The organism is Pandoraea sp. CB10b_02 (assembly GCF_002216225.1).
Classification (GTDB): domain Bacteria; phylum Pseudomonadota; class Gammaproteobacteria; order Burkholderiales; family Burkholderiaceae; genus Pandoraea; species Pandoraea nosoerga.
Window position 1 is genome coordinate 228,278 of the sequence record NZ_NJGW02000005.1, and the last position, 57,671, is coordinate 285,948.

The 57,671-nt window shown below is 66.5% G+C and carries 47 protein-coding genes (1 of these 47 cut by a window edge); 13 read left to right on the top strand and 34 right to left on the bottom strand.

The features are described 5' to 3' along the window. Positions 1 to 19 precede the first annotated feature (19 nt). Entirely contained in the window at positions 20 to 457 is a 438-nt protein-coding gene (locus tag CDN36_RS07760; RefSeq protein WP_150556851.1) for a hypothetical protein, read from the top strand. 14 nt (positions 458 to 471) lie between these two features. On the opposite strand, the gene dnaG is transcribed toward CDN36_RS07760, so the two are convergent. From dnaG to CDN36_RS07775, 3 genes are all read right to left on the bottom strand, one after another. Further along, entirely contained in the window at positions 472 to 2,355 is a 1,884-nt protein-coding gene (gene dnaG / locus CDN36_RS07765; protein WP_287496412.1) for a DNA primase, read from the bottom strand. A 60-nt stretch (positions 2,356 to 2,415) separates the two neighbouring features. Then, entirely contained in the window at positions 2,416 to 2,862 is a 447-nt protein-coding gene (locus tag CDN36_RS07770; RefSeq protein WP_150556849.1) for a GatB/YqeY domain-containing protein, read from the bottom strand. A gap of 477 nt (positions 2,863 to 3,339) precedes the next feature. Continuing rightward, the gene (locus tag CDN36_RS07775; protein WP_287496413.1) at positions 3,340 to 4,590 is read right to left on the bottom strand and encodes a BaiN/RdsA family NAD(P)/FAD-dependent oxidoreductase; all 1,251 of its coding nucleotides are present in this window, start codon (positions 4,588 to 4,590) and stop codon (positions 3,340 to 3,342) included. A 90-nt stretch (positions 4,591 to 4,680) separates the two neighbouring features. Here CDN36_RS07775 and tsaD point away from each other — a divergent pair, with 90 nt between their 5' ends. Continuing rightward, complete coding sequence (gene tsaD / locus CDN36_RS07780) at positions 4,681 to 5,712, top strand: tRNA (adenosine(37)-N6)-threonylcarbamoyltransferase complex transferase subunit TsaD (protein WP_287496414.1); 1,032 nt, start codon at positions 4,681 to 4,683, stop codon at positions 5,710 to 5,712. Between the two features lie 114 nt (positions 5,713 to 5,826). Here tsaD and folE2 read toward each other — a convergent pair whose 3' ends face one another. The 4 genes from folE2 to CDN36_RS07800 form a co-directional block, all read right to left on the bottom strand. Further along, positions 5,827 to 6,633 (bottom strand): GTP cyclohydrolase FolE2, encoded by an 807-nt coding sequence (gene folE2 / locus CDN36_RS07785; RefSeq protein ID WP_287496415.1) that lies wholly within the window; start codon positions 6,631 to 6,633, stop codon positions 5,827 to 5,829. Between the two features lie 244 nt (positions 6,634 to 6,877). Next, positions 6,878 to 8,800, bottom strand: coding sequence for a 1-deoxy-D-xylulose-5-phosphate synthase (gene dxs / locus CDN36_RS07790; protein WP_287496416.1), 1,923 nt, complete (start codon positions 8,798 to 8,800; stop codon positions 6,878 to 6,880). A gap of 205 nt (positions 8,801 to 9,005) precedes the next feature. Further along, a complete protein-coding gene (locus tag CDN36_RS07795) occupies positions 9,006 to 9,902 on the bottom strand; it encodes a polyprenyl synthetase family protein (protein WP_287496417.1) in 897 nt (298 codons plus the stop codon). Positions 9,903 to 9,980: 78 nt separating this feature from the next. Further along, the gene (locus tag CDN36_RS07800; RefSeq protein WP_150556844.1) at positions 9,981 to 10,247 is read right to left on the bottom strand and encodes an exodeoxyribonuclease VII small subunit; all 267 of its coding nucleotides are present in this window, start codon (positions 10,245 to 10,247) and stop codon (positions 9,981 to 9,983) included. A gap of 228 nt (positions 10,248 to 10,475) precedes the next feature. On the opposite strand from CDN36_RS07800, the gene CDN36_RS07805 reads away from it, so the two are divergent. The 3 genes from CDN36_RS07805 to CDN36_RS07815 all read left to right on the top strand — a co-directional run bounded on the left by CDN36_RS07805 (position 10,476) and on the right by CDN36_RS07815 (position 13,828). Further along, on the top strand, positions 10,476 to 11,591 hold the full coding sequence (locus CDN36_RS07805; RefSeq protein WP_150556843.1) for an aromatic ring-hydroxylating oxygenase subunit alpha: 1,116 nt from the start codon (positions 10,476 to 10,478) through the stop codon (positions 11,589 to 11,591). Between the two features lie 372 nt (positions 11,592 to 11,963). Next, entirely contained in the window at positions 11,964 to 12,818 is an 855-nt protein-coding gene (locus CDN36_RS07810; protein ID WP_150556842.1) for a DMT family transporter, read from the top strand. Positions 12,819 to 12,943: 125 nt separating this feature from the next. Then, positions 12,944 to 13,828, top strand: a complete 885-nt coding sequence (locus CDN36_RS07815; protein WP_287496418.1) for a sulfurtransferase — start codon at positions 12,944 to 12,946, stop codon at positions 13,826 to 13,828. Positions 13,829 to 13,906: 78 nt separating this feature from the next. On the opposite strand, the gene CDN36_RS07820 is transcribed toward CDN36_RS07815, so the two are convergent. The 4 genes from CDN36_RS07820 to polA all read right to left on the bottom strand — a co-directional run bounded on the left by CDN36_RS07820 (position 13,907) and on the right by polA (position 20,554). Further along, positions 13,907 to 14,785 carry a ZIP family metal transporter gene (locus CDN36_RS07820; protein WP_502920347.1) on the bottom strand — a complete coding sequence of 293 codons (879 nt, stop codon included), beginning with the start codon at positions 14,783 to 14,785 and terminating at the stop codon, positions 13,907 to 13,909. Positions 14,786 to 14,992: 207 nt separating this feature from the next. Continuing rightward, on the bottom strand, positions 14,993 to 15,868 hold the full coding sequence (locus CDN36_RS07825; RefSeq protein ID WP_287496419.1) for a dienelactone hydrolase family protein: 876 nt from the start codon (positions 15,866 to 15,868) through the stop codon (positions 14,993 to 14,995). Between the two features lie 283 nt (positions 15,869 to 16,151). Then, positions 16,152 to 17,591 (bottom strand): NAD(P)/FAD-dependent oxidoreductase, encoded by a 1,440-nt coding sequence (locus CDN36_RS07830; protein WP_287496439.1) that lies wholly within the window; start codon positions 17,589 to 17,591, stop codon positions 16,152 to 16,154. A 224-nt stretch (positions 17,592 to 17,815) separates the two neighbouring features. Beyond that, the gene (gene polA, locus CDN36_RS07835) at positions 17,816 to 20,554 is read right to left on the bottom strand and encodes a DNA polymerase I (RefSeq protein ID WP_150556838.1); all 2,739 of its coding nucleotides are present in this window, start codon (positions 20,552 to 20,554) and stop codon (positions 17,816 to 17,818) included. Between polA and CDN36_RS07840 the strand changes: the two genes are divergently transcribed. Then, a complete protein-coding gene (locus CDN36_RS07840) occupies positions 20,555 to 21,289 on the top strand; it encodes an LOG family protein (protein WP_150556837.1) in 735 nt (244 codons plus the stop codon). Between the two features lie 229 nt (positions 21,290 to 21,518). On the opposite strand, the gene CDN36_RS07845 is transcribed toward CDN36_RS07840, so the two are convergent. Next, positions 21,519 to 22,754: a YeeE/YedE family protein gene (locus CDN36_RS07845; protein WP_287496420.1), complete on the bottom strand. Its 1,236-nt coding sequence runs from the start codon at positions 22,752 to 22,754 to the stop codon at positions 21,519 to 21,521. 390 nt (positions 22,755 to 23,144) lie between these two features. Between CDN36_RS07845 and CDN36_RS07850 the strand changes: the two genes are divergently transcribed. From CDN36_RS07850 to CDN36_RS07860, 3 genes are all read left to right on the top strand, one after another. Next, complete coding sequence (locus CDN36_RS07850) at positions 23,145 to 23,513, top strand: hypothetical protein (RefSeq protein ID WP_206113632.1); 369 nt, start codon at positions 23,145 to 23,147, stop codon at positions 23,511 to 23,513. Positions 23,514 to 23,658: 145 nt separating this feature from the next. Beyond that, the gene (locus tag CDN36_RS07855; RefSeq protein ID WP_150556834.1) at positions 23,659 to 24,630 is read left to right on the top strand and encodes a homoserine kinase; all 972 of its coding nucleotides are present in this window, start codon (positions 23,659 to 23,661) and stop codon (positions 24,628 to 24,630) included. A gap of 31 nt (positions 24,631 to 24,661) precedes the next feature. Continuing rightward, a complete protein-coding gene (locus CDN36_RS07860; protein WP_150556833.1) occupies positions 24,662 to 25,471 on the top strand; it encodes a BPSS1780 family membrane protein in 810 nt (269 codons plus the stop codon). 87 nt (positions 25,472 to 25,558) lie between these two features. On the opposite strand, the gene CDN36_RS07865 is transcribed toward CDN36_RS07860, so the two are convergent. Then, complete coding sequence (locus CDN36_RS07865) at positions 25,559 to 27,874, bottom strand: UvrD-helicase domain-containing protein (protein WP_287496421.1); 2,316 nt, start codon at positions 27,872 to 27,874, stop codon at positions 25,559 to 25,561. Positions 27,875 to 27,985: 111 nt separating this feature from the next. On the opposite strand from CDN36_RS07865, the gene CDN36_RS07870 reads away from it, so the two are divergent. Continuing rightward, positions 27,986 to 30,847 (top strand): valine--tRNA ligase, encoded by a 2,862-nt coding sequence (locus CDN36_RS07870; protein ID WP_287496422.1) that lies wholly within the window; start codon positions 27,986 to 27,988, stop codon positions 30,845 to 30,847. A 30-nt stretch (positions 30,848 to 30,877) separates the two neighbouring features. Beyond that, the gene (gene galU, locus CDN36_RS07875) at positions 30,878 to 31,762 is read left to right on the top strand and encodes a UTP--glucose-1-phosphate uridylyltransferase GalU (protein WP_150556830.1); all 885 of its coding nucleotides are present in this window, start codon (positions 30,878 to 30,880) and stop codon (positions 31,760 to 31,762) included. Between the two features lie 121 nt (positions 31,763 to 31,883). On the opposite strand, the gene CDN36_RS07880 is transcribed toward galU, so the two are convergent. Further along, entirely contained in the window at positions 31,884 to 32,111 is a 228-nt protein-coding gene (locus CDN36_RS07880; RefSeq protein ID WP_150556829.1) for a sulfurtransferase TusA family protein, read from the bottom strand. A 151-nt stretch (positions 32,112 to 32,262) separates the two neighbouring features. Continuing rightward, positions 32,263 to 32,793, bottom strand: coding sequence for an NUDIX domain-containing protein (locus CDN36_RS07885; RefSeq protein ID WP_150556828.1), 531 nt, complete (start codon positions 32,791 to 32,793; stop codon positions 32,263 to 32,265). Positions 32,794 to 33,031: 238 nt separating this feature from the next. Between CDN36_RS07885 and CDN36_RS07890 the strand changes: the two genes are divergently transcribed. Then, on the top strand, positions 33,032 to 34,312 hold the full coding sequence (locus CDN36_RS07890; RefSeq protein ID WP_150556879.1) for a chloride channel protein: 1,281 nt from the start codon (positions 33,032 to 33,034) through the stop codon (positions 34,310 to 34,312). 26 nt (positions 34,313 to 34,338) lie between these two features. Here CDN36_RS07890 and CDN36_RS07895 read toward each other — a convergent pair whose 3' ends face one another. From CDN36_RS07895 to alaS, 5 genes are all read right to left on the bottom strand, one after another. Further along, complete coding sequence (locus CDN36_RS07895; RefSeq protein ID WP_150556827.1) at positions 34,339 to 35,457, bottom strand: threonine aldolase family protein; 1,119 nt, start codon at positions 35,455 to 35,457, stop codon at positions 34,339 to 34,341. Positions 35,458 to 35,536: 79 nt separating this feature from the next. Next, complete coding sequence (locus CDN36_RS22585; RefSeq protein WP_370750488.1) at positions 35,537 to 35,845, bottom strand: 4-oxalocrotonate tautomerase; 309 nt, start codon at positions 35,843 to 35,845, stop codon at positions 35,537 to 35,539. Then, entirely contained in the window at positions 35,841 to 36,611 is a 771-nt protein-coding gene (locus tag CDN36_RS07905) for a class II aldolase/adducin family protein (protein ID WP_287496423.1), read from the bottom strand. The genes CDN36_RS22585 and CDN36_RS07905 overlap by 5 nt, the downstream gene beginning before the upstream one ends. 70 nt (positions 36,612 to 36,681) lie before the next feature. Further along, complete coding sequence (locus CDN36_RS07910) at positions 36,682 to 37,926, bottom strand: YbfB/YjiJ family MFS transporter (protein ID WP_287496424.1); 1,245 nt, start codon at positions 37,924 to 37,926, stop codon at positions 36,682 to 36,684. Between the two features lie 326 nt (positions 37,927 to 38,252). Then, the gene (alaS, locus tag CDN36_RS07915) at positions 38,253 to 40,877 is read right to left on the bottom strand and encodes an alanine--tRNA ligase (RefSeq protein WP_287496425.1); all 2,625 of its coding nucleotides are present in this window, start codon (positions 40,875 to 40,877) and stop codon (positions 38,253 to 38,255) included. Positions 40,878 to 41,195: 318 nt separating this feature from the next. On the opposite strand from alaS, the gene CDN36_RS07920 reads away from it, so the two are divergent. After that, positions 41,196 to 42,419 (top strand): CaiB/BaiF CoA transferase family protein, encoded by a 1,224-nt coding sequence (locus CDN36_RS07920; protein WP_287496440.1) that lies wholly within the window; start codon positions 41,196 to 41,198, stop codon positions 42,417 to 42,419. Positions 42,420 to 42,542: 123 nt separating this feature from the next. Here the strand turns inward: CDN36_RS07920 and CDN36_RS07925 are convergent, their stop codons facing one another. The 14 genes from CDN36_RS07925 to CDN36_RS07990 form a co-directional block, all read right to left on the bottom strand. Next, positions 42,543 to 43,418 (bottom strand): isocitrate lyase/PEP mutase family protein, encoded by an 876-nt coding sequence (locus CDN36_RS07925; RefSeq protein WP_150556821.1) that lies wholly within the window; start codon positions 43,416 to 43,418, stop codon positions 42,543 to 42,545. Next, positions 43,415 to 44,833 carry an FAD-dependent oxidoreductase gene (locus CDN36_RS07930; protein ID WP_150556878.1) on the bottom strand — a complete coding sequence of 473 codons (1,419 nt, stop codon included), beginning with the start codon at positions 44,831 to 44,833 and terminating at the stop codon, positions 43,415 to 43,417. Before CDN36_RS07930 ends, CDN36_RS07925 begins: the two co-directional genes overlap by 4 nt. An 11-nt stretch (positions 44,834 to 44,844) precedes the next feature. Then, a complete protein-coding gene (locus tag CDN36_RS07935) occupies positions 44,845 to 45,462 on the bottom strand; it encodes a cysteine hydrolase family protein (protein ID WP_287496427.1) in 618 nt (205 codons plus the stop codon). Between the two features lie 24 nt (positions 45,463 to 45,486). Further along, positions 45,487 to 47,556, bottom strand: coding sequence for a hydantoinase/oxoprolinase family protein (locus tag CDN36_RS07940; protein WP_287496428.1), 2,070 nt, complete (start codon positions 47,554 to 47,556; stop codon positions 45,487 to 45,489). Continuing rightward, positions 47,553 to 49,259, bottom strand: coding sequence for a hydantoinase B/oxoprolinase family protein (locus CDN36_RS07945; protein ID WP_287496429.1), 1,707 nt, complete (start codon positions 49,257 to 49,259; stop codon positions 47,553 to 47,555). The genes CDN36_RS07940 and CDN36_RS07945 overlap by 4 nt, the downstream gene beginning before the upstream one ends. Continuing rightward, positions 49,253 to 49,801 (bottom strand): LeuD/DmdB family oxidoreductase small subunit, encoded by a 549-nt coding sequence (locus CDN36_RS07950; RefSeq protein ID WP_150556817.1) that lies wholly within the window; start codon positions 49,799 to 49,801, stop codon positions 49,253 to 49,255. The genes CDN36_RS07945 and CDN36_RS07950 overlap by 7 nt, the downstream gene beginning before the upstream one ends. Positions 49,802 to 49,823: 22 nt before the next feature. Further along, positions 49,824 to 51,089, bottom strand: a complete 1,266-nt coding sequence (locus CDN36_RS07955; protein WP_287496441.1) for a 3-isopropylmalate dehydratase large subunit — start codon at positions 51,087 to 51,089, stop codon at positions 49,824 to 49,826. 7 nt (positions 51,090 to 51,096) lie between these two features. After that, the gene (locus CDN36_RS07960) at positions 51,097 to 51,807 is read right to left on the bottom strand and encodes an ABC transporter ATP-binding protein (protein WP_150556816.1); all 711 of its coding nucleotides are present in this window, start codon (positions 51,805 to 51,807) and stop codon (positions 51,097 to 51,099) included. After that, positions 51,804 to 52,607: an ABC transporter ATP-binding protein gene (locus CDN36_RS07965; protein ID WP_287496430.1), complete on the bottom strand. Its 804-nt coding sequence runs from the start codon at positions 52,605 to 52,607 to the stop codon at positions 51,804 to 51,806. The genes CDN36_RS07960 and CDN36_RS07965 overlap by 4 nt, the downstream gene beginning before the upstream one ends. Next, positions 52,600 to 53,631: a branched-chain amino acid ABC transporter permease gene (locus tag CDN36_RS07970; RefSeq protein ID WP_150556814.1), complete on the bottom strand. Its 1,032-nt coding sequence runs from the start codon at positions 53,629 to 53,631 to the stop codon at positions 52,600 to 52,602. Before CDN36_RS07970 ends, CDN36_RS07965 begins: the two co-directional genes overlap by 8 nt. A gap of 44 nt (positions 53,632 to 53,675) precedes the next feature. Beyond that, a complete protein-coding gene (locus tag CDN36_RS07975) occupies positions 53,676 to 54,548 on the bottom strand; it encodes a branched-chain amino acid ABC transporter permease (RefSeq protein WP_287496431.1) in 873 nt (290 codons plus the stop codon). A gap of 4 nt (positions 54,549 to 54,552) precedes the next feature. Further along, positions 54,553 to 55,764: an ABC transporter substrate-binding protein gene (locus CDN36_RS07980; RefSeq protein WP_287496432.1), complete on the bottom strand. Its 1,212-nt coding sequence runs from the start codon at positions 55,762 to 55,764 to the stop codon at positions 54,553 to 54,555. 20 nt (positions 55,765 to 55,784) lie between these two features. Further along, positions 55,785 to 56,585, bottom strand: a complete 801-nt coding sequence (locus tag CDN36_RS07985) for a GntR family transcriptional regulator (protein WP_287496433.1) — start codon at positions 56,583 to 56,585, stop codon at positions 55,785 to 55,787. A gap of 234 nt (positions 56,586 to 56,819) precedes the next feature. Then, positions 56,820 to 57,671, bottom strand: partial view of a porin gene (locus CDN36_RS07990; protein ID WP_287496434.1) — the 3' portion only. It continues 270 nt past the right edge of the window; the window shows 852 of its 1,122 coding nt (coding positions 271-1,122); its start codon lies beyond the right edge, outside the window; the stop codon is at positions 56,820 to 56,822.

The window sequence follows — 57,671 nt, forward strand, 5'->3', positions numbered from 1 at the left end:
TTTCCCGCCGGCCGTCGCCTTGGCGGCCGATACCGCCTTCGTCGTCTTGACGGGCGGCTCCGACTTCACCGTCGGCTTCCTGACTGCCTTCGCAGTCCCCACCTTCGCGGCGGTCGCACTCGCGCGCTTGGTGACATCGGTCACCTTCGCAGCCGTCTTGCCGGTCGTCTTCGATTTTGCGCCGGCGGCTGCCTTGACTTGCGTCGTCGTAGTACGTTTCGCCGAACTTGCCTGGCTGGCCGTTTTCCTGGCGGATTGCGCGACCTTGCCGGCCTTCACATCAACGCCAGCCTTCGCAGAGCGAGACGCCCCCCTCCCACCGGACGCCGCCGCCGCGCTCGTCGCGCGCTTTGCCTTCGGTGCTGGGATAACCGTCTTTTTTCCGCTGGTCGTTGTCATCTTTGCCATAGCGATCTCGCTTGCCAGAAAACAGCCCACTGAAAACTTTTCATTATAGCACGCGGGCTTACCTCAACTTCGCGCGCCTCCCGTGCCGGCCGTAGCCAGCAACCGCTTCAATTCGTCGCGTTGCCGCGACAGCGCCCGTGCATGGCGCAATTCATCGGGCGTCAACGACGACCGCTTGAATATCGTCTCCAGTTCTTCGCACAGCCCGTCGTACTGCAGGCGCCGGATGGCGCTACGCAGTTCGGTGAGCCGCAGCGCGATCTGCTCTTCTCGCCGCTCGACCTGCGCCTCGTCGGCCGGATCGAACAACAGCAGGTCGCGGGCGTTTTCTTCAAACGACAGGATCTCACGCAGAATTTCGTCGAAACTCGCCCAATTCGGCGATGATCGCAGCCGATCGGACATGAAGCGAAAATCCGCCTGAGCGCCCATTTCGTGGCAGTGCGCCAGTACCTCCGAGAAAATCTCGGCGTGATGCCGCACGTTCCGTAATATCTTGGTCTCTTCGTCGGTCAATTCGTTTCCGAGCACAGGAAACATCAGCAGGTTCTGCAACGCCCGGTGCTCGGTGCCGACCACCCTACGCTTCTCGCGCTTCGCGGGCGCCCTGTCCCACGCGTTCTGACGCCGCGCCGCGCCGATCTTCAGTTCGCATAATTGCGCAACTTCCTCGACCGGACTTCCCACCCGCTCCGCCAGCGCGTGAATGATCTGACCGCGCAGGGCGTTCGCCGGCATTTGCTGCAACAACGGCTTCGCCTCGAACAGCGCCCGCGCCCGACCTTCAGGCTGATGCATCTCCTTGCCGGCGGTCACCTCGCCGATCAGGAACTGCGAGAGCGGCATGGCGCGCGACACCTCATCGGCAAACGCCTCGGCGCCGTGCTCGCGCACGTAGCTGTCCGGATCGTGCTCGCTGGGCAGAAACAGGAACTTGAAGCTCCGGTTGTCGTCCGCATGCGGCAGACACGCTTCGAGCGCGCGGCGCGCCGCACGGCGCCCGGCCGCGTCGCCGTCGAAGCTGAACACGACCGTCTCGGTCTGGCGCAACAGCTTTTGCACATGCATCGGTGTACAGGCGGTGCCGAGCGTGGCCACCGCCTGCGGGAAACCGAGCTGGGCCAGCGCCACGACATCCATATACCCTTCCACCACGAGCACGTAACCGGCCTCGCGAATGCCGGCGCGCGCCTCGAACAATCCGTACAGCTCGCTGCCCTTGCTGAAAAGCGGCGTCTCGGGCGAGTTCAGGTATTTCGGCTCGCCCTGGTCCAGCACCCGTCCGCCAAAGGCGATCACCTGCCCCTTCGTATTGCGGATCGGGAACATGATCCGGTCGCGGAAGCGATCGTAGCGGCGCTTCGCGCCCCCCGGCTCGCCCTTGTCGCTCTCGATGACCAGGCCCGCTTCGAGCAGTTGGTCGTCGCGATAATTCGGAAACGCCGCCTCCAGGTTCTGCCACGCAGGCGGCGCATACCCCAGCCCGAAGTGCGCGGCGATCTCGCCCGTCAGGCCGCGTCGCTTCAAGTACTCGATGGCCGTCGGCGCCCCGCGCAACTGCTTGCGGTAGTAGTCGCAAGCGCGCGTCATGACGTCGACCAGGCCGAGGGTCTGTGCGCGTTGGACGGCGGCGGGCGGTGCGCCCGGCATGGGCGCCTCGCGCGGCACGTCGAGCCCTACGTTGCGGGCCAGCTCCTCGACCGCTTCGACAAATCCGAGTCCGGCATGCTCCATCAGGAAACTGATCGCGCTGCCGTGCGCGCCACACCCGAAGCAGTGATAGAACTGCTTGGTGGGACTCACCGTAAATGAGGGCGACTTCTCATTATGAAAGGGGCAAAGCCCCATGAAGTTTGCCCCGCCCTTTTTCAACTGCACATAACGGCCCACCACCTCGACAATATCGACGCGGTTGAGCAAATCCTGCAGAAACGACTGGGGAATCACTGGATCGATGTCATCGCAACGCGGCAGCGCGCTCGCACGGGCGCCGGCCGCACTACCCGATTACGCAGCCAACGCCGCCTTCACCTGCGCGGACACGACCGTCATGTCGGCCCGGCCGGCCAACTGGCCCTTGAGCACGCCCATCACCTTGCCCATGTCCTGGGGGCCGGCGGCGCCCGTCTGCGCCACGGCCGCCTTGACGGCCTGCGCAACTTCGTCCGCCGAGAGCTGCTGCGGCATGTAGACCTGGAGAACGGCGAGTTCGGCGGCCTCCTTGTCGGCCAGATCCTGGCGACCGGCAGCCTCGAACTGGCTGATGGAATCCTTGCGTTGCTTGATCAGCTTGTCGACAACGGCGATGACAGCGGTGTCATCGAGAGTGATGCGCTCGTCGACTTCCTTTTGTTTGATTGCCGCGAGCAGCAGTCGGATGGTCCCCAATTTGTCGGCGGCCTTGGCGCGCATGGCCGTCTTCATGTCCTCGTTGATGCGTTCTTTAAGACTCATGAGCAGGGATTCCGGAATTCGAATACGTTTCAGTGTAGTGCATGCCGCCCCAAAGAAAAGGGCGACTCGCATGTGGCATGTGGCGCTCGCGCGCGCAGCCGGGATGCCGGCACAGGCGCGCTCGAGACGCACAAAGCACAAAAACCCGCTTGACTGGGACGATCGCATGCACGATCACAAGCGGGTTCGACGCGGATTCGGACGCTCCTGGACCGCCTTGCGGCCCGTATCGGCCCATTCCAGCTCATTTCGGCCCCTTCCAGCCCATTTCAGCCCATTTTTCGACCGCCACGCGGCGTTGCCAGCGCACCGGAGGACCACAAGCGAGCCCAAGCGCCGCCACGACAACCGGGACACCCCAAAAACGAGCCCAAAACGAGCCAAAAACGCCCCAAAAACGACCCAGAACGCCAAAAAGTGCGATTTTTCAGCCGTCTCCACGAAGGAAAGAGCGTACCACAGTGCACCAGCGATCGTCTATGAACGTGCGTCGCCTCCCGCCTGCCCCGCTCGCATGCCTTCGGACATCGCTCGCGCGCAGGCCACGGCCGACGCCCACGCCCACTGGAAGTTATAGCCGCCGAGCCAGCCCGTGACGTCGACCACTTCGCCGATGAAGTGCAGACCCGGCTGCGTTCGGGCCTCAAGCGTCGCGGACGACAGCGCGCGCGTGTCGACCCCGCCGCGCGTGACTTCCGCCTTGCGCCAGCCCTCCGAGCCGCAGGGCTTGAGCGTCCAGCCGGAAAACGCCTGGGCGAGCGCGCGCAGCGCCTTGTCGGACAATTCCTGCATGCGCGCCTGCGGCGAGAGGCCGCTGTTGGCGACCCAGGCTTCGGCCAATCTCGCCGGCACCCACTGCGCCAGCAGGTTGCCGAGTTGACGCCGGGACGCGGCCTTCGCCTCGAAGAGCGCCGCCTCGATATCGAACGTCGGCGCCAGATTCAGCGTAATGGACTGGCCCGGCGTCCAGAAGCTCGAGATCTGCAGGATGGCCGGCCCCGACAGCCCGCGGTGTGTAAAGAGCAGGTCTTCGAGGAAATTGCCGGCGTCCCTGCCCTTGCCGGTGCTCACGTCCACTTCGAGCGACAGTCCCGACAGACCGGCAAACGGCGCCCACGTCGAAGCGTCGAACATGAGCGGCACCAACGCCGGACGCGGCTCGACGATATCCAGCCCGAATTGACGCGCGATCCGATACCCCCAGTCCGTCGCCCCGATCTTCGGAATCGAGAGCCCGCCGGTGGCCACGACCAGGCGTTTCGCGGCAATATGCCCCGCATCCGTCGTCAGGTGATAGGGATGCGCGCCGCCCGCCGCGGTATGGGCGACGGTATGCACGGCGCACGGCATGCGCCAGTGGACCCGCCCGGCCGCACACTCCCTGCGAAGCATTTCGATGATGTCTTCCGCGCTTTCGTCGCAGAAAAGCTGTCCGCGGTGCTTCTCGTGCCACGCAATGCCATGGCGGGCCAGCAGATCGAGGAAATCGCGCGGCGTATAGCGAGCCAGCGCGGAGCGGCAAAAGCGCGGGTTCTCGGACAGATAGTTTCCCGGCCCCGCGTTGATGTTGGTGAAATTGCAGCGCCCGCCGCCGGAGATCCGAATCTTCTCGGCGAGACGCGTCGCGTGGTCGATGAGCACCACGCGCAGCCCCAACTGCCCCGCCACGGCCGCACACATCAGGCCGGCTGCGCCGGCGCCCACAATCGCCACATCGAACTTTTCCATGGCGCGCATTGTAACCGGCGGGCGGATGGGCCGGCTGATATACTTCCCGGTTGTCCCACTCATTGACGCCGTGCGCATCTCTTCCCCGTCATGCTGGTTCTAGGCATTGAAAGCTCCTGCGACGAGACCGGACTCGCCCTGTACGACACGGAGGCGGGCCTGCTCTCGCATGCGCTGCACTCGCAAATCGCCATGCACCGCGAGTACGGCGGGGTCGTCCCCGAGCTGGCCTCGCGCGACCACATTCGTCGCGCCCTGCCGCTCGCCGAGGAAGTGCTCGCCCGTGCCGGGAAGCCGCTTGGCGCCATCGACGCGGTCGCCTACACACAAGGCCCCGGACTTGCCGGGGCGCTGCTCGTCGGGGCCAGCGTGGCCAACGCCCTCGCCTTCGCGCTGGACCGGCCGGTCGTCGGCGTGCATCACCTCGAGGGTCATCTGCTCTCCCCGCTGCTCGCGCCGGACGCCCCCGGCTTCCCGTTCGTCGCCCTGCTGGTCTCCGGCGGACACACGCAGTTGATGGAAGTGCGGGCGTTCGGCCAGTACGCCATGCTCGGCGAGACGCTCGACGACGCCGCCGGCGAAGCCTTCGACAAGACGGCCAAGCTGCTCGGCCTCGGGTATCCGGGCGGGCCGGCCGTCTCGCGACTGGCCGACTTCGGCACCCCGGGACGCTACGATCTGCCGCGCCCGATGAAACACTCGGGAAATCTCGACTTCAGCTTCAGCGGCCTGAAAACGGCCGTGCTCACGCAGGTGCGCCATCTCGGCGGCAACGTGTGCGAGCAAGAGAAAGCCGATCTCGCGCGCGCCTTCGTCGATGCCATCGTCGACGTGCTCGTGGCCAAGTCGATGGCCGCGCTCAAGCAGACCGGCATGAAAACGCTGGTCGTGGCGGGCGGCGTCGGCGCGAACGCGCAACTGCGCGCCGGCCTGAACGAAGCGGCGCGCCGACGCGGCTACCGCGTGCATTACCCCGACCTCGCGTTCTGCACCGACAACGGCGCCATGATCGCCTTCGCCGGCGCCATGCGCCTGAAGCACTGGCCGGACGAGGCTGACAGCGAGTACGCGTACACCGTGCGTCCGCGCTGGGATCTTGCCGACATCGTGCGCAGCGCCTGAGAGCCAGGGCACTCCCCGCCGCTGCGGCGGCAGAGACCGTCGGACAATAAAAAAACCGCTCGTGAGAGCGGTTTTTTGCCTTGCGCCCGTCCCGCAGGAGAGGGAGCGCCCCCGTCAGGCCAGACGCTTGTCGCGCTCGATCACGGCGTAGGCGCTGTGGTTGTGAATCGATTCGAAGTTCTCGGCCTGGAGCACGTAGGCGAGCACCCGCGGCTCGTTGTTCAGACGGGTCGCCACATCGCGCACGAGGTCTTCCACGAACTTCGGATTCTCGTAGGCGCGCTCGGTCACGAACTTCTCGTCCGGACGCTTGAGCAGTCCCCACAGCTCGCAGGAAGCCTCTTCCTCGGCCATCCGCACGAGTTCCTCGACGGCGATGTCTTCCGACACTTCGGCGTCGATCGTGATGTGCGAGCGCTGGTTGTGTGCGCCGTACTGCGAGATCTTCTTCGAGCACGGGCACAGGCTGGTGACGGGCACGAGCACCTTGAGCCACACGCGCGTAACGCCGTTGCGCACGTCGCCGGTGAGCGTCACTTCGTAGTCGAGCAGGCTCTGCACGCCGGAGACGGGCGCCGTCTTGTTGATGAAGTACGGGAACGTGACTTCGATGCGACCGGCCTCGGCTTCGAGCTTGCCGAGCATGTCGCCGAGCATCGCGCGAAACGCGCTCATGTCGAGCGGCGCGCGATGCGCTTCGAGCAACGCCACGAAGCGCGACATGTGCGTGCCCTTCTGGTCGGCAGGCAGATGCACGTCGAGATTGAACAGGCCCACCGTGGCCTGCACTTCGCCGCCGGCCAGGTGCACCGACAGCGGATGGCGCACACCGCGCACACCGACGCGCTGAATCGGAATCTGCCGGGTGTCGACGCTGCTTTGCACGTCCGGCATTACGAAAGCGGGGTTCATCTGGTTCATCGAATTATCCTTCTTTGCCGGCAAGCCGACTGGGGGGGGAGGCAATGGGCAAACGTATCCGACGCACGACGCGCGAGCCTGCGGCGAGTGTCATCGGGAATATGCCGGGGAGCCCCGGCACGCATGAAAACGGCGGACTTCAAAGCACGGGCATCAAACACACGAGCACAGAAACACGAGCACCAAAACGCAAACGATCCGGCGTGCGAGCCGGATCGTTCGAATGTCGAGAACTGCCGGACGCTCAGGCGACGAGTTTCGTGGCCTTCTGCGTCGTGTGCGCGCCCTGGTCCCGCGCCACCGGCTGCAGGTCGAAGCGCGCGCAGATCGACTTCGCAATGCCCGCCGCGTCCAGACCGACCGACGCGAGCAACAATGCCGGGTCGCCGTGATCGATGAAGCGATCGGGCAGGCCCAATTGTAGTACGGGGCGAGTAACCCCACCCGCGAGCAGGGATTCCGCCACAGCCGAGCCCGCGCCGCCCATGATGCAGCCTTCCTCGACCGTCACGAGATAGTCGTGCGTCTGCGCCAGGCGCGCGATCAGTTCGTCATCGATCGGCTTGACGAAGCGCATGTCCGCCACCGTGGCGTCCAGTTGCTCCGCCGCCTTGAGCGCCGGCGCCACCATGCTGCCAAACGCCAGAATCGCCACACGGCGCCCCGCTTCGGCGTGCCCCTCTCGGCGCACGACGCCCTTGCCAATCGGCAGCGCCGTCATCGTCGGCTCGATTGCCGCGCCCGTGCCCGCGCCGCGCGGGTAGCGCACGGCCGAGGGCCCGTCGATCTGCACGCCCGTGTAGAGCATCTGGCGGCATTCGTTTTCGTCCGACGGCGCCATCACCACCATGTTCGGGATGCAGCGCAGATAGGCCACGTCATACGCGCCGGCGTGCGTCGCGCCGTCCGCGCCCACGAGGCCCGAGCGGTCAAGCGCGAAGAGCACCGGCAGATTCTGCAGCGCCACGTCGTGAATCAGTTGATCGTAGCCGCGTTGCAGGAATGTGGAATAGATCGCCACGACCGGCCTGAGCCCTTCGGTCGCCATGCCGCCGGCGAACGTCACCGCGTGCTGCTCGGCAATGCCGACGTCGTAGTAGCGCTCCGGGAAGCGCTTTTCGAACTCCACCAGGCCGGAGCCTTCGCGCATGGCCGGCGTGATGCCCACCACGCGTTCGTCCGCCGCCGCCATATCGCACAGCCATTCGCCGAACACCTGCGTGTATGTCTTCTTGCTGTTCGTGCTCGGCTTGATGCCTTCGGCCGGGTTGAACTTGCCCGGGCCGTGATAGAGCACCGGATCGGCTTCCGCCAGCTTGTAGCCGTACCCCTTGCGCGTGACGACGTGCAGGAACTGCGGCCCCTTCAGATTCTTGATGTTCTCGAGCGTCGGAATGAGCGAGTCGAGGTCGTGACCGTCGATCGGGCCGATGTAGTTGAAGCCGAACTCTTCGAACATCGTTGCCGGCACGACCATGCCCTTGGCGTGTTCCTCGAACTTGCGCGCCAGCTCGAGCACAGGCGGCGCCACGCTCAGCACCTTCTCCACGCCCTTTTTCGCTGCCGCGTAGAAGCGGCCGGACATCAGGCGGGCCAGGTAGCGGTTGAGCGCGCCGACCGGCGGCGAGATCGACATGTCGTTGTCGTTCAGGATGACGAGCAGCGGCACGTCTTCGTGCACGCCCGCATTGTTCATCGCCTCGAAGGCCATGCCCGCGGTCATTGCGCCATCGCCGATCACGGCAATGCCGAAGCGGTTCTCGCCCTTCGTGCGCGCGCCCAGCGCCATGCCGAGCGCGGCCGAAATCGACGTGCTCGAGTGCGCCGTGCCGAATGTGTCGTAGGGTGACTCGTCGCGCTTCGGGAAACCGGAGATGCCGCCGAGCTGGCGCAGCGTGGCCATTGCCTCGCGGCGTCCGGTGAGGATCTTGTGCGGATAGCTTTGGTGCCCCACGTCCCAGACAATGCGATCTTCCGGCGTGTTGAAGACGTAGTGCAACGCGATCGTCAACTCGACCGTGCCGAGGTTGGACGACAGGTGCCCGCCGGTACGCGACACGCTCTCGAGCACGAAGGCGCGCAGCTCTTCGGCCAGCGGCGCAAGTTGGCGACGCTCCAGACGCCGCAACGCAGCCGGGTCATCGATGGTATTTAACAGTTCGTACATCGTCGTTCCATATATAGGCGTTTTACCGGGCAGCGCCCCCTGTGCACTGGCCCCGATCTCCTGCCGGCGTTCTGTGGGGAGATTGCGCCGACCCTCCTTGCCCCTTGCTTGTATCTACTGCAATCGCCCCGCGGCCTCGCGATCCGCGACTGCCCGGGGCTTCCTGAACCCATCGTGCGCGCGGCGCACGCCGCTCGCACGCCACTCAGTTGATGCGATCGACCACGTAGTCGGCCAGCGCGCGCAGACGGTCCGCGTTGCCAAGCGACGCGCTCGCCGCGTGCGCGTCGGCGCGCAGCTTTTCAGCGTAGGCGCGCGCGCCTTCGAGGCCCATGAGCGACACGTAGGTCGGCTTATCGTTGGCGGCGTCCTTGCCCGCCGTCTTGCCGAGCGTGGCCGAGTCGGCGCTCGCGTCGAGAATGTCGTCCACTACCTGGAAGGCAAGGCCGACGGCAGCCGCATACGCGTCGAGCGCCACGGTCTCGTCGTCGCTCAACGCACGGCCGCAGATGGCGCCCATGCGCAACGACGCCCGCAGCAGCGCGCCGGTCTTCAGGCGGTGCATGGTCTCCAGTTGCGGCTGCGTGAGCTTGACGCCGACGCTCTCCAGATCGATCGCCTGGCCGCCGGCCATGCCGAGCGCGCCCGAGGCCATCGCCAGCTCATGGACCAGCGCGAGCGATTGCGCCGCGCTGAGGTCCGCCGTGGCTTCGCCGAGCCGCACGAACGCCTGCGTCTGCAATGCGTCGCCCGCCAGCAGGCCGGTCGCTTCGTCGTACTGCACATGCACCGTGGGCTTGCCGCGGCGCAGATCGTCGTCATCCATGCACGGCAGGTCGTCGTGCACCAGCGAGTAGGCGTGGATCATTTCCACCGCGCACGCGGCGCGAAGGAGCGCCGACTCGCTCGCCTGCGTCACTTCCCCCGCCGCGAAGCACAGCAGCGGACGCACGCGCTTGCCACCGCCGAGCACGGCATATCGCATTGCTTCGTTGAGCCGCGCCGAGCCGCCATCGGCCGCCTTGGGCAGCGCGGCGTCGAGCGCCTGCTCCACACGGGCCTGTACCGCCTGCATCCAGGCCTTGATATTCTGATCCGCCATCGTCTTCGTCCTGCACATACCCTTCAGGCCGTGCGTGTTATTGGGTCGCCCCGGGAGCCCTCCCGGGCCGCCGGGTCGTTACTCGTCGCGCGTCGCGTCGAGCGGCTTGAGCGTCTCGCCTTCGAGCACCTTCACCTGTTGCTCCACCTTCTCGAGCAGGCCCTGGCAGTACTTCACCAGGACGGCGCCGCGGCGGTATGCGCCGAGCGATTCCTCCAGCCCCAGCTCACCGCCCTCCATGCGGCCCACCAGGCGTTCGAGCTCGGCGAGCGCGGCCTCGTAGGTTTCGGGCAAGTCTTGCGGCACGTCGGTCGCCGCGTCTTGCGACTTTGCAGTCTTGGCCATAAACGCGAAATTCGGGTCGAATGTTCCATTTTACGGCAAAAGCTCGATAGCTCGCAGCGCGTAAATTGCCTCAAAACTGCCTGCGATGACTTTTTTCGGACAATATTTAACGTAAATCATGGACTTAGCAGCCCCGCCCCACGCATACCGGGTATAATCGTCGGTTCCCCTAAATCGATTTTTCGATGGTTGGGTAGTTCACTGCTTTCAAGCTCGACGGGAGTGGGAATGTCCAATCTAAGCAGCGCTTTGCAACTGAAACCGGCCTCGAGCCAACTGCCGGTCTACACGTACTTCGACGAGGCCCTTCTCGCCCGCGAACGTGAAGTCCTCTTCAAACATGGCCCCCGCTACGTGGGCCACGAACTGATGGTGCCGGAAGCGGGCGACTATTTCGCCCTGCCGGCCGAGCAAGAAGGTCGCATGCTGGTTCGCAACGGCGCGGGCGAGCATGGCGGGATCGAACTGCTCTCGAACGTCTGCCGCCATCGTCAGGCGGTCATGCTCAATGGTCGCGGCAACGCGCGCAACATCGTGTGCCCGTTGCACCGCTGGACCTACGACACGAAGGGCGAACTGCTCGGTGCGCCGCATTTCCCCGAAAAACCCTGCCTGAACCTCGGCAAGTTCCCGCTGCAACGCTGGAACGGCCTGCTGTTCGAGGCCGAAGGCCGCAACGTGCAGGCTGACCTCGCACGACTGGGCGTCAAGCAGCATCTCGACTTCTCGGACTTCATGTTCGATCACGTCGAAGTGCATGAATGCAACTACAACTGGAAGACGTTCATCGAGGTTTATCTCGAGGACTACCATGTCGTGCCGTTCCATCCCGGCCTGGGCAGCTTCGTGTCCTGCGACGATCTGCGCTGGGAATTCGGTGACTGGTACAGCGTGCAGACGGTCGGCGTGCACAACGGCCTCGCCAAGCCCGGCAGCCCGATCTATCGCAAGTGGCACGACGTGCTGCTGCGTTACCGCGAAGGCGTGCCGCCGGAGTTCGGCGCGATCTGGATGGTGTACTACCCGCACCTGATGATCGAGTGGTATCCGCACGTGCTCGTGGTGTCCTGGCTGATTCCGCGCGGGCCGCAAAAAACGACGAATATCGTCGAATTCTATTACCCCGAGGAAATCGCGCTGTTCGAACGCGAGTTCATCGAGGCCGAGCGAGCCGCCTACATGGAGACGGCCCGCGAGGACGACGAGATCGCCGAGCGCATGGACGCCGGGCGCCGCGCCCTGTTCGAGCGCGGCGTCTCGGAAGTCGGCCCGTACCAGAGCCCGATGGAAGACGGCATGCAGCACTTCCACGAGTTCCTGCGTCGCCAGATGGGCGACTTCTGAGCGCATCGCGGCAGGCATCGCGGCATTCGGGCCACGGTGGACGGCGGAACTGTCTCACCGGACGAGAAGCGGGCAAGGCCCGCGCGGGGGCCGCGTTGGCTGCTGTGGCACTAATGTGGCGCTAATGTGGCGCTGCTGTGGCGCGGGCGAGACTGAATTAAATATTTGCCGAAAAAATCGCGAGACGGCGGGCCAGGTGCCCGCCGTTTTCGTTAGAATCGTCGCCATGCTTTGCATATGACCTTGCGGCAGCCAATCGGGCTGTGAGCGTCGTCGGCATCGGCATCCGTCGCTTTCTCGTCGCTCCATGCCGCGCCTTTGGAGCCTTTCGCAGCCTTCGCAGTCTTCGCCGTCCAACGGCCCCAATTCGCCATGCAATCGCTCTGGATGTTGGTCTCCGCCTTCATGTTCACGTTGATGGGGCTATTCATCAAGCTGGCGGCAAACGAGTACAACACCGGCGAAATCGTTCTCTACCGCAGTCTGATCGGCGTGATCGTGCTGCTGATCATTTCACGTGCGCGCGGCCAGACGATCCGCACGCGACACCTCGGCTCCCACGTCAAGCGCAGCGCTGCGGGCGTCGTCTCGCTCGGGCTCTGGTTCTATTCGCTCACGCAATTGCCGCTGTCGACCGCAATGACGCTCAACTACATGTCGCCGATCTGGATCTCGCTGATCGTGATGGCGACGGCGGCCATGCGCGGCAGCCTGCGCACCGACTTCCGGCTCGTTGCGGCCATCTTCGCGGGTTTTGTCGGCGTGGCGCTGCTGTTGCAGCCGACCATCGACAGCCAGGCGTGGGGTGGCGGCGTCGCGGGCGTCGTCTCGGGCGTGTTCTCCGCCATCGCCTACATGCAGGTGAAGGAACTTGGCTCGGCCGGCGAGCCGGACTGGCGCATCGTCTTCTATTTTTCGCTGGGCGGCGTGCTGCTGGGCCTGGGTTGGGTGGCGGTCGAAGGCCTGCACCCGCTCACATGGCGCGGCACCGGCCTGATGCTCGGCGTGGGCATTGCCGCCCTCGTCGCCCAGACGGCGCTCACGCGGGCCTTCAGTCTCGGCAACACGCTCGTGACTGCGAATCTGCAATATTCCGGCGTAATCTTCGCTACACTGATCAGCATGCTCGTCTGGAACGACTGGCCCGCGCTGGCCGGCTGGATCGGCATGCTGCTCATCGTGCTGAGCGGCATGACGGCGCTGCGCCGCCCGTCGGCCACCACCTGATCGGTCATCCGGGGCTGCGGCTTGCGCCCGGCCAAGATCGCCCTTCGGGCGCCGCCACCGTTCCCGACGAGCCGCTCGGTCAGTTCCCGCTGAACGATTCCCCCACGCCCGTCTGCGGAGACGTCATGATTCACACGCACTTCACCACGCTCATCAGCCCGCAAAACCTGGACGCGCTGATGCAAACCGCCGCCGGTGGCGGCGCCCCGGTGATCATCTTCGATTGCCGTTTCGATCTCGCCGATCCGAAGGCCGGCGAGACGGCCTATGTGGACGGCCACATCTTCGGCGCGTTCTATGCGCATCTGGAACGCGATCTGTCGGGCCAGGCCACGGGCAAGAACGGCCGCCATCCCTTGCCCGATCGCGACGCGCTCATCCGCCACCTGGCGGCATGCGGGCTGTCGAAGGGTCAGCAGGTCGTTGCCTACGACGCCCAGGGCGGCATATACGCCGCGCGCCTGTGGTGGCTGCTGCGCTGGCTTGGCCACGAGTCGGTGGCCGTGCTCGACGGCGGGCTGCAGGCGTGGCTCGCGGCCGGCTTCAAGCTCGATGCCGCGCCGCCCGAAGCACCGCCCGAGGGCGACTTCGCGCCGGGCGAGCCGCTCGCCACCACGGCCGACGCCGCGGCCATCGAGCGCAACCTGAGCTCGCACGAGCGGCTGGTGGTCGACGCGCGCGCGCCGGAGCGCTACCGCGGCGAAAACGAAACGCTCGATCCGATCGGCGGCCACATTCCGGGCGCCGTGAATCGTTTCTTCAAGGACAATCTCGGCCCGGACGGACGCTTCAAGCCTGCGGCAGCCCTGCGCGAAGCGTTCATTCAGGTGCTCGGCAAGGACCGCCAGCCCGAACGTGTGATCTCCCAATGTGGCTCGGGAGTGACGGCGTGCCATAACCTGCTCGCGATGGAAATCGCCGGGCTGCACGGCGCCAGCCTGTATCCGGGATCCTGGAGCGAATGGTGCGCGGACAAGCGTCGCCCCGTCACGACCGGCGCCCAGCCGTAATCGGCCATGATGGCCATCATCGCCGCAATGGCCATGATGGCCGTAATGGTGTAGCGAGCCTGGCTGGTTTGGCGGGGCTTAACGAGCCGCGGCGGCAATGCGATTCATCGCCTCCGGCGACGACGTCATCGCCAGCGCACTGCCGCCCTTGTCGTGGTCATGGTCGTGCCCGTGCCCGTGCTCGTGATCGTGGCCGTTGAGCCACACCACGAGCGCGAGGCCCACGGCAATGAGCAGGATTTGCGGCAGCGCGTCGCGCGGCGAGGTACGCCGCTGCATCTGCGGCATCAGGTCGGACACCGCGATGTAGATGAAACTGCTCGCCGCCAGCGCGAGCAGGTAGGGAATGAGGCTCTGCAGCCGGTCGAGCATGAAGTACCCGAGCACGCCACCGGCGAGCGCCGTCAGACTCGAAGCCAGCGTGAGCACCAGCGCCTTGCGGCGCCTGAACCCCGCGTTGAGCAACACCATGAAGTCGCCGAGCTTGTGCGCGACCTCGTGCACGGTGATCGACACCGTCGCGGCCACGCCCAGACGCGGGTCGGCAAGGAAGGCCGCCGCGATCACCACGCCGTCGGCGAAATTGTGGATGGCGCTGCCGACGAGAATCATCCAGCCCCCCTTGCCCGCCTCATGCGCGTCGTGGCCGTGTTCGTGATGATGCCCGTCGCCTTCGTGGTGATGGCTGTGGCGCAGCAGCGCCAGTTTCTCGAGCAGGAAGAAGCCCAGCAACCCGCCGAGCAGCCAGCGGGTAATGACGTGCGCGTCGACGTGCGACTCCAGACTCTCCGGCAGCAGATGCAGCAAGGCCGTGCCGAGCAGCACGCCCGCCGAAAAGCTGACCATCTTGTCGATGAGCTTCGAGAGCAAGCCGAGCGACAGCGACGCCGCCCCCGCGAGGCTCAGCACGCCGGAAGCCAGCGTGGCAATGACGATGAAAACAAAAATGGCGTCGATGACGATTCTCCCGCAGGCAAGCCGGGGATTTAACCAGCTTTTGCCGTCTCAGGCAAACCGCTGGTGGCAGGCGACGGAGTCACACCAAGCGCACCAGGCACACCAAGCGGACCAAGCGGACCAAGCGCCCCCGGTCCCCGGCCGCGCTTGCGCCGCACTCCGGCGGTTTGCCCGATCCCCTACCCCGCTCAAACCCAACGCGCGCGTTCAGGCTACCCCGTGCTTGCGCAACCAATCGAGCGCAAGCGTCCACCCTTCCTTCGCGTCCGCCTCGACATAGCTCGCACGGTAATCGGCAAAGAACGCGTGTCCGGAGTTCGGAAACACCTTGAGCACGGAGGCCTTCGACGCCGCATTGCCTCTGGCCAGCGCCGCCTGCGCCTGCTCCACGCTAGCCACCGGAATGCCGGTGTCCTTGCCGCCGTACAGGCCGAGCAGCGGCCCGTGCAGCGCGCCTGCGACATCGATCGGATGGGTCGGGAAACTGGCGCTCTTGTCGCCGACGATGCGTCCGTACCACGCCACGGCCGCCTTCACGTTCGGGTTATGCGCGTCGTAGAGCCAGGTGATGCGGCCACCCCAGCAAAAACCCGTGATACCGAGGCGCTTCTCGTCGCCGCCGTTGGCCACCGCCCATTTCACGGCCGCGTCGATGTCGCTCATCACCTGCTTGTCCGGCGTCTTGGCGACGATCTGCGACTGAATCTCCGCGATCGTGCCCAGCGACTGCGGGTCGCCCGCCCGCGCGAACAGTTCCGGCGCGAACGCAAGATATCCGAGCTTGGCGAAACGCCGGCAGATGTCGGCAATGTGCTGGTGAACGCCAAAGATCTCCGAGACGACGACGACCGTGGGCAGATGCGTCTTGCCTGCCGGCTTCGCGTAGTAGACGGGCATCTTGACGCCGGGCACGTCGAGCATGACCTCGCCAGCGTCGAGCCCCTGCGTATCGGTCGTGATGGTTTGCGCCGCAACCGGCAGCACCGCCAGGGCGAACGCCGAGCCCACCGCGGTCTTCAAAAAATCACGCCGGTTGCGCGGCGCCACTTCGGGCACGAGACTATCCAGATCCGCTTGCGACATGTCGCACTCCACGAAAAGAGTCGGTAAGAAGGAGGTCAGGCAAACGTCGACGGGACCGCGGCACACGCTGCCGGTCAAGACAACGCGCCGACCGGGCGAGCCACGAAGCCGCCGACCACCGGCCGCCGCGTCTGACGCGAAAAGCACAGCGACGCGTGCGACCCGCGCGGCCGGCGCCGGACGTTCGGATATTACTAGAAAGGGGACGGCGATTGCACTCGGACGAGGGCGCGACGCGGCTCGGACGATTCCGAGGCCGCGCCCGCATCGGCACGTCAATGCGTCAATGCAGCTTCACACGCGGCACTGTCGAGCGACGCAGACGGTTGGCCACCGTATCGAGCAGCATGCGCCACACGCCGTGCAGCGCCGCCACGTGCATGCGATAGAGCGAGGTGTACATCACGCGGGCAAACAGTCCCTCGATGAACATGCTGCCGCCGATGAGGCCGCCCATCAGGTTGCCGACGGCGCTGAACCTGCCCAGCGAGACGAGCGAGCCGAAATCGCGATAGGTGAAGGTCGGCAAGGCACGCCCCTTGAGCCGCGCGTCGATCGCCTTGACGAGAAAACTCGCCTGCTGGTGTGCGGCCTGCGCGCGCGGCGGCACGAAACCGTGTTCGGGCCACTCGCAGCTCGCGCAGTCGCCGAAGGCGAAGATGTCCGGATCGGTCTTGCTTTGCAGCGTCGGCAGCACTTCGATCTGGTTCAGCCGGTTGACCGCCAGCCCGAGCGTACCGAGCACGGCCGGCGCCGTGATGCCTGCGGACCAGACGGTGATGTCCGCCGGCAGCACCTTGCCGCTCGTCGTGGCGACTTCGTTCTTGCGCACTTCGGCGACCGAATCGCCGCACAGGATGTCCACGTCGAGCTTGCCGAGCAGGCCGGCCACGGCGCCCGACACGCGCTCGGGCAGTGCCTTGAGAATGCGTGGACTCGACTCGATGATCGTGATACCGACGTCCTTGCGCGGATCGAGCTTCAGGCCATACGAGCGCAGCACTTCGGCCGTGTTGCGCAATTCGGCCGACAACTCCACGCCGGTCGCGCCCGCGCCCACGATGACGAGATTGACCTTGGGATGATGGGCGTTGCCCGTCTGCACCGAGGACGCAGTGGATGCCGGGCGCGCTTCGACTGCCTGCCCGGCCACCTGCCCGGCCGCCGCCCCGTCGCCATCTCCGGCAACCGCGGGCGGTCCGGCCGGCGCCACGTCGAGCGCGGGCGCCTGCGCAGCGTTCTGCGCGCGCACGCAGGCGGCCATCAGCCGACGACGAAAGCGCTCGGCCTGCTCGACGGTGTCGAGCGCGATGGTATTTTCCTGCGCGCCGGGCACGCCGAAGAAATTGGTGGTGCTGCCGATGGCGAGCACGAGCGTGTCGTATGGCAGCGTGCGCTCGGGCAAGAGGTCGCCCTCCCCTTCGTCGGCCGCCGCCGGGACGGCCGCAAGCCGGATCGTCCTGGCTTCGCGATCGAGTCCGATCATTTCGCCGGCGGCGAATTCGAAATGATGCCAATTGGCCTGCGCCACGTAGGAGAGCTGGTGCGTGGCCGTGTCCATTACCCCGGCGGCCACCTCGTGAAGCAACGGCTTCCAGATGTGCGAGAGCGAACGGTCGACCAGCGTTATCTGAACGTCCTTGCCACGTCCGTACTTGTCGCCCAGTCGGGTGACGAGTTCGAGACCGCCGGCGCCGCCGCCGACCACAACGATGCGATGCACACTCACGATGACTCCCACGCTTGGAAAACCGTCCGGCCGGTCGGCATTTGCGCGCCCGGCGATAACGATTACCTTACCGCAGAGTACGGACTTCGGGTATGCCTGCCGCCCTATGACCGTTATTGGGTGACGCACCCCCGGCGGCCCAGCGCGAACGGTACGCAAGCCCGGCGCACCGCTCGGAGCGCCGGCGCCACGCCGCTAATCAGCTTTCAGCGCTCCCTTCAATGCGCCTTTTCCCAGTTGTCGCCCACGCCCACTTCGGCCACCAGCGGCACGCGCAGCTTGGCCACGCCGCACATCAGCTCGGGCAGGCGCTTGCGCACCTGCGCGAGTTCGTGATCGGGGACTTCGAGCACCAGTTCGTCGTGCACCTGCATGATCTGACGCGTTTGCATGCCGCTGTCCTCGAGCCAGCGCTGCACGGCAATCATCGAGAGCTTGATGAGGTCCGCCGCCGTGCCCTGCATCGGCGCGTTGATGGCGGCGCGCTCGGCGGCCTGCCGGCGCGGGCCGTTGCCGCCGTTGATGTCCGGCAGCCACAGCCGGCGCCCGAACACCGTCTCGACGAAGCCGCGCGCCTTGGCGCTCTTGCGCGTCTCGTCCATATAGCGCGCCACGCCGGGGTAGCGCATGAAATAACGGTCGATGTATTGCTTGGCGGCGTCGCGCTCGATACCGAGGTTCGCCGCCAGCCCGAACGCGCTCATGCCGTAGATCAGGCCGAAGTTGATCACCTTCGCGTAGCGACGCTGCTCCGAGGAGACTTCCAGCGGCGTGACCGCGAAGATTTCCGCGGCCGTCGCGCGGTGAATGTCTTCGCCGTTGGCAAAGGCGCGCAGCAGGCTTTCGTCGCCCGAGATGTGCGCCATGATGCGCAGCTCGATCTGCGAGTAGTCCGCCGACACCAGTTGACTGCCCGGCGGCGCCACGAAGGCTTCGCGAATGCGCCGGCCCTCGGTCGTGCGCACGGGAATGTTCTGCAGATTGGGGTCGTTCGACGCCAGACGGCCCGTGATCGCCACCGCCTGCGCATAGTTGGTATGGACGCGGCCCGTCGAGGGGTTGACCATCTTCGGCAGCTTGTCGGTGTAGGTCGACTTGAGCTTCGCGAGGCCCCGATACTCCAGGAGCACCTTCGGCAGCGGGTAGTCTTCGGCAAGCTTCTGGAGCACTTCCTCGTCGGTCGACGGCGCGCCGCTCGCGGTCTTCTTGACGACCGGCAGCTGCAACTGCGTGAAAAAGATATCGCCGATCTGCTTCGGCGAATTCAGGTTGAACTGCTGTCCGGCCAGCGTGAACGCTTCGGCTTCGAGCGCGATCAGCTTGTGGCCGATCTCGTCGCTTTGCGCCGCCAGACGCGCCGTGTCGACGAGCACGCCGTTGCGCTCCATGCGCTGCAGCACGCGCGCCGTGGGCATCTCGATGTTGCTGTAGACGAATTCCAGCGTGGCTTCGCGCGCGATGTCCGGATAGAGCGCGCGGTGCAGGCGCAGCGTGATGTCGGCATCCTCCGCCGCGTACTGGGTGGCGCGCTCGACGCTCACTTCGTCGAAGCCGATCTGCTTGGCCCCCTTGCCGCACACGTCCTCGTACTTGATCGTCGTCACCCCGAGATGGCGCGAGGCGAGGCTGTCCATGTCGTGATTGCGGTGCGATTCGAGCACGTAGGATTCGAGCAGCGTGTCGTGCGCGATGCCGCGCAGCACGATGCCGTAGTTCTCGAGCACGTGAGCGTCGTACTTGAGGTTCTGGCCGACCTTCTTGCGCTCCGGATTTTCGAGCCAGCCCTTCAGACGCGCCAGCACCTCGTCGCGCGGCAGTTGCTCGACGTCGCCCGGCGCGCGGTGCGCCACCGGAATGTAGGCCGCGCGCCCCGGCTCGCACGAAAACGACAGGCCGACGAGCTGCGCCTGCATTGCGTCGAGTGAGGTCGTTTCGGTGTCGAACGCGGTGAGCTCCGCCGCTTCGATGGTCTTGAGCCACGCCTCGAACTGCTCCCAGGTCAGCACGGCTTCGTATTGACGCTCGATCGTATCGGCGGCGGGCGCCGGCGCCGGTTCGCCGGCCTGGGTGGCGAGCGCCGCCTCGAGCTCGCGCAGCAACGTCTTGAAGCCGTGGCGCGCGAAGAAGTCGCGCAGGGTTTCGGCGTCTTCCGGCTGAGTTTGCAGGCTCGCCTCGATCGAGGTGACCTGCGGCGTGAGATCGCAGTCGACGGCCACGGTCACGAGCTTGCGCCCCATCGGCAGCCAGTCGAGCGCGCGGCGCAGATTCTCGCCGACCGCGCCCTTCACTTCGGCCGCATTGGCCACGAGGTTGTCGAGATCGCCATATTGGGTGAGCCACTTCACGGCGGTCTTCGGGCCGCACTTTTCCACGCCGGGCACGTTGTCGACGGCATCGCCCACGAGCGTGAGGTAATCGACGATACGCTCGGGCGGCACGCCGAACTTCGCGCTCACCGCGGCAACGTCGAGCGTCTCGTTCGTCATCGTATTGACGAGCGTCACGTGCTCGTTGACGAGTTGCGCGAGATCCTTGTCACCCGTCGAGACGATCACGCGCATGCCGCGCTCGGTGGCGCGCCGGGCGAGCGTGCCGATGACGTCGTCGGCCTCCACGCCGTCGATCATCAGCAGCGGCCAGCCCATCGCGCGCACCGCTTCGTGAATCGGCTCGATCTGCAGACGAAGATCCTCCGGCATTGCGGGGCGGTGGGCCTTGTATTCGGGATACCAGTCGTCGCGAAACGTCTTGCCCTTGGCGTCGAAAACGCAGGCGCTATACTCTGCATGTACGTCTTTACGCATGCGGCGCAGCATATTGACGATGCCGTGCAGCGCCCCCGTAGGTTCGCCGTTGGGGCCGCGCAAATCCGGCAGGGCGTGATAGGCTCGATAAAGATAACTCGAACCATCGACCAATAAGAGCGTCTTACCTTCCAGACTTTGCTGTTCCGACATATGACCAAGAGAAGAAAAGAAATACCGAGTCTGCGCATGCTGGCAGACCATGAACGCGCCACGGCCAAAAAGGCGCGCGCGTCGTGGCAGATGTTCACGATTATGGCAGAGTTCATCGAGGCCACCGAGTACCTCTCGGAGATCCGTCCGGCCGTGAGCATCTATGGCAGCGCGCGCATCAAGCCGAAATCCCCGTTCTACAAACTGACGATGACCATTGCCCGAAAATTCTCGGACAATGGCTTTGCCGTGATCTCCGGCGGCGGCCCTGGCATCATGGAGGCGGCCAACAAGGGCGCGCATGGCGGCGCCTCGCCGACCGTGGGGCTGAACATCGAGTTGCCGCACGAGCAGAAGGGCAATCAGTACCAGGACATCTCGCTGCGCTTCCGGCACTTCTTCACGCGCAAGGTCACGTTCGTGAAGAACTCCGACGCCTTCGTGATCATGCCCGGCGGCTTCGGCACGCTCGATGAATTGTCCGAAGTGCTCACGCTCATCCAGACGCAGAAGTCGCGCCATGTGCCCGTGATTCTCGTCGGCACGGAGTTCTGGAAAGGACTGCTGGACTGGGTGCGCTCGACCATGCTGCCGATGGGCCTCATCAGCGAGAAGGACCTGGATCTGGTGCAGGTGATCGACGATCCGGACGAAATCCTCAAGGCCGTGTTCGCCTTCTACGACGGCCACATCGAGCCCGAGACCGAAACCAGCGAGAAGATGTTCTACTTGTAGTCGCCCTCGCCTGCGCGGCGTGCGGGCATGAAAAAGCGGCGCCCCATGTCCCGCATCTGCCGCACGTCCCGCAAGTCCTGCACGTCCCGCATGCCGCGCATATCGCACATGCCCCGCGTCTCCCGAATCTCCCGCGTCTCCGGAGTCTCCCGCGTGTCTCGCGGGCGCCGTTCCGGCCGGGACGGCCTCGGCGAAGCGCGGGGCGCACGGGGCGCCCGCGCGGCGCCGGTCAGCAGGACGTCTCGCGCGGCGTGGTTTCCACTTCCAGGCCGAAGAACGGACGCAGACGCGTACCGACCACATTGCCCAGGAACGCCGCCACGAGCCACAGCCAGCCGTGCAGACTGCCCGAGATGATGCCGCTGAAGTACGCGCCGATGTTGCAGCCGTAAGCGAGGCGCGCGCCATAGCCCAGCAGCAGCCCACCGACGATCGCGGCGAGCAGCGAGCGCAGCGGGATCTTCCACACCGGCGCGAATTTGCCGGCTATCGACGCGGCCACCAGGGCACCGAGAATGATGCCGATGTCCATGACGGTGGTGACGTCCTGCGCCACGGGCGCATTGAGCGCCTTCGCCTGCTTGATCCAGTACGGCCACGAGGCTACGTCGACGCCCATCGCCATGAAGGCTTTAGCGCCCCACAGCGCGAACGCCGACGTCACGCCCCAGGGACGGCCCGCCAGCGCGAGCGTCGCATAGTTGAGCAGCACGAGGGCGAGCGCGCCCCACAGCAGCGGCCACGGACCGCGCAAAAGTGCAGGCGCGCCCTTGGCGCTGCGCGTCATCGGCACACCGATGACGCGGCCGTGGCGACGCTTCTCCGCCCACAGCGTGAACGCGCCGATCGCGGCGAACAGCGCGAGATTGGCGACGAGCGCCGGCCACAGGCCCCATGCGCTCACCAGCGAGACGGGCTTGAGGTGCGGCAGCGATTCCCACCACGGCAGATGCGCCGTTGCGACGACCGAGCCGACGATGAACGCGGCGAGCGTGACGATCATGCGCGTGCTGCCGCCGCCCACGGTGTAGAGCGTGCCCGAGGCGCAACCGCCGCCGAGCTGCATGCCAACGCCGAACATGAAGGCGCCGAACGCGACCGACACGCCGAGCGGCGACACCAGCCCGACGACCTTGTTGCCGAACAGCGTTCCGTCGGCCAGCGCCGGAAAGAACAGCAGCACGCCGGCGGCGAGCATGACCATCTGCGCGCGCAGACCCGCGCCGCGCCGGTCGGCGATGAACACGCGCCAGGCCGAAGTGAAGCCGAACGCGGCGTGATAGAGCGTTACCCCGAGCAGCGCGCCGACGGCGGCAAGCGCGGCCTGCCTGGGCCCGACCGCGGCGTTCAGGTAGACGATGCCCAGGACGATCAGGACCAGCGCGGCGGTCAGCGGCCGGGCGTTGTAGGAGGATGGCGAGGGCGGCGCCGTTTTGACGGCAGCCGGGGCGGCGGAAGACGACATGACTTGCAGACTCCAGAATGCAGATGGGTGGCGCATGGCCACCCATTGGAACAACTGCACAGCGTGCCACATTGTGCCGCCGTCAGGAACGAATGTTTCGTGATTCCTTTATTACCCGACGAAATATAGTGCCTTCCCCACGGCGTTCGCAATCCGCGCCGGCGTGCTACCTCCCGCCGGAAACGTCCTCCGGAACGCCGATCGGGAGTCTGGTGCCCGCCGCTATCCAGAGAACCGCGCCGGCGGCCACGCGAACAACCACGGCATTCCCGGCACGATTTCACAATGCGAAGCGAAACACGTTTGGTAGAATGCACGTATGGGACCCCGCCGCGTCGGCCCGGCTTGCGCCGCGCGACACGGACGCGTTCCCGCCCTCGGAGAATAATGATGAAAACGCGCTTTTCCCGTGCTCTGCCCCTGCTCGTCGGCGCCGGCCTGCTGCTCGCAGGGCCGGTCTTTGCCCAGGACGGCAAGGAGACCGCTGCGCAAGCCGCCAAACGCGAGGCCGACGCCCGCGCGGCCGCATCGAGCACCTCGTCGGTCGACGTCAATCAGGAACGCAAGCCAAGCTACTACGTCAACGACCAGGGCACCACGGTGACCGAATACCGCGATCGCGGCAAGCCGACCGAAATCGACGTGCACTCGCGCTTCGGCACCAACTACCAGCTGACCACCCCGCCCGACAACTCGCCGCGCACGCGCGACAACACGTCGCAGAACGACCGTCTGCCGTCCGTCGGCCTGAAGTTCTGAGGCTCTGAGGTCCCTGGTACTCTGATCGCTCGATCGTCGCGCGCGCTGCACGAAATTGCGGCGCGCCAGCATTCTGTCCATCTCGAACAGCGGCCCGTCGCACGCGCGCGGGCCGTTTGTCTGAGCTTCATCCACCAACGCACGCATGGCTGTTTTCACTTCCGTTTCGCCCGCGCAGCTCCAGGAATGGCTGCAACGCTACGATTTGGGGAATGTTCTCGATTTTCGCGGCATCAGTTCCGGCATAGAGAACACCAACTACTTCCTGACGACCGAACGCGGCGAGTTCGTGCTGACGCTGTTCGAGAAGCTCACGGCCACGCAGTTGCCGTTCTATCTGCAATTGATGGGCCACCTCGCGCATCACAGCGTGCCGGTGCCGGACCCGATTCCCGATCGGACGGGCGAGATTCTGGGGGAGCTGAACGGCAAACCGGCGACCATCGTGACCAAACTCGCCGGCCGCTCCGAACTGGCCCCCACGCCGGAACACTGCACGCATGTGGGCGCCATGCTCGCGCGCATGCATCTGGCCGGACGCGACTTCCCCCTCGAGCAGGCAAACCTGCGCAGCTTGCCGTGGTGGCGCGAGGCCGCGCCCGCCGTGCTGCCCTTTCTGAACGACGCCGAGCGCGCGTTGCTCGAGAGCGAAATGGCGCACCAGGAAGCATTCTTCGCCTCGGCCGACTACCGAGCGATGCAAGCCGGCCCCTGCCATTGCGATCTGTTTCGCGACAACGTGCTGTTCGATACGGCGCCGGACGGCTCGTCGCGCTTGGGCGGATTCTTCGATTTCTACTTTGCCGGCTGCGACAAGTGGCTGTTCGATCTGGCGGTGACCGTCAACGACTGGTGTTGCGACCTGTCGACCGGCGTGCTCGACGAGGCGCGCGTGCGCGCCATGCTGCGTGCATACGAGACGGTGCGCCCGCTCACGGATATCGAGGCGTCGCACTGGCGCGACATGCTGCGCGCCGGCGCGCTGCGCTTCTGGCTCTCGCGCCTGTATGATTTTCACTTGCCGCGCGCCGCCGAGATGCTCAAGCCGCACGACCCGGGCCATTTCGAACGAATTCTGCGCCAGCGTATCGAAGCGGTTTCCATTCCCTGGCTGTAACCCCACGCTCCATCGGAGTCATTCGAACCTTATGCAATTGCTTGAAGTCCCGCCGAAGAGTGGTTATGTGTGGCTGCGCCAGGGCATCTGGCTGTTCCGCAAGAACCCGCTCGCCATTCTGACGCTGCTCTTCGCCTATCTGTTCGGCGTGATGGTGCTCTCGATCCTGCCGATCGTGGGCGCGTTTTTGCCGCTGCTCTTCATCCCGGGCCTATCCGTGGGCTTCATGGCAGCCTGCCGCGACATCATCAAGAACAAGCAGGTGCTGCCGCCCGTGCTGCTCGACGGCTTTCGCGCTCACGGCAAGGAGGTGTCGCGCCGGCTGCTCGTGCTGGGTGGCTACTACATCGTCGCCATGGTGATCGTCTTCCTGTTCTCGGCGCTTTTCGACGGCGGCGATCTGCTCGGCAAGATGGTCTTTGGCGGGCGCATCAGCGAAGAGTCGATCGTCAATGGCTCGATGGGTCAGGCCATGCTCGCCGCCGGTGTGGCCTACATCCCCGTTGCGATGATGTTCTGGTTCGCGCCGGTGCTCGTGGCGTGGCACGACGTTCCGCCCGTCAAGGCGCTCTTCTTCAGCTGGACGGCCTGCGTGCGCAACCTGCGCGCGTTCATCGTGTATGGCCTGTGCACGGCCGTGGTGGCGACGGTGCTGCCGTTCATCGTGGCGCTGGCCATGGCCGCGATGGGCGCGTATCAATATGCCATGCTCGTGCTCATGCCGTATTCGATCCTGTTCACCGCCGTGCTGTACTGCTCGTTCTATGCGAGCTATCGCGGCTGTTTCGGCGTCCAGGAAATCGGCGCCATCGACCCCAACGTGGCGCCGCCGGAAGCATAAGCCCGCGCGCGGCTCTCCCACAAAATCAAGGGCGCCCGAGGGCGCCCTTGATCATTGTGCGCAAGCCCGCAACGCGCGCCGACAGCGTTACTCGATCGGCTGCAGCTTCGCCACGGCCAGGGCCAGCCACTTTTCGCCGTGGCGGCCGAAGCGCACATGCGCGCGCGCCTCGTCACCCACACCCTCCAGCCCGATGATCTTGCCCTCGCCGAACTTGGTGTGAAAAACGCCTTGTCCGAGCTTGAAGCCGGTCTGCGCCGCGCGCGAGCGCTCGGCCAGCGCCTGCTCCGACTTCGTGGCCGTCCACGCCTCCTGCTTCGGCGCGCCCGGACGCGCGAACCAGTCGCGGTTCCACGCCGGCTCGCCGTGTCCCAAGCGCGAGCCGGGCTGCGCGCGCGGGGTGAGGAACTTCATCACGCCTTCGGGGATTTCGTCGAAGAAGCGCGAGCGCACGTTGTAGCGCGTCTGGCCATGCAGCATGCGCGTCTGCGTAAACGACAGGTACAGCCGCTCCTTGGCACGCGTGATCGCCACGTACATGAGACGGCGCTCCTCTTCCAGCCCGTCGAGCTCCATGGCGCTGTTCTCGTGCGGGAAAAGCCCCTCTTCCAGCCCGGTGACGAACACCGCCGTAAACTCGAGCCCCTTGGCAGCGTGCACCGTCATGAGTTGCACGGCGTCCTGCCCTGCTTCGGCCTGGTTGTCGCCGGCCTCGAGCGAGGCATGCGACAGGAAGCCCGCAAGCGGCGTCATCTCCACCGGCGTATCGGCATCGACCACGCCGTCGGGCGAGGCGAGCACATCCGGCGCGCCCGCCGGCGCGGGCCGCGTCGCGATCAGACGAGCCGGCGCATCGAGCCCGTACCCTTCCTCGGCAATGAAGGCCGTGGCCGCATGCACGAGTTCCTGCAGGTTCTCGATGCGGTCCTGCCCTTCCTTTTCGGTCTGGTAGTGCGCCACCAGACCGCTGGCCTCGATCACGTGCGTGACGACCTCCGGCAGCGTGAGCCGCTCGGTGTCGTGGCGCATCTGCTCGATCAGACGCACGAAGGCGGTGAGATTGGTCCCCGCCTTGCCCGTCATGTACGGCACGGCGGCGTACATCGAGCAGTTATACAGGCGCGCCGCGTCGGCCAGTTGCTCCAGCGAGCGGGCGCCAATGCCGCGCGCCGGGAAATTCACCACGCGCGCGAACGCCGTATCGTCGTTGGGATTTTCGATGAGCCGCAGGTAAGCCAGCGCGTGCTTGACTTCCTGGCGTTCGAAAAATCGCAGTCCGCCATACACGCGGTAGGCGATGCCGGCGCCGACGAGCGCATGCTCCATCACGCGCGACTGGGCGTTGCTGCGATAAAGGATGGCGATATCCTGGCGCGAAAGCCCCTGCGCGACGAGCGCTCTGATTTCCTCGACGAGCCAGCTCGCTTCCTGCAGGTCGGTGGCCGCCTCGTAGACGCGGATCGGCTCGCCATGGCCCGCATCGGTGCGCAGATTCTTGCCCAGACGCCGCGCGTTGTTCGAGATCAGCGCGTTTGCGGCGTCGAGGATGTTGCCGTGCGAGCGATAGTTCTGCTCGAGCTTGATCAGGTGGCGAACGCGGAATTCGCGCTCGAAGTCGGCCATATTGCCGACGTTTGCGCCGCGAAACGCGTAGATGCTCTGATCGTCGTCGCCCACGGCGAACACTGCGCCGTCCGGGCCCGCGAGCATCTTGAGCCAGGCGTACTGCAGCTTGTTGGTGTCCTGGAACTCGTCGACGAGGATGTGGCGAAAGCGCGCCTGATAGTGCGCGCGCAGCGGCTCGTTGTGCCTGAGCAGTTCGAAACAGCGCAGCAGCAGTTCGGCGAAATCCACCACGCCTTCGCGCTGACACTGCTCCTGATAGGCCGTATAGAGCTCGACGAACTTCTGGTTGAAGGCGTCGTTGGCCTCGACCTCGTGCGGGCGCAGGCCTTGCTCCTTGGCGTTGTTGATGAAATATTGCAGGTTCTTGGGCGGATATTTCTCGTCGTCGACCCCGGCGGCCTTCATCATCCGTTTTATGGCGGAGAGCTGGTCGGCCTGGTCCAGAATCTGGAAGCTCTGCGGCAGCCCGGCGTCGCGAAAATGGGCGCGCAGCATACGGTTGCACAGACCGTGGAAGGTGCCGATCCACATCGCGCGCGTGCTAATGGGCAGCATCGCACCCAGGCGCGCCTGCATTTCCTTGGCGGCCTTGTTGGTGAAGGTGACGGCCAGAATGCCCGCCGGGCCGACATGGCCCTGCTGGATGAGCCAGGCGATGCGGGTGGTGAGCACGCGCGTCTTGCCGGAACCCGCCCCCGCCAGGATCAGGGCCGGCTCGTCCGGTAGTGTCACGGCGGCCAGTTGTTCGGGGTTCAGGTTGGCGAGCAGATCGGGCATGTCGGGAAGGAATTTCGAGTGAAGCCCGATTATAAATCCTGCTGCGGCGCGGAAATGGCACCGAATCTTTTATAATTCAAGGTTTCACGCATTACACGGTCCATTCAATCCATGAGCGACAGCGACAATACGCTTGCCAAGAGCTTCGAGCCGCAGGACGTCGAAGCCCACTGGGGCCCCGAATGGGAGCGCCGCGGCTATGCCCGCCCGACTTTCGACGACGCCCGCGAAGATTTCAGCATCCAGTTGCCGCCGCCGAACGTCACCGGCACGCTGCACATGGGTCACGCGTTCAACCAGACGATCATGGATGGCCTCGCGCGCTATCACCGCATGAAGGGCGCCAACACCCTGTGGGTGCCGGGCACCGACCACGCCGGCATCGCCACCCAGATCGTCGTCGAGCGCCAGCTCGACGCCCAGAAAGTCTCTCGCCACGACCTCGGCCGCGAGAAGTTCGTCGAACGCGTGTGGGACTGGAAGGAACAATCGGGCAGCACCATCACGCGGCAGGTCCGTCGCCTGGGGGCCTCCATCGACTGGAGCCGCGAGTACTTCACCATGGACGAGAAGATGTCGCGCGCCGTGCGCGACGTGTTCGTCACGCTCTATGAGCAGGGGCTGATCTATCGCGGCAAGCGCCTCGTGAACTGGGAATCGACCCTGCTCACGGCCGTGTCCGACCTGGAGGTGGTGAGCGAGGAGGAAGACGGCTCGCTGTGGCACATCCGCTACCCGCTCGCCGACGGTTCGGGCTCGCTCACGGTCGCGACCACGCGTCCGGAGACGATGCTGGGCGACGTCGCACTGATGGTTCATCCGGAGGACGAACGCTACAGGCACCTGATTGGGAAGATGGCCAAACTGCCGTTGTCCGATCGCGAGATTCCGGTCATCGCCGACGATTACGTCGACCGCGAGTTCGGCACGGGTGTGGTGAAGGTCACCCCGGCGCACGACTTCAACGACTACGCCGTCGGTCAGCGCCACAACCTGCCGCAGATCAACATCCTCACGCTCGACGCGAAGATCAACGAGAACGCCCCGGAAAAGTACCGCGGCATGGATCGTTTCGATGCGCGCAAGCAGATCGTGGCCGACCTCGAGGCCGAGGGGCTGCTCGAGTCGGTCAAGCCGCACAAGCTGATGGTGCCGCGCAGCGACCGCACCGGCACGGTCATCGAGCCGATGCTCACCGACCAGTGGTTCGTGGCGATGAGCAAGCCGGCACCCGAAGGCACGTTCCATCCGGGCAAGTCGATCACCGAAACGGCGCTCGACGTGGTGCGCAATGGCGAAATCAAGTTCGTGCCGGAGAACTGGACCACGACCTACAACCAGTGGCTCGAGAACATTCAGGACTGGTGTATTTCCCGTCAGCTCTGGTGGGGCCATCAGATTCCGGCCTGGTACGACGAAAACGGCAACGTGTACGTCGCCCGCACCGAAGCCGAAGCGCTCGGCAAGGCGCGCGCGGCCGGCTACACCGGCGCACTCAAGCGCGATGAAGACGTGCTCGACACGTGGTTCTCGTCCGCGCTGGTGCCATTCTCCTCGCTCGGCTGGCCGCAGGAGACGCCGGAACTGAAGCACTTCCTGCCGTCGTCCGTGCTGGTGACGGGCTTCGACATCATCTTCTTCTGGGTGGCGCGCATGGTCATGATGACCACCCACTTCACCGGCAAGGTGCCGTTCAAGACCGTGTACGTGCACGGCCTCGTGCGCGACGCCGAAGGCCAGAAGATGTCCAAGTCCAAGGGCAACACGCTCGATCCGATCGACATCGTCGACGGCGTGTCGCTCGAGGCGCTGGTCGCCAAGCGCACTACCGGACTGATGAATCCGAAGCAGGCGGCGAGCATCGAGAAGAAAACCCGCAAGGAATTCCCCGATGGGATCGCGCCGTTCGGCACCGACGCGCTGCGCTTCACGTTCGCCTCGATGGCCACGCTCGGACGTAACATCAATTTCGACCTGGCGCGCTGCGAAGGCTATCGCAACTTCTGCAACAAGCTGTGGAACGCCACGCGCTTCGTGCTGATGAACTGCGAAGGCCACGACTGCGGCCTGGCGCCGTGCGTGGGGGACTGCGGCCCCGACGGTCAGCTCGACTTCTCGCGCGCCGATCGCTGGATCGTATCGCTGCTCCAGCGCGTGGAGGCCGACGTCGAAAAGGGCTTTGCGGACTATCGTTTCGACAACATCGCCAGCGCCATCTACAAGTTCGTGTGGGACGAGTACTGCGACTGGTACGTCGAGCTGGCCAAGTGGCAGCTCCAGAACGGCACGCCGGCACAGCAGCGCGCCACGCGCCGCACGCTGCTGCGCGTGCTCGAGACGGTGCTGCGCCTCGCGCACCCGATCATTCCGTTCATTACCGAAGCGCTGTGGCAGAAGGTGGCGCCCCTGGCCGGCCGTTATCCGGCCGACAAGGCGCCGGGCGAAGCGAGCATCATGGTGCAGCCGTACCCGGTCGCCGACGCCGGCAAGATCGACGAGAGCGACGAGGCGTGGATGCAGCAGCTCAAGGCGGCAGTCGACGCATGCCGCAACCTGCGCGGCGAAATGAACCTGTCGCCGGCGCAGCGCGTACCGCTGCTGGTCGCCGGCGACGTGGATTTCCTCAAGTCGATCGCGCCGTATCTCCAGACGCTCGCGAAACTCTCCGAGGTGCAGGTACTCGCCGACGAGGCGGCACTCGACACGCAGGCGGCCGGCGCGCCGCTGGCCGTGGTGGGCGCCAACAAGCTGGCGCTGAAGGTGGAAATCGACGTTGCAGCCGAGCGCGAGCGCCTTGGCAAGGAAGTCAAACGCCTCGAAGCGGAGATCGCCAAGTGCCACGGCAAGCTGTCCAACGAGAGCTTCGTGGCCCGCGCTCCGGCCAATGTCGTGGAACTTGAGAAGCAACGGTTGGTCGACTTTGAAGCGGTCCTCGGCAAATTGCAGGCACAGCTCGCCCGCCTGCCGGCCTGAGACGCCCTCAAATCAAATAGGGAGATACCAATGAAAACCGCAGTGACCAAAGCCGTGTTCCCCGTGGCGGGTCTCGGCACCCGATTCCTCCCGGCGACCAAGGCGAGTCCGAAGGAAATGCTGCCCGTCGTCGACAAGCCGCTGATTCAATATGCGGTGGAGGAAGCGGCAGCCGCCGGCATTACCGAAATGATCTTCGTGACGGGACGCAACAAACGCGCCATCGAAGACCACTTCGACACCGCGTTCGAACTCGAAGCGGAGCTCGAAGCGAAGAACAAGCAGGCGCTGCTCGAGGTGGTGCACTCGATCAAGCCGTCGCACATCGACTGCTTTTACGTGCGCCAACCCAAAGCGCTGGGCTTGGGCCACGCCGTGCTGTGCGCCGAAAAGCTCGTGGGCGACGAGCCGTTCGCGGTCATCCTCGCCGACGACCTGCTCGACGGCGAGCCGCCTGTGCTCAAGCAGATGGTCGATCTGTACAACCAGTATCACAACTCGATCATCGGCGTGGAAGAGATCCCCATCGAGCAAAGCCGCTCGTATGGGATCGTCGCGGGTAACGAGTGGGGCGAGACGGACATCGTCAAGCTCACCGACATCGTCGAGAAGCCGGCTCCGGAGAACGCGCCGTCGAATCTCGGCGTGGTCGGCCGCTACGTGCTGCGTCCGCGCATCTTCGATTGCATCCGCGAGATCGACCCGGGGTCAGGCGGCGAGATCCAGCTCACGGACGCCATCCAGAAGCTCATGCAGGATGAAGTCGTGCTGGCTTATCGCTACAAGGGCAAGCGTTTCGATTGCGGCAGCAAGCTGGGCTATCTGAAGGCGACGGTGGAATTCGCGCTGCGCCACCCGGAGTTGAAGGACGCGTTTCGCGAATATCTGCGCGAGTCGCACGGCGATCTGGTGTAAGCCATCTCGCCCGACCAATAAAAAAGCCGACGGCGGGCCCGTCGGCTTTTTTTACCCCCGCTGGCGCACGACGTGTGCGCCTCGCGGCCGCGAGCAAGCGCATGGCGCAGCGCCGCGCGGTTCAGCGGCGACGCATCAGGAAGTGGAACGTCTTGCCGTCTTCGCGCGATTCGAGCAATTCGTTGCCCGTCTGCTTGGCAAACGCGCTGAAGTCACGGGCGGCGCCCGGATCGGTCGCGATGATGTGCAGCACTTCGCCGCTTTGCATTTCGGCCAGCGCCTTTTTGGCGCGCAGGATCGGCAGCGGGCAATTCAGGCCGCTCGCGTCGACTTCTTTCTGGAATTCCATGCTCATGTCCCTCTACTGTGTCTCGTATGTTTCGTCCGGGCCCTACGCATCGTCCGACTCGTGTGCCGGGTTCGCCGTGCAGACCGCGATTCTACCGTAGTCTCGCGTCGGTCACCCGTGCCTGCCCCGCCGCCGGCCACTTAGTCGGCACTCAGTCGGCAATGGACGAGCGCGCCGATTCCACATACTCGACGGGCAGATTACGGCGCCGCAGCCACTCGGCCACGGCATGCCCGGTGCCGGCGCGCCAGGGCCGCACGCGCTCGGGCGCCACGAGACGAAATTCGGCAAGCTCCTCGGAGAGCCGGATATCGCCGTCGCATACCGCGTGATACGCGATGATCAGTTCGTTCTTGCGCATGAACTCGTACACGCCGAGCAGCGAGATCGCGTCCACGTCGAGGTTGGTTTCTTCCTTGATTTCGCGCCGCACGCCGTCTTCGGGGGTCTCGTCGCGCTCCAGGAAGCCCGTGATGAGCGCGAACATGCCTTCGGTCCAGGCCGCATTGCGGGCCAGCAGAATCTGGCCGCGATACTCCACGAGGCCGGCGACCACCGGCAACGGGTTATCCCAATGCACGAAACCACAGACGAGATCCGGACAGGCCCGGCGCACGCGTCCGGCCATCTCGCGCGAATCGAGCGGCGCGGCGCAGCGGGGACAGAAAAGAAGTTCAGTCATGATCGTTTTTCGGCGAATTCGAATATCTTAAATGAACTCATGACGCGCTGCACATTCCGCTGATTCCGGGACTCCCGCCAACGGCGCAGCCCGGGCGCGGGCTTATAATCGCCCTTTGTCCCGCCGCTTTCGTCCCCGCCACGTGTCCGACATTCCCAACGCCACGCCCGCTTCCGACGCTTCCGAGTCCGCCACGTCCACCGGCCCCGCGTTGCCGGCCCGACTCGCCAGGCGAGGCATGCGCCGCTCGCAGCGCCTGTGGCGCAACTACGGCGTATTCTGGCTGGGCGCAGTGCTCGTCGGTCTGGTCTCGGTCGCATACGCCAAGCTCGTCGACTTCGGCTTCGAGCTGTTCCAGCGCATGCTCTCGCACGGTTTGTGGCTGCCGCTCATCGTCACGCCGCTGGGCGCGTCGCTGGCCATCTGGCTGACGCAGAAATGCTTCAGGGGCTCGGAAGGCAGCGGCATTCCGCAGGTGATCGCCGCGCTGCAGGACTCGCGACTTTCGAAATCGCTGCTCACGCTGCGCATCATGTTCGGCAAGATCGCGATCTCGTTCCTCGGCATCCTGTGCGGCTTCACCATCGGCCGTGAAGGCCCGACGGTGCAGATCGGCGCCTCGCTCATGTACGCAATGCGCCGCGGTTACCGGCGCAGCAGCGCCCACATCGAGCGCCAGCTCACGCTCGCCGGCGCCGCCGCGGGGCTGGCCGCCGCCTTCAACACCCCCCTCGCGGGCGTCGTGTTCGCCATCGAGGAGCTGAGCCGCAGTTTCGTCGCGCGCAGCAGCGGCACGCTCATTACCGCCATCATCTTCTCGGGCGTCGTGGCACTCGGCCTGCAGGGCAACTACCTGTACTTCGGCCACATCAAGGCGCTCAGCGAATTTCACTGGGCGCTGATCCCCGTGCTCGTCGCCGCGAGCCTGCTCACCGGTGTGGCCGGCGGCCTGTTCAGCTGGCTGATGCTCAACGTCCCACGCTGGATGCCCGCCCCGCTCGTGAACCTGCGCCGGGCGCGCCCGGTTCGCTTCGCATTCCTGTGCGGGCTCGCCATCGCGGTGATCGGCATCGCCTCGGGCGGCCTGACGTTCGGCAGCGGTTACGCCGAGGCACGCGCCCTGCTCGAATCGCACGAGGCGCTCTCGCCGTTCTACGCGCTGCTGAAATTCGCGGCGCTGTCGGTGTCGTACCTCTCGGGAATTCCGGGCGGCATCTTCGCACCGTCGCTGGCCATCGGCGCGGGTCTCGGCAACGTGATGGCGCACCTCACGTCCGTCGTGCCGTTGCCGGCGATGGCCGCGCTGTGCATGGTCGGTTATCTGGCCGCCGTCACGCAGTCGCCGATCACCGCCTTCGTGATCGTCATGGAGATGATCGACGGCCACCAGATGGTCATTCCGCTCATGGCCGTGGCGCTGCTCTCCACCCAGGTCTCGAAAGCGATTGCGCCGTCGTTCTACCACGCGCTCGCACACCGCTTTCTCACGCCTACGGCGCCCGCCCCGCGGCAAGGCTGAGCGTGGCGGCTCCGCCGCCGGGCCGCTCAGGCGCCGGCGAGCGCCCGGATGTCCGCGGCAAGCCGCTCCACGGTCTCCACGCGCGTGTCCCAGGCGCACATGAAACGGCACCCGCCTGCGCCGATGAACGTGTAGAAGCGCCACCCCCGGGCGCGCAGCGCTTCGATCACGTGCAGCGGCAGTTCGGCGAACACGGCGTTGGCCTGCGTCTCGAACATCAGCGACACGCCCGGCACGTCGCGAATGCGCTCGGCGAGCCATTGCGCCATCGCGTTGGCGTGGCGCGCGTTGCGCAGCCAGGTGTCGTGCTCGAGCATGCCCAGCCACGGCGCCGAAATGAAGCGCATCTTCGAGGCGAGTTGACCGGCCTGCTTCACACGGTAAGCGAAGTCCTCGGCAAGCGCCCGGTTGAAGAACACCACGGCCTCGCCCACGGGCAGACCATTCTTGGTTCCACCGAAGCAAAGCACGTCCACGCCCGCGCGCCACGTGAGGTCGCCGGGATGGCAGCCGAGCGTGGCAACCGCGTTGGCAAAACGTGCGCCGTCCATGTGTACGCGCAGGTTGCGGCGCCGGGCCACCGCGGAGATGGCCTTGATTTCGTCGACGGTATAGACCGTGCCGACTTCCGTCGCCTGCGTCAGGGTGACGACCCTGGGCTTCGGGAAATGGATGTCCGAGCGCCGGCTGATGACCGACTCGACGGCCTCCGGCGTGAGCTTGCCGTTGTTCTCGCGCCCGCGTGCGGTGAGCAACTTCGCGCCGTTGGAGAAAAACTCCGGCCCGCCGCACTCGTCGGTCTCGACGTGCGCGAGTTCGTGACAGATCACCGAGTGATACGACTGCGAGAGTGAGGCCAGCGCGAGCGAGTTGGCTGCCGTACCGTTGAACACGAAGAAGACGTCGCAATCCGTATCGAACAGCCCGCGAAGGCCGTCACAGACACGCTGCGTCCACGTATCGTCGCCATACGCCACCTCATGCCCGCTGGCGTTGGCCTCCACCAGATAGTGCAGCGCCTCGGGGCAGATGCCGGCGTAATTGTCCGACGCGAAGTGCTGAGGCGTTTGTGCGCTCCCGCCGCCAGCGGGTGCGGCGAGCGGCGATACGTGGGAGACATGGGGGGCGGACGGCGCGTGTGACATGGCGACCTCTTCAATACGCGGACGGGGCCGCGTCGCGGCCCCCGTCATGAACAAATCCAACCGTGAGCCTTGTGCCGGCTCATTCCGGTCGCGGGTCGGACCACAGCGTGCCGCCGGTGGCCCAGTTCTCGCGCTTGACGTCGGTAATGATGATATCGACGGACTCCGGCGTGCAGCCGATCGTACTCACCGCCGCTTGCGTGACGGCTTTGACGAACGCACGCTTTTGCTCGACCGTGCGACCCTCGAACATCTCGACGTGAAACGTAGGCATTGCTGTGTCTCTCCTTGTGCTGTTATCGAAGCCGGCGGCCCGCCCGTGACTGACTGTCGCCTTGCGGGCGGCCCGCTGGACGTTGCGCGGCCGATGGCGCCCGGGGCCGTCAATCGCGAAACGAGGCGTCTATTCTATCGAGTTTGCGCAGCAGTGCGGGCCACTCGAGCACGCCTTCGATCGCGCCGCCGTCTTCGAGTTGCACGGCTGTCTTGTCCTGCACGGCCGGACTGGGCATATGCGGCGCGACGCCGCCGGCGAGCGTTAGCAACTGGATGTCGCACGCCTTGACGAGCGTGGCCATCAACACGAACGCCTCGGCGACGGTGCGACCGACGGTAAGCGTGCCGTGATTGCGCAGCAGCATCGCCGGATGCGCGCCGAGCGACGCCACGAGCCGCTCGCCTTCGGACGGCGAGAACGCCAGCCCTTCGTACTCGTGGTAACCAATGCGCTCGTGAAAGCGCAGGGCGTGCTGCGACATCGGCAGCAACCCGTGCGGCTGGTTCGAGACGGCAATGCCGGCCGTGTTGTGCAGGTGCATGACGCATACAGCGTCGGCGCGCGCGGCGTGCACCGCGCCGTGCAGGGCGAAGCCCGTCACGTTTACCGGATGTTCGCTCTCGCCGACGATCTCGCCGTCCATCGTGATCTTCACGAGATTGGACGCCGTCACTTCGTCGAACGTGAGGCCGAACGGATTGATGAGGAAGTGCCCCGGCTCGCCGGGCACCATCGCCGAGATGTGCGTGTAGATGAGATCGTCCCAGCCATGGAGCGCCACGAGCCGGTAGCAGGCCGCCAGGTCGACGCGCATCTGCCGCTCGGCGTCGCTCATGGCGGTGGCGGCCTTCTTGCCCGCCTTCAGGGTAAAGGACATGCGCAGGTTCCGAAGATGAAAGTGTCGCGAGTGCCGAACGTCGAAGCTCGCGCCGGGCGACGCGCCCGGCTCAGGGTGCGTGCTCGTGCGAGCGTCGCCAGTCCCACACGAAGCCGATTGCGCCGAGTGCGAGCACGCCGCTCGCGCACAGCAGGGCGGCGGTGAAGCTGCCCGTGGCGGCGACCAGCGGTGCGGCCACGAGCGGCCCGACGATCTGCCCGATGCCGTAGGATGCCGTGACCAGACCGATCAGGCCATTGGCGTTGTCCCCACGCAGGCGCCGGCATTCGCGCACCGCATACACGGTGATCGCCGTAAACGGCAGCCCCACGAGCACGCTGCCGAGCGCGAAACCGGCAACGTTGGGCAGCACGATCCCGATGCCCACCCCCGCGCCTTGCATGACGTAGCAGGCCGCGAGCAGCAGCCGGTTGTCCCACGCGAGCGGCGCGCGCGCGCCGATCATCGCGCCGGGAATCACCATGAGGCCCAGCAGCGGGAAGAACAGATCGGGCCATGGCGAGCCCGGCAGCGCCTGACGCGCGATCACCGGCAGGAACGTCGCCGTGATGATGTAGCCGAAGCCGGCAAAACCGTAGAGCACCGTCACCGGGATCACGTTCTCGCCGCTGCCGTGGTTGGCGGCGTGCGGCGCCGCATCGTCCGCCGTCCGGCTCGCGCCAGGCGCCGCCGATGCCGCCGGCGCATCGGCCACGAACGTGCGCCAGATCGCGGCGAGCAGCACCAGCGCGAGCACGCCACACGACAGCCAGCCACCCCGCGCGGGCCATGCCATGGCCGTGTTCAGGCTCGCGAGCAAACCGGTCACGACGATGCCAGCGCCCGGCCCGGCGAAGATCACACCGCCCAGGCTGGGCATGCGCAGCTCGGCCAGCTTGCGAAATCCCCATCCCGCCGAGAACACCATCGCCCACGCGCTCATCACGCCCGCGAGCGTGCGCACCACGGCCCACACCACGAACGACTCCGTCATGCCCATGGCGAACGTCAACGCGACCGTGGCCGCCAGCGCGAAGCGAATGATGAGCGTCGGCGTCAGATGCAGCCACATGCACGACAGCGCGCCCACGAAATAGCCGGCGTAGTTCAGCGACGCGAGCCAGCTACCGTGTTGAATGTCGGTGAGATGCTCATGAAGCATGAGCGGCAGGATGGGCGTGAAGGCGAAGCGCCCGATGCCCATCGCAATGGACAGGGCAAGCATGCAAGACAGGGCAATGCGCCACGCCGCGCGTTCCGGTCGGGGCTGGCGAGGCGTGACGGCACTGTCGGATTCGGCGAGTGTGGCTGGCATGAGAATGGCTGACCCGCAGGCGGGCAAGGACTAACGACGGCGAGAACACGCAGCGAGGCGCGCGGCATGCCGGATACTTTACATGCAAAGCATCTTGCGAGGCGATGGTTCCCCTGTGTGGACAGGGGCATTCAACGTGTCGGCGTGTCGGCGTGTCGGCGAGTTTGAGCGCCAGGCATTGAGGTGGCCGGCAACACAAGCAAAAACGCGCACCGAAGTGCGCGTTTTGATAGGGCCCGGCCGGGGCCGACAGAATGAATCGCCGCAGGCGGGGGCGCCGCCTGCCGTCGGCAACGCCCACGAATTGCCAACGGGCTGCCGGCGAATTACAGCTTGCCCGCGACCCAGCCCTGCACGCCGGCGAGCGCCTGCGGCAGTTGCGACGGATCGGTGCCGCCGGCTTGCGCCATGTCGGGGCGGCCGCCGCCCTTGCCGCCGACTTGCTGCGCGACGAAGTTGACCAGCTCGCCCGCCTTGACCTTGCCGGTCGCGTCGGCGGTCACGCCGGCGATCAGGCTCACCTTGCCGCCGTCGACAGCCGCGAGCACGATGGCTGCGCTCCCGAGCTTGTCCTTGAGCTTGTCCATCGTCTCGCGCAGCGTCTTGACGTCGGCGCCGTCGAGCTGAGCGGCGAGCACCTTCAGGCCGTTCACGTCGACCGCCTTCCCGACCAGTTCATCGCCCTGGCTCGACGCGAGCTTCGACTTGAGCGCGGCCAGTTCCTTCTCGAGCGACTTGACCTGCTCCTGCACCTGCGCGATGCGCGGCGTCAGTTCGGCCGGCTGCGTCTTGAGCGCGGCCGCGGCTTCGTTGAGCTGGTCGTCGAGCTTCTGCACGAAGCGCACCGAGTTGTCGCCGGTGATCGCTTCCACGCGGCGGATACCGGCGGCCACGCCGCCTTCCATCACGATCTTGAACAGGCCGATGTCGCCCGTGCGCGCCACGTGCGTGCCGCCGCACAGTTCGCGCGACGTGCCGATGTCGAGCACGCGCACTTCGTCGCCGTACTTTTCGCCGAACAGGGCCATCGCGCCGCCCTTTACCGCATCGTCGTAGGACATGAGCGCCGCATGCACCGGTGCGTTGGCCAGCACTTCGGCGTTGACGATGTCTTCCACGCGACGGATTTCGTCGGCGGTCATGGCGGCGTTGTGCGCGAAGTCAAAGCGTGTCTTGTCGGCGTCGACGAGCGAGCCCTTTTGCTGCACGTGGGTGCCGAGCACCTCGCGCAGCGCCTTGTGCATCAGGTGCGTCGCCGAGTGGTTGCGCACCGTGCGCGCGCGACGCACGGCATCGACCTGCGCCGTCACGGCGTCGCCCACCTTCAGTTCGCCCGATTCGAGCGTGCCGTAGTGACCGAAAACGTCGGCCTGGATTTTCTGCGTATCGGCCACACCGAAGCGCGCGCCGGCCGTCGTGATCAGCCCCTGATCGCCGACCTGACCGCCCGACTCGGCATAGAACGGGGTGGTGTCGAGCACCACGATACCCTGCTGGCCCGCGCCCAGCTTGCCCACGCTTGTGCCGTCGACGTACAGCGCCGTGATCTTCGCGCCTTCGATGGACAGCGTGTCGTAGCCCTGGAAGCGCGTCTTGTCGCCGTCGTACTCGAGGGCCGTCGCCATCTTGAACTTGCCGGCGGCGCGCGCCTGCTCGCGCTGACGCGCCATCGCGGCGTCAAAACCGGCTTCATCGACCGAGATGTTGCGCTCGCGGCAGACGTCCGCCGTCAGATCGAGCGGGAAGCCATACGTGTCGTGCAGCTTGAACGCGAGTTCGCCGTCGAGCGTGGTCACGCCGCGCGCGGCCAGATCGGCCAGCGCGCCTTCGAGAATCTCCATGCCGTTCTCGATGGTTTCGCCGAAGCGCTCTTCTTCCTGCCTGAGCACGTCCGTCACGCGCTGCTGCGCCTGGGCCAGCTCCGGATAGGCCGCGCCCATTTCGGCGACCAGATCCGGCACGAGCTTATAGAAGAACGGCTGCTTGCAGCCGAGCTTGTAACCATGACGGATCGCGCGGCGGATGATACGGCGCAGCACGTAGCCGCGGCCTTCGTTGCCGGGGATCACGCCGTCGACGATCAGGAACGAGCAGGCGCGGATGTGATCGGCGATCACCTTGAGCGAGTTCGCGCTCAGATCGCTCACGCCGGTCTCGCGCGCCGCGGCCTTGATCAGGTGCTGGAACAGGTCGATCTCGTAGTTGCTGTGCACGTGTTGCAGCACGGCCGCGATACGCTCCAGCCCCATGCCGGTGTCGACGCACGGCTTGGGCAGCGGCGTCATGTTGCCCTGCTCGTCGCGGTTGAACTGCATGAACACGAGGTTCCACACTTCGATATAGCGATCGCCGTCCTCTTCGGGCGATCCCGGCGGGCCGCCCCACACGTCGGGGCCGTGGTCGTAGAAGATTTCCGAGCACGGGCCGCACGGACCGGTGTCGGCCATCTGCCAGAAGTTGTCCGACGCGTAGCGCGCGCCCTTGTTGTCGCCGATGCGGATGATGCGCTCGGTCGGCACGCCGACTTCCTTCGCCCAGATGTCGTAGGCCTCGTCGTCTTCCTTGTAGACCGTGACCCAGAGCTTGTCCTTGGGCAGTTTGTAGACGTCGGTGAGCAACGCCCATGCGTACTGGATCGCTTCGCGCTTGAAGTAGTCGCCGAACGAGAAGTTGCCCAGCATTTCGAAGAACGTGTGGTGACGGGCCGTGTAGCCGACGTTCTCCAGATCGTTGTGCTTGCCGCCGGCGCGCACGCTGCGCTGGGCCGTGGTCGCACGCTTGTAGGGGCGCGTCTCGAGGCCGAGGAAGACGTCCTTGAACTGCACCATGCCGGAGTTCGTGAACAGCAGCGTGGGGTCATTGGACGGCACGAGGCTCGACGAGCGCACGATCGTGTGCCCCTTCGACTCGAAGAAGTTGAGGAATTTTTCCCGAATGTCTGCGACTTTCATAGCGTGCTTGAGAGCGTGGGGACCGGGCGGGCGCAAAGCGAAGCCTGGCGGGTATTTTGCAAACTTTTGATTATACGGGAAATCGGCCGTATCACCGCGCCGCGCCTTCCACCGCGTGCTCGGCCACACCCTCGGCCACGCGCTCGGCACCCATCGAACCGCTGCCAACCGCACTGCGAAACGACGCTGGTCAAGACGCCAGTCACCCACGTAGACTGCTGACCACGAGTTCCGCATTGCAAAACAACGTTTCGCACATGACGCCCGACACGCAACGTCGGCGACCATGAGGCGATCCCCTCAAGGAGAGAGATGACGATGGGCGCGCTGAGCCATATTCGGGTGCTGGATCTTTCGCGCGTGCTGGCCGGTCCGTGGGCGACGCAGAACCTTGCCGATCTGGGCGCGGACGTAATCAAAGTGGAGCGCCCCGGCGTGGGCGACGACACGCGCAGTTGGGGCCCGCCCTATCAGCGCGACGCCGAGGGCAACGACACGGCCGAGGCAGCCTACTACCTTGCCGCCAATCGCAACAAGCGCTCGCTCACGCTGGACATCTCGCGTCCCGAGGGGCAGGCCATCGTGCGCGCCCTGGCCGCGCAGAGCGACGTCGTCGTCGAGAACTACAAGGTCGGCCAGCTCGCCAGATATGGGCTCGATTACGCTTCGCTCAGGGCCGTCAGGCCCGACCTCGTCTATTGCTCGGTGACCGGTTTCGGCCAGAATGGCCCATACGCCTCGCGCGCCGGCTACGACTTCATCGTGCAGGGCATCGGAGGCTTCATGAGCATCACGGGCGAGCGCGACGGCCTGCCCGGGGGCGGTCCGCAGAAGGCCGGCGTGGCGATCGCCGACCTGATGACCGGCATGTACGCAAGCCTGGCCATCATGGCCGCGCTCACCCACCGCGATCGCACCGGCGTGGGCCAGTACATCGACATGGCCCTGCTCGACACGCAGGTCGCCATGCTCGCCAACATGAACACCAACTATCTGGCGAGCGGCAAGGCGCCCGTGCGCTGGGGAAACGCGCATCCGAACATCGTGCCGTATCAGACCTTCCAGACCGGCGACGACGGCTGGATCATCGTCGCCGTGGGCAACGACGGCCAGTTCCGCAAGTTCGTGGAAGCCGGCGGCGAACCGGCGCTGGCCGATGACGAACGGTTCGCCACGAACCCGGCGCGCGTGCGCCATCGCGAGGCGCTCGTGCCGCTGCTCGCGCGCATGGTGCGCAAGTTCGGCAAGGACGCATGGATCGACAGGCTCGAAGCGGCCGGCGTACCGTGCGGCCCGATCAACACGCTGCCCGAAGTGTTCGCGCACCCGCAGGTGATCGCGCGCGAGATGGCGCTCGAGCTGCCTCATCCGTCGGGCGGGGTCGCACGCCTGGTGGCGAGCCCCATGAAGATGAGCGAGACGCCGCCGCTCGCGCGCACTGCGCCGCCGACGCTGGGCCAGCACAGCGACGACATCCTGCGCGAGCGTCTGGGCTTCGACGACGCGAAGATCGCCGAGCTGCGCCGCGACGGCATCGTCTGAGCGGGCGCGGCCAATACGAAAAAAGCCTGCCGCGATGTGCTGCGGCAGGCGTCTGACGACGGCGTGACCCACGTGACACGCCGCTGCCACCGGACAACGCGCCGGCCGTTGGCCGGGCGCGCTTCATTCGTAGCGCTTTCCCTCGGCCAGCAGTTCGGGCGTGCCGATCACGGCGTTGAGCCCGTCGAAGTCGAGCATGCGGTCGCGCCAGGCGGCGGTCGTTCCGTGCTCGCGAAGGTTCGCGTAATACCCCTGCAGCGCGTGCGCGACCGCGCGCGCCGTGCCGCCGGGGAAGATGACGATGCGAAAACCGATGTCGGCCAGCGCCCGGGCGCTGTGCACCGGCGTCTTGCCGCCCTCGACCATATTGGCGAGCAGCGGCACGCGCGCGGCGAAGCGCTCGCATGCCGCGGCCATCTGCTCGGTCGTGCGCAACGCTTCGATGAACAACGCGTCCGCGCCCGCTTCGAGATAGCGCTCGGCGCGATCGAGCGCGGCATCGAGCCCTTCGACGGCCACCGCATCGGTGCGCGCGAGGATCAGCGTGCCGGCGTCGTGCCGCGCGTCGACCGCCGCGCGCACCTTGCCCGCCATTTCCTGCACGCTCACGACGCCCTTGCCGTCGAGATGCCCGCAGCGCTTCGGAAACGTCTGGTCTTCCAGCTGGATCATGGCCGCGCCGGCGCGCTCGAAACCGCGCACGGTTCGCTTGACGTTCAACGCATTGCCGAAGCCCGTGTCGGCGTCGACGATCACGGGCACCGGCACGCGCTCGGCAATGCGCGCGAGCGTGTCCTCCACTTCGGGATAGGTCGTGAGCCCGATGTCGGAGCGAGCGAGCCGCGTGTAGGCAATGGACGCGCCCGACAGATACAGCGCGTCGAAGCCGGCTTGCGCGGCGACGAGCGCGGACAGCGCGTCGTACACGCCGGGCGCGAGCAGCACGCCTTGTCCGAGCCGATCGGCAAGCCGCGGTTTGAGAGACGACGATGTCGTCATGCGCAAGTCTCCTGGGAATGTGATGCAGCGCCGAGCGTTGCGATGGCGGTCGTGGCGGCCAGATACCCGCCCGCCACGGCCGAGAGCAATCCGTTGCCGGACAAGTAGCCCCATACGGCGTTGCCCGATACGCCTCGCGCCGCGCCGCCGGCGGCCAATAGATTGGGAAACGGCGAACCGTCGGTGCGCAGCACGCGGCAGTGTGCGTCGATGTCGAGGCCGCCCTGGGTGTGAAACAGCGCCCCCGTGACCTTGACGGCGTAATACGGCGCATGGAGCGTTCGGGTGAAGCGCCGCCCGTCCGCCGGCGTGGCATCGGGCCTCACGCCGTCGAGCGTGGCGCGCAGCGCGGCCGCGTCGCATCCGATCGCGGCGGCAAGCGCGTCGACGTCGGCGCAGCGCTTGAGCGCGCCCGCGGCTTCGGCCTCCCGGAAGTCGGGGAATGTGCGCGCAAGCGCGAGCGTTTTCGCATCGAACACGTTCCACGCGACGCCGCCCGGCTGCGCCAGCACGTTGACGGCCGCCTCTGAATAGCCGTGCGTTTCGTCGTGAAAACGCCGGCCTTCACGATTGACCTGCACGCCGCCATCCATGATGACGGCCCACGAGATCAGCACCCCATGCGGGCTCGCCCACGAGCCATGGCCCTGATAGCCGCCCAGATCGGCCTGCGCCGCACCGAGCGCCCTGCCCCACAGCAGCGCGCTGCCGTCGTTGCCCTCGTGGCCGCCATACACGGCGTGGGCCATCTCCGGCAGCCATTCGGCACGCAGCGCCGCATTGCCGCCGAAACCGTTGCAGGCGAGCAGCAGCATGTCGCACCCCAGGTACTCCATCGCGCCGTCGGGCCGCACGCCCCCCACGGCCTGCACGCGGCCGGCGTCGTCGAGCCACAGCTCGCGCACGAGCGTGCGCGTGAGAATGGCGGCGTCGGTTGCCAGCACCGCGCGCTCGAGCGCCGCCATGAGGGCCGCACCGGTACGCTCGGGCAGGCTGTGCATGCGGCGCACGCTGTGTCCGGGGTACAGAAAGCCGTCGAGCACGTCGAACGTCAGGCCGTGGCGCGCCAGCGCATCGATGGCCGGTCCCGACGCCTGGGTGTACGCCGCCACCAGATGCGCGGCGGCGGTGCCCCTGGTCTTGCGCATGATGTCGTCCGCGAACCGCGCCGGACTGTCGTCGATGCCGGCAGCACGCTGCACGGCGCTGCCCGCGGCCGGAATGAAACCCGATGACAGCGCGCTCGAGCCGCTCGGCACGGCGTCGCGCTCGAGCAGCACGCAGTCGACGCCGGCGTCCTGCAGCACGAGCGCGGCCGTCAGCCCGCACGCGCCCGCGCCGACGATCACCACGCTCACCTGCGGCAGGTCGTCGACGGGCGGGCGCCCCTTTCGAACGACGGGGCCTTCCGTCATGCCGTGTGCGCTCATGCTGCGATCCGGCCTGCGAAGGCCTCGCAAGTGACGATTTCGCCGACCGTGAGCAGATCGGCAAGCGCGGCGTCGTGCGCCGCTGGAGTCGGCGCGGCGCAGCCGTCGGCGAGCACGAGCACGCGGTAATCGCGCATGTGGGCGTCGCGCACCGTGCTGGCCACGCCGCCATTCGTCACGATGCCGCACACCGCCACCGTGTCGATGCCGGCTCGCCGCAGCACCCAGTCGAGCTGCGTATTGAAGAAGGCGGAATAGGCGACCTTCCACACCGAGACGTCGACGTGTCCGGCCAACGACGCCACCGTGGCGTGCCCGTTCGTGCCCGCCACGAAGTCGCCGCGCCGCAGGAACGGGCGCAATTGCTTCAGGTGCGGCGAGATCATCGGCTCGCCGTGCGCGTCGGGCCAAAGCGTGAACTGGCTTGCCGCCACGTAGCCGCCGGCCGCCTTGAGCGAGCGGGCGACAGGCGCAAGGCGCGCGGGCAGCGCCTGCGCCTCGGCCGTTGTCGCGCCCCCCCGATCGTAGGCGCCGCCGGGCGTAATGAAATCGTTCTGTAGATCGACGATGACGAGCGCAGTGCGCGTCGCATCGAATCTTGCGGTCGGGCTCATGAGCCGAATCTCCTGTGGTGGGGCTCAGGCGTCGCGCGTGATGAGCAGATTGCCCAGCGCATCGACGCGCCCGGAGAAACCGGGTTCGAGCCAGATCGTCGTGTCGGACTGTTCGAGGATGGCGGGCCCCGCGACCACGGCGCCGACCGGCAGGTCCAGGCGTGCATGCCGCACGGCGTCCCACCACTGGCCCGCGTGATAGACGCGCTGCGTGCCGAGCGGCGCCGGCATTTCGGTCGCTTGCGGCGCGAGCACCGCGAGGTCGAACTTCGGACGCACGCCTATGCGCGCATAGCGCAGGTTCATGATGCGCACCGCAATGCCGTCGAGCGCGCGCCCGAAAGCCTCGCGATACGCGGTCTCGAATGCCCGTGCAATACCTTCGCGATCGAGCGCCTCGCGCGCCACCGGCACCCGCACCGTGTGGCTCTGGCCCACGTAGAGCATGTCGAGTTCGATGACTTCGCGCACGGCGTCGAAGCGCACGCCGGCCGAGTCGAGGCGTTGCTGGCATGCCTGCCCCAGCGCCTCCACGCGCGCGACGAGATCGTCCGTGTCGAGCGCGGCGAGCGGCTGGTTGAGCGTCTGCACGCTGTCGTGCCGCATGTCGGCGATCACGCAGCCGAGCGCGGAGGTCACACCCGGATAGCGCGGCACGATGCCGGTCGTGGTGCCGACCTCGCGCATCATCGCGCACACGTGCAGCGCGCCCCCGCCGCCGAACGGCATGTAGGCGAACTGGCGCGGATCGTGGCCGCGTTCGATCGAGACCACGCGAATGGCGCCGGCCATCTTCGCATTGGCAACGGTGAGAATGGCTTCGGCCGCCGCGTGGACGTCGAGTCCGAGCGGCTCGGCCACGTGCTCGCCGATCGCGCGTTCGGCCAGGCTCGCGTCGAGCTTTGCCAGCAACCCGCCGCCCAACGGCCGGTCGGCGGCAATGCGGCCGAGCAGCACGTTGGCGTCCGTGACGGTGGGGCGCGAATTGCCGCGCCCATAGCACGCCGGCCCCGGCACGCTGCCGGCCGACTCGGGGCCGACCTGCAGCAGGCCGCCCGCATCGACGGACGCAATCGAGCCGCCGCCCGCACCGATCGTCTCGATCTGGATCATCGGCGAGCGCACGACCATGCCGAATTCGATGGACGTCTGCGCAGAGAGCGAGGCTTCGCCGCCCGCGACCAGCGACACGTCGAACGACGTGCCGCCCATGTCGCCCGTGACCACGTTGGCGAAACCGGCCGCGCGCGCAATGGCCGCGCATGCGATCACGCCGGCCGCGGGGCCCGAGAGCGCCGTGCGCACCGGCACGTCGCTCGCCGTCTCGCGCGACATGATCCCGCCATTGCTCTGCACCACGAGCAGTTCGCCGCCGAAGCCCTGCGCCTGCAGGTCGCGCGCGAGCCGCGTGAGATAGCCGCCCACCACCGGCTGCAGCGACGCGTTGAGCGTCGCGGTCGAGCAGCGCTCGAACTCGCGGATCTCGGGCAGCACTTCGGTGGCGGCCGTCACGTTGCCATTGGGCCACAACGCACGCACCGCGGCGACCGCCCGTTGCTCGTTTACCGGATTCGCGTAGGCGTTGACGAAGAACACGCAAACCGCTTCGCATCCCGCTTCGAGCAGCGCGCGTGCCGCGGCCTCGACCTGCGCGATATCGACTTCGGTGTGCACCGTGCCGTCGGCCAGCACGCGCTCGTCGACTTCGAGCCGCAGATCGCGCGGCACGATGGGCGTGAAATTGCCGCGCAGGCCCCACGTGGCCGGCCGGTCGCGGCGGCGCATCTCGAGCACGTCGCGAAAGCCTGCCGTGGTGATGATGCCCGTGCGGGCGACCTTGCGCTCGAGCAGCGCGTTCGTGCCCACCGTCGTGCCATGCACGATGGTGGCGATCGCCGCGGCGCCGCCCTTGCCCGACGCATCGACGCGCTCGATTCCGTTCATGAAGCCGCGCGCTTCCTCGCCGCGCGTGGACGGCACCTTCACGATGCGCGCCACGCCGGCCGCCTCGTCGAGCACGAACAGATCGGTAAAGGTTCCGCCCACGTCGACGCCAACGACGAGCGGGGATTGGGGGGTGGCGACTGCACTCATGCCTGTTGCTCCTTCGTTGCCTGGTCGGCGGCGTCAGCGCGGGTATCCGCCTTCGCCCCTGTCACATAGCCCATCGCACGATCGTGTTCGCGCTGGCGCGTGTCGCGCCGGGCCGGGTCGCCGTAGCCGCCGCCGCCCGGCGTCTCCAGCCGGACGCGCTCGCCGCGCGCGAGCTTGATGCCGAGCATCTTCGAGGCCATCGGCGGCATATGCCACTGCCCCTCGCGCTGATAGCGAAAGACGTTGGGCACCGATGCCCGGCCGCCGGCAATGCCCTGCGGCGCCGAGCGCCCGCGCTCGCCGAACACGAAAGCCTCGGCACTGTCTTCGAGCAGCTCGATTTCGTAGATGGCGCCCAGTCCGCCGCGATGCTCGCCGTCGCCGGCGGAGTCGGGGCGCAGGGCCCATTGCGTGAAACGCACGGGATAAGCGGCTTCGAGAATCTCCACCGGCGGAATGGTGGCCGTCGAGATCGGGGCGTTGCCGTGCGACAGGCCGTCGCCGTCGCTGTGACCGCCATGGCCGCCGCCGAAGAAGCTGAACATCACCCAGCGCTGGCCCTTGCGCGCCGCATCGGTGCGATAGCCCGCGATCGACAGCGCGTTGATGGTGCCGTAGGCCTGCGCCATGGCGCGCTCGGGAGCGGCCTGCGCCATGGCGCAGAAGATCACGTCGATCATGCGCAGGATGGTCTCGGTGTAGCCGCCGACCGGACGCGGGCGTTGCGCGGAGATGAGCAGCCCTTCGGGCAGCTCGAAGCGCACGGCGTCGAGCACGCCGGCGTTGGCGGGCACGTCCGGGAACAGGTGCTTGAGCGCGACGTAACACGCCGCAATGGCCGTGGCGCGCGAGATATTTACCGGCCCCATGCACGCCGGCGACGTGCCGGTGAAGTCCAGCGTGAGCGTGTCGCCCGCCACGCGCATGCGCAGCGCGATGGTGAGCGGCTCGTCGCGCACGCCGTCGTTGTCGAGCGTGTCGCGATAAACGTATTCGCCGTCGGGCAGCGCACCCACGTGAGCGCGCATCAGTTTCACGGCGCGCTCGCGCAACTGGGCGAGCGCCTCCTGCACCGTGGCGTCGCCGTATTCGTCGAGCAGATCGGACAGGCGTCGCCCGCCCAGTTCGAGCGCCGCCAACTGCCCGTTCAGATCGCCCCAGAGGCTATCGGGCAAACGCGTGTTGGCCTTGAGAATGGCGAGCACGTCGGCGTCGAGTTCGCCGCCGCGCACGATGCGCACCGGCGGGATCTGCACCGCCTCCTGCCAGCACTCGGTCGCCGCCGGGTTGTAGTTGCCCGGCACTGCGCCGCCCACGTCGTGCCAATGCGCGGCCGAAGCGAGAAAACAATACAGCCGGCCGTCACGGAAGACGGGGCGAACGAGCTTGAAGTCGTTGGCGTGCGTGCCGCCTTCGTAGGGGTCGTTGAACAGCCAGACGTCGCCCTCGACCATGCCGCCGCGCTCGGCCGCGGCGCGCGCGGCCGCCTGCACGGCGAAGGCCATGGCGCCGACGAAGACCGGCAGGCCCGACTTGCCCTGCACGAGCGTGGCGCCGCTGGCCGCGTCGTAGATGCCGTGGCAGGCGTCATGGGCCTCGGCGATGATCGGGTTGAAGGCGCTGCGGTAGAGCGTCGCGTCCATTTCGTCGGCGATCTGCTCCAGCCGGCCCTTGAGGACCGCCAGCGTGACGGGATCTAGCATGAAGAAACTCCGTTAGGTGTCGCGTGAGATGTCGAGCTGCGCCGCTTGAGCAGATTGAGCAGGCCGCCCGCCTCGACCATGTCGAGCAGGAAGCCCGGCACGTTCTCGCAGGCCAGACGCGTGCCGTCGGCGCGCTCGATGAAGCCTTCGCGCGGCGCGAGCCGCACCGCTTCGCCCTCGGCGATGCGATGCGCCTCGGCGCACGTGAGCAGCAACAGCCCCACGTTGAAGGCGTTGCGGAAATACAGGCCGTTGAACGACGGTGCGATCACGGCGCGCACGCCGAGGTGTACGAGCGCGGCGGCCGCCTGTTCGCGCGAGGAGCCGATACCGAAGTTCGGTCCGGCCACGAGCACGTCGCCCGGCGCGACCCCGGCCGCGAATTCGGGCCGCACGCGATGCAGGCAGTGACGGGCGATCTCGTCGATGCCGAATTTCATGTACGCGCCCGGCGCGAGCGCGTCGGTGTCGATGTCGGCGCCGACCACCCACGCACGATGCGCGGGCGCGGCGAAAGCAGGAGTAGACCTTGGCAATGTCATGGAGAGCGTTGTCGGTACGGAATCAGGCGAGGACGTCGCGTGGATCGGCAATGCGGCCCGTGAGCGCGGCGGCGGCGACGGCGTAGGGCGAGCCGAGATAGACCTGCGCGCTCTCCGCGCCCATGCGCCCCTTGAAATTGCGCGCGGTGCTCGACATGACGGTCGCCCCTTCCGGGATCGAGCCGCCATAGCCCGCACAGGCGCCGCAGGTGCTGGCGAGCACCTGCGCACCGGCCGCGACGAGCGCGTCCATCACGCCCTCGCTCGCCGCCTGCGCCTGATCGCGCGCGGATGCCGGCGCCACGACGAAGCGCATACCGTCGGCAATGCGCCGGCCCCTGAGTACACGGGCGGCGGCGCGCAGGTCGTCGAGCTTCGCGCCCGTGCACGCGCCGAGATAGGCCACATCGATTGCCACGTCGGCAAACGCGTCGATGGCGCGCGTGTTGGCGGGACTGTGCGGCGCGGCGACCTGCGGGGCGAGCGTGCTCGCGTCGAACGCGTGCACTTCGGCCCGCGCGCCCGCGTCGCTTTGCCAGCGCCCGACGTCGATCGGGCCCGTCACGCCGACCGAGCGCAGGTAGTCGACGGTGGTCGCATCCGGGGCGATCAGCCCGACTTGCGAGCCCAGTTCGGCGCTCATGTTCGAGAGCGTCATGCGCTCCTGCATCGACAGCGCACGCACCGCCTCGCCGCAAAACTCGATGGCCTGATAGCGCCCGCCGTTCATGCCGAAGCGGCCGATCATGTGCAGCATCATGTCCTTGGCCGTGACGCCGTCGGCGAGCCGCCCGTCCCAACGCATCTGGAGGGTGTCGGGCACCTTCACCCAGATTTCGCCGGACACGGCCACACCGAGCATTTCCGTGCTGCCGATACCGAACATGTACGCGCCGAACGCGCCGCCGGTCGGCGAATGCGAGTCGCCGCCCACGCAGAACATGCCGGGGCGCAGGTGGCCGTGCTCGGGCACGACCACATGGCAGATGCCGACCGAGTCGTAGACGTTGGGCAGCGCCTGCGCCCGCGCCCAGTCGCGCGCGATGCGCACGATGCGGCGCGATTCGTCGTCCGACTCGGGCACGTAGTGGTCGATCACGAGCACGACCTTCGACTTGTCCCACAGTTGAGCGCCAAGCGATTCGAGCATCGGCTGGAGGCGGCGCGGGCCGCTCGAGTCGTGAAACATGGCGAGATCGACCTTGCACGTCACGATCTCGCCGACGGCTACCTCGGCGCGCCCACAGGCGGCGGCCAGCAGCTTTTGCGTGAGAGTTTGAGCCACGATGAGTCCCTTACATTCCGAGATAGGCGCGGCGCAGCTCGGGGCTGGCGAGCAGTTCCGCGCACGTACCGCTGTGGCCAATGGCGCCGTTCTCGAGCACGTAGCCGCGCTGGCCCGTCTCGAGTGACTGGCCGACGTTCTGCTCGACGAGCAGGATCGACAGACCGTCGCGCTGCAAACGCGCGATGAGCGAGAACAGTTCCTCGACCATGAGCGGCGAGAGCCCGAGCGACGGTTCGTCGAGAATCAGCAGCCGCGGCTCGGCCATCAGGCCGCGCCCGATGGCGAGCATCTGCTGCTCGCCACCGGACATCGTCCCGGCCGGCTGGGCGATGCGCTCGCGCAGACGCGGAAACAGATCGAGCATGCGCTCCAGGCTGCGCTCGCGCTGCGCGCGAGCGCGGGCGAACGCGCCGAGGGCGAGGTTCTCGCGCACGCTGAGGTTCGGGAAGATGCGCCGGCCTTCGGGCACCTGAATCAAGCCCGCCTTGACGACCTCGCGGTAGTGACGTCCGGTCAGATCGTGGCCGTCGAACCGCACCCGTCCCGCCCACACCGGATTGATGCCCGAGAGCGTGTTGTTGAGCGTGGACTTGCCGGCGCCGTTACTGCCGAGCAGCACCACGATCTCTCCCTCGCCGACCGTCAGATCAACACCGCGCAGCACTTCCACACGGCCGTAGCCGGTGCGCAGGCCCTCGACTTCGAGCAGATGGCTCATTGCATGCCTCCCTTGTGCCCAACCGCCCCGAGCTGCCCGACCTGGGCTGCCTGGGCAGCATGCGCGGCCAGACGCGCCGCCGTGCCATGCCCGAGATAGGCCTCGACGACGGCGGGATCGGAGGTCACCTCCCGCGGCGTGCCCGCGGCGATCAGCCGGCCTTGCGCGAGCACCCACACGTGCTCGGCAAGACTCATGACGGCGCGCATTACGTGCTCGATCATCAGCACCGTCACGCCGCTGTCCGCGATGTCGCGCACCACGGGGATCATTTCGTCGATCTCGCTCGGATTGAGACCGGCGAGCACTTCGTCAAGCAGCAGCAGGCGTGGGCGCGTGGCCAGCGCGCGCGCCAGTTCCAGGCGCTTGCGCCCGCACACCGTCAAATCGGCCGCCGGCTTGTCGAGCTGCGCCTGCAGGTTGGTGCGCACGGCGATGGCCTCGGCCTCACGCAGTGCAGCGCGCCGATTGCTCTCGTGCAGATGCGCGCCGACGGCAATGTTCTCGCGCACCGTCTGCGCGCCGAACGGCTGCACGATCTGGAACGTGCGCGTGAGGCCCTGGCGCGCCGTCACGAACGGCGCCTGGCCGGTGATGTCGCGCCCCAGGAATTCGACCCGGCCGGCGCTCGGCGTGAGGAACCCCGAGAGCAGGCCGAACAACGTGGTCTTGCCCGCGCCGTTCGGCCCGACGAGCGCGCTCAGCGTGCCCGGCCGGATCGTGAGACTGACGTCCTGCACGGCCTTCAGGCCGCCGAAGGTGATGGACAGGCCATCGGCTTTCAACAAGGCTTCAGACACGGGCCTTCTCCTCGCGCGCCGCGGCCGCTCGTGCGTCGTTGCGCCCTTCGCCGTGCGCTCGCGTGCTGGTTTTGTCCATGCCGAACAGGCGGCGCACCGATGCCCCGGCGCCCGTCATGCCGCGCGGCAGGAACATCACGATCAGAATCAGCACGGCGCCATAGATCACCATCGACAGCCCCGGCAATTCACCGAAAAGGTTGCGGGTGAGCTCGCCCAGCGTGTACAGCACGGCGGCGCCGAGCACCGGTCCCCACAGCGTGCCGAGCCCACCGACGATCACACCGACGAGCGCCTCGACCGAGATCGTCGAACCGAAGGCAATGCCCGCGTCGATGTACTGGAACATCTGCACGTAGCACACGCCCGCGGCGCTCATGAACGCGCCGGACAGCGCGATCGCGCCGAGCTTCACGCGCAGCGGGTTCACCCCCACCGCGCGCGCGGCGCTCTCGTTGTCGCGCACCGCCTGTAGCCAGGCGCCGAAGCGCGAATGCCGCAACCATGCCGTCACCAGCAACGCGGCCACCACGAACGCGAGCAGCACGAACGCATAGCCGCGCGGCGAGGCGAACTGCAACTGACTCACGCCCTGGTGCAACGGCACCATCAGGCCCACGCCCGCGCCGGTAAATGGCAGCGAGACGGCCAGAATGCGGAACACCTCCGCGAACGCGAGCGTCACCAGCGCGAAGTACGACCCCTTGAGGCCATAGCGGAACGTAACCGCGCCGATGACCATGGCCACCAGCGTGCCCGTCGCGATAGCCAAAGGCATGGCCGCCCACGGGTTCCATCCCCAGCGCAGTTGCGCGATCGCTTGCGCGTAGGCGCCCACGCCGAAGAAGAGCGCGTGGCCGAACGACAACTGTCCGCCGAAACCGCCCAGAATGTTCCACGACTGCGAGAGCAGCACCGTGTAGAGCGTCATCATCAGAAACGACAGCCACACGCCCGACTGCAGCGTGACGAGTAGCGCCGTCGCGACAACGCCGAACAACACGATCCATCGAAGATCTCTCATCGCTTGCTCCTGCTCATGCTTTGCATCTTTGCTCTCCCGTCCCTTCAGGCCCGCGCGCCGAACAGCCCCTGCGGGCGCAGCAGCACGACGATGATGAAAATGGCGAAGATGCCGATCTGCCCGAGCGAATCGCCGAGCCACAGGCCGCTTAGCGACTCCACGACGCCGATGAGCAGCCCGCCGATGAGCGCGCCGGTGAAGCTGCCCATGCCGCCGAGCACCACGATCGTGAAGGCCACCAGCACGAAGCCGCCGCCCACTTGCGGATTGACGTAGTACGTCGGCAGCAGGAAGCACGCCGCCGCACCGACGCAGGCCATGCCGATGCCGAACGACACCGCGTACACGCGTTCGACGTCGATGCCCATGAGCTTCGCGCCGTGCTTCTCCTTGGCGACCGCGCGAATCGCGCGGCCAAGATCGGTCGCGCGCATCAGCCAGAACAGCATCGCCGCGGCCGCCAGCGCGCCGCCGAACGCGATCAGCTTCGGCACGGCCAGCATCACCGGGCCCACGTCCACCGTGGCGAGCGTGTAGGGCGTGTCGATGGTGTGCGTGTCGGACTTGAACCATACGAGCGCCAGGTTCTCGAGCACGATGGCCAGGCCCAGCGTGACGAGCAGGATGTTCTCGTCCTTGCCGTGACTGGCGCGCTCGATCACGACGCGCTGCAGCGCATAGCCGAGGGCGAACATGCCGAGCGTGACGAACGGCAGCGCGACGTATGGGTCGACGCCGAGCTTCTCCCTGAGCAGCCACACGGCATAGAGCGCCACCATCAATGCCGCGCCGTGCGCGAAGTTGATGATGTGCAGCACGCCGTAGACGAGCGTGAGACCGAGCGCGATGAGGGCGTACACCGCGCCGGTCGTCAGCCCGTTAAGCAACGCCGAGAGCAGAATGACGGGATCGAGCATCGCGTCAGGCCTTGAGCGGAAACACCGGCGCGACCTGGCGGTAGCCGTCCGGCAGAATGACCTTGATATCGCCGCCCGAGACCTGCGTGAGCAGCGGCTGCGCCCCCGTGTTCTGGCCGTTCACGAACTTGGTCGGCCCATACGGCATCAGGTGGTCCTTGAACGTGCTCGAGGCCAGCGCTGCCGTGATCGCGGCCCGGTCGACCGACTTGGCGCGCTCGATCGCGTCGGCGAGCAGCATCATCGCCGTGTATGTCATGAAGACTTCGTAGCTGAAGAAAGCGCCCTTCGCTTCCGTGCGCCGCTTGAGCGAGGCCACGCGTGCGTCGTTTGGGTTGAACCAGTGGTTGCAGTCGATGATGCCGTCGGCAATGTCCGGAAACTCCTTGAGGAACTTGTAGCTCGACGCCGCACCGCCCAGGACCGAGTAGATCGCCTTCGGGCGCACCTTCTGTTGCTTCATCGCGCGCAGCAGCAGTGCGTACTCGTTGTAGTAGTTCGCCGGAATCACGATGTCCGGGTTGACCGAGCGCATGCGCAGCACGATGTTGTTGAAGTCGCGCGTGGGGTTGGCGTGCTTGATGATTTCCTTGATCTCGAAGCCGCGCGCAGGCAGCTCCTTTTGCAGCAGCGCCGCCGTGCCGGTGCCGAAGAGCGACTCCTCGTGCACGATCATGACCGTCCTCGCCGGCTTGCCGGCCGCGGCGTTGAGCGCGGCGAGATCGTCGACGGCGCGCAGCGAGCACATGCGATAGCCCGGGCCGAAACGGAACGTGTTCGCAAGGCCGCGCTCGACGATCTGGTCGGCAACGCCCACGTCCACCACGTGAGGCAGGTTGTATTTCGCGGCGGTCTGCGTCGTGGCGAGGCATATGGCCGACGCATACGCGCCGACGATGGCCGACACGCCCGCCTCGTTCATCTTCTCGACTTCGGCCGAGCCGGCTTCCGGGCGCGATTGCGCGTCGCCGAGCACGGCTTCGATGGGCGCGCCGCCAAGCGACCTGATGCCGCCGGCAGCGTTGATGTCGTCGACGGCCAGCAGCGCGCCGAGGCGGCATTGCTGGCCCGAATAGGCGAGCGCACCGGTGACCGGATGCAGCACGCCGATCTTCACGGGCTTGCCGGCGGCGCGCGCGGCCCAGGGCGCGGTGGTGGCGGCGGCAAGCGCGGCCAGGGCGGTGGACTGACGCAGGAACGTGCGACGCGAACTCATTGGCGATTCTCCGGACGTGATCAGTGGAATTGGGCGGACAGCTCTTCGCTGACCCAGACCTTGGCGTCGATGTCGCCGACGCGCGAGAGCTGGAGCTGGTACTGGTAGCGGTCGGGGCGATACAGGCCTTGCAGCAGTTGCACCGGGCGATCGGCCACATCGCGCACCAGGCGCGTGACCGCGAGCAGCGCGGAGCCGACGGCAATGTCGAGATGGCGCGCCACGACGGCATCGGCCAGACGCGCGGAAATGGTTTGCGTGGCGCCGCCCAGTTCGACGCCCGCGGCTTCGAGCAGCATGAGCAGCGGCTTGCGCTCGAGCTCCTCGCGATTGATGCGGGCGATGCCCTCCGGCACGTGCGTGGTGATGTACGACAGCGGGCCGGCCTGCGTGCTGCGCACGCGAATGCTCTTGTAGACCGGCGCGCCGGGGGCGAGCGCGAGCGCTTCGGCAACCGCTTCGCTGGCGCCCACGACCGACGACTCGAGCACCGACACGCTCGTGCGCAACCCCATGTTGACGATGTTCTCCAGCAGCCCCGTGAGGTGAGCCTTCTCGCGCGAGATGCCGGGCGCCTTGCCGCCGCCGGTGCGCTGCCCAGCATGCAGCGGCCAGGTGCCGAGCCCCGGGCGCCGCACGACGAGACCGTCGGCCACGAGCATCTCCATCGCCTTGCGGACCGTGATGCGCGCAACGCTGAACTGATCGGCCAGCAGATGCTCGCCCGGCACGCCGTCACGGTCGAAGCGTCCCTCCTGCAGTTGCTCGCGCAGCACGAGGTAGATCTGGTGGTACTTCGGAAGCGGAAGTGGGGTGTCCATGCGGCGATTCTGGAAGTGTCATAATGTCCGGTCAATAGAACAAACGGACGGACAAAATGTCCTATCGGGAAAACACCTAAGCCTTCGGCAATGGTTGAAGGCAGCGCCTGCAAACGCAGGCACGGCAAGGGATTTCACGGTGCGGCGCAGCAATCTTCCCGCTGCGCCGCACGCGTTTTCTCGCAGCGTCTTCGCAGCACGGTTCGTGCGCGAAGCACAGGCGTTGCGCTGGCGTCAGAAGCGATGACGCAAGCCGACGTAGTAGCTCATTTGATTGTCGTAACCGTTGAGCTTCACGCCGTTGCCGCCGGTCCAGTCGGTGGTCGTGGTGCCGAAGAGTCCGGACCATCCGCCGTCGACGCGCTCATACGCCGTGGCGAAATACACGTCGGTGCGTTTGGAGAAGAAGTAATCGACAACGCCGTAGACCGTCTGGCGCTTGCCGCTGAAGTTCACGGCGCTGGTGTTGTCCTGCATATACGCCACGATGAACTGCCATGACGGGTTGAGCAGGTAGCTCGCCCCCAGCGTGAAGAACTGATCGCGACGCGCGGCGGAGAAGACCGAGCCGATGGCGGCAACGGTCGTCGGTGTGGCGGCCGTGCTCATGTTGGTGATCGACGCGTAGTCGACACCCCCGTTGGTCACGTCGAAGCCGGCGTCGCGCTGGCTTTGCAGATAGTCGGCGTGGAACTTCCATTTGCCATAGCTCACTTTGGCGCCGAGCGACCACGTCTTCGCAGTGCGGCTCTGCGAGTCGTGCGTCTGCTGCAATTGACCGGTGAAGACGTGACCGTCCTGCTCCCAGGACAGCCCTCCCGAAGCGGAAGAGCGGGCCGAGCCCTGCCCCGCGATGCCACCGAATGCGTATTGCAGGTTCATGCCGAAGGGGCCGAACTTTTTCGTCCACGTAAGCGCGTTGTTGTAGCGCTGCCCGGTGAGGAAGACGAGCCACGAGTTGGTGGGCGGCGCACCGATGAATATCGGGTCGACCATGGAAATGGCGACCACGGCGCCGGTGTACTGCCGCCCGAGCGCCACTTCGCCCCAGACGCCTTGCAGCGCGACGAACGCCTGACGGCCGAA

What these genes read in the sequence shown, in the direction of transcription:
- CDN36_RS07770 (WP_150556849.1), bottom strand. Translation starts at nt 2,862, where the DNA reads ATGAGTCTTAAAGAACGCATCAACGAGGACATGAAGACGGCCATGCGC.
- CDN36_RS07775 (WP_287496413.1), bottom strand. Translation starts at nt 4,590, where the DNA reads ATGGAAAAGTTCGATGTGGCGATTGTGGGCGCCGGCGCAGCCGGCCTG.
- tsaD (WP_287496414.1), top strand. Translation starts at nt 4,681, where the DNA reads ATGCTGGTTCTAGGCATTGAAAGCTCCTGCGACGAGACCGGACTCGCC.
- folE2 (WP_287496415.1), bottom strand. Translation starts at nt 6,633, where the DNA reads ATGAACCAGATGAACCCCGCTTTCGTAATGCCGGACGTGCAAAGCAGC.
- dxs (WP_287496416.1), bottom strand. Translation starts at nt 8,800, where the DNA reads ATGTACGAACTGTTAAATACCATCGATGACCCGGCTGCGTTGCGGCGT.
- CDN36_RS07795 (WP_287496417.1), bottom strand. Translation starts at nt 9,902, where the DNA reads ATGGCGGATCAGAATATCAAGGCCTGGATGCAGGCGGTACAGGCCCGT.
- CDN36_RS07800 (WP_150556844.1), bottom strand. Translation starts at nt 10,247, where the DNA reads ATGGCCAAGACTGCAAAGTCGCAAGACGCGGCGACCGACGTGCCGCAA.
- CDN36_RS07805 (WP_150556843.1), top strand. Translation starts at nt 10,476, where the DNA reads ATGTCCAATCTAAGCAGCGCTTTGCAACTGAAACCGGCCTCGAGCCAA.
- CDN36_RS07810 (WP_150556842.1), top strand. Translation starts at nt 11,964, where the DNA reads ATGCAATCGCTCTGGATGTTGGTCTCCGCCTTCATGTTCACGTTGATG.
- CDN36_RS07815 (WP_287496418.1), top strand. Translation starts at nt 12,944, where the DNA reads ATGATTCACACGCACTTCACCACGCTCATCAGCCCGCAAAACCTGGAC.
- CDN36_RS07825 (WP_287496419.1), bottom strand. Translation starts at nt 15,868, where the DNA reads ATGTCGCAAGCGGATCTGGATAGTCTCGTGCCCGAAGTGGCGCCGCGC.
- polA (WP_150556838.1), bottom strand. Translation starts at nt 20,554, where the DNA reads ATGTCGGAACAGCAAAGTCTGGAAGGTAAGACGCTCTTATTGGTCGAT.
- CDN36_RS07840 (WP_150556837.1), top strand. Translation starts at nt 20,555, where the DNA reads ATGACCAAGAGAAGAAAAGAAATACCGAGTCTGCGCATGCTGGCAGAC.
- CDN36_RS07845 (WP_287496420.1), bottom strand. Translation starts at nt 22,754, where the DNA reads ATGTCGTCTTCCGCCGCCCCGGCTGCCGTCAAAACGGCGCCGCCCTCG.
- CDN36_RS07850 (WP_206113632.1), top strand. Translation starts at nt 23,145, where the DNA reads ATGAAAACGCGCTTTTCCCGTGCTCTGCCCCTGCTCGTCGGCGCCGGC.
- CDN36_RS07855 (WP_150556834.1), top strand. Translation starts at nt 23,659, where the DNA reads ATGGCTGTTTTCACTTCCGTTTCGCCCGCGCAGCTCCAGGAATGGCTG.
- CDN36_RS07860 (WP_150556833.1), top strand. Translation starts at nt 24,662, where the DNA reads ATGCAATTGCTTGAAGTCCCGCCGAAGAGTGGTTATGTGTGGCTGCGC.
- CDN36_RS07865 (WP_287496421.1), bottom strand. Translation starts at nt 27,874, where the DNA reads ATGCCCGATCTGCTCGCCAACCTGAACCCCGAACAACTGGCCGCCGTG.
- CDN36_RS07870 (WP_287496422.1), top strand. Translation starts at nt 27,986, where the DNA reads ATGAGCGACAGCGACAATACGCTTGCCAAGAGCTTCGAGCCGCAGGAC.
- galU (WP_150556830.1), top strand. Translation starts at nt 30,878, where the DNA reads ATGAAAACCGCAGTGACCAAAGCCGTGTTCCCCGTGGCGGGTCTCGGC.
- CDN36_RS07880 (WP_150556829.1), bottom strand. Translation starts at nt 32,111, where the DNA reads ATGGAATTCCAGAAAGAAGTCGACGCGAGCGGCCTGAATTGCCCGCTG.
- CDN36_RS07885 (WP_150556828.1), bottom strand. Translation starts at nt 32,793, where the DNA reads ATGACTGAACTTCTTTTCTGTCCCCGCTGCGCCGCGCCGCTCGATTCG.
- CDN36_RS07890 (WP_150556879.1), top strand. Translation starts at nt 33,032, where the DNA reads ATGCGCCGCTCGCAGCGCCTGTGGCGCAACTACGGCGTATTCTGGCTG.
- CDN36_RS07895 (WP_150556827.1), bottom strand. Translation starts at nt 35,457, where the DNA reads ATGTCACACGCGCCGTCCGCCCCCCATGTCTCCCACGTATCGCCGCTC.
- CDN36_RS07905 (WP_287496423.1), bottom strand. Translation starts at nt 36,611, where the DNA reads ATGTCCTTTACCCTGAAGGCGGGCAAGAAGGCCGCCACCGCCATGAGC.
- CDN36_RS07910 (WP_287496424.1), bottom strand. Translation starts at nt 37,926, where the DNA reads ATGCCAGCCACACTCGCCGAATCCGACAGTGCCGTCACGCCTCGCCAG.
- alaS (WP_287496425.1), bottom strand. Translation starts at nt 40,877, where the DNA reads ATGAAAGTCGCAGACATTCGGGAAAAATTCCTCAACTTCTTCGAGTCG.
- CDN36_RS07920 (WP_287496440.1), top strand. Translation starts at nt 41,196, where the DNA reads ATGGGCGCGCTGAGCCATATTCGGGTGCTGGATCTTTCGCGCGTGCTG.
- CDN36_RS07925 (WP_150556821.1), bottom strand. Translation starts at nt 43,418, where the DNA reads ATGACGACATCGTCGTCTCTCAAACCGCGGCTTGCCGATCGGCTCGGA.
- CDN36_RS07930 (WP_150556878.1), bottom strand. Translation starts at nt 44,833, where the DNA reads ATGACGGAAGGCCCCGTCGTTCGAAAGGGGCGCCCGCCCGTCGACGAC.
- CDN36_RS07935 (WP_287496427.1), bottom strand. Translation starts at nt 45,462, where the DNA reads ATGAGCCCGACCGCAAGATTCGATGCGACGCGCACTGCGCTCGTCATC.
- CDN36_RS07940 (WP_287496428.1), bottom strand. Translation starts at nt 47,556, where the DNA reads ATGAGTGCAGTCGCCACCCCCCAATCCCCGCTCGTCGTTGGCGTCGAC.
- CDN36_RS07945 (WP_287496429.1), bottom strand. Translation starts at nt 49,259, where the DNA reads ATGCTAGATCCCGTCACGCTGGCGGTCCTCAAGGGCCGGCTGGAGCAG.
- CDN36_RS07950 (WP_150556817.1), bottom strand. Translation starts at nt 49,801, where the DNA reads ATGACATTGCCAAGGTCTACTCCTGCTTTCGCCGCGCCCGCGCATCGT.
- CDN36_RS07960 (WP_150556816.1), bottom strand. Translation starts at nt 51,807, where the DNA reads ATGAGCCATCTGCTCGAAGTCGAGGGCCTGCGCACCGGCTACGGCCGT.
- CDN36_RS07970 (WP_150556814.1), bottom strand. Translation starts at nt 53,631, where the DNA reads ATGAGAGATCTTCGATGGATCGTGTTGTTCGGCGTTGTCGCGACGGCG.
- CDN36_RS07975 (WP_287496431.1), bottom strand. Translation starts at nt 54,548, where the DNA reads ATGCTCGATCCCGTCATTCTGCTCTCGGCGTTGCTTAACGGGCTGACG.
- CDN36_RS07980 (WP_287496432.1), bottom strand. Translation starts at nt 55,764, where the DNA reads ATGAGTTCGCGTCGCACGTTCCTGCGTCAGTCCACCGCCCTGGCCGCG.
- CDN36_RS07985 (WP_287496433.1), bottom strand. Translation starts at nt 56,585, where the DNA reads ATGGACACCCCACTTCCGCTTCCGAAGTACCACCAGATCTACCTCGTG.